This window comes from Azospirillum brasilense (assembly GCF_003349955.1).
GTDB lineage: Bacteria > Pseudomonadota > Alphaproteobacteria > Azospirillales > Azospirillaceae > Azospirillum > Azospirillum brasilense_B.
Map to the genome: position 1 here is coordinate 1 of NZ_QLKQ01000054.1, position 49,904 is coordinate 49,904.

The 49,904-nt window shown below is 69.7% G+C and carries 40 protein-coding genes; 14 read left to right on the top strand and 26 right to left on the bottom strand.

All coding sequences use genetic code 11. The features are described 5' to 3' along the window. Positions 1-126 precede the first annotated feature (126 nt). Positions 127-1,491, top strand: coding sequence for an esterase-like activity of phytase family protein (locus tag DXK32_RS21525; protein ID WP_114860376.1), 1,365 nt, complete (start codon positions 127-129; stop codon positions 1,489-1,491). A gap of 9 nt (positions 1,492-1,500) precedes the next feature. On the opposite strand, the gene holA is transcribed toward DXK32_RS21525, so the two are convergent. The 4 genes from holA to DXK32_RS21545 form a co-directional block, all read right to left on the bottom strand. Further along, on the bottom strand, positions 1,501-2,523 hold the full coding sequence (gene holA / locus DXK32_RS21530; protein WP_114860377.1) for a DNA polymerase III subunit delta: 1,023 nt from the start codon (positions 2,521-2,523) through the stop codon (positions 1,501-1,503). 49 nt (positions 2,524-2,572) lie between these two features. After that, positions 2,573-3,121 carry an LPS assembly lipoprotein LptE gene (gene lptE / locus DXK32_RS21535; protein ID WP_114860378.1) on the bottom strand — a complete coding sequence of 183 codons (549 nt, stop codon included), beginning with the start codon at positions 3,119-3,121 and terminating at the stop codon, positions 2,573-2,575. Then, entirely contained in the window at positions 3,108-5,678 is a 2,571-nt protein-coding gene (gene leuS / locus DXK32_RS21540) for a leucine--tRNA ligase (protein WP_114860379.1), read from the bottom strand. The genes lptE and leuS overlap by 14 nt, the downstream gene beginning before the upstream one ends. A 119-nt stretch (positions 5,679-5,797) precedes the next feature. Continuing rightward, complete coding sequence (locus tag DXK32_RS21545) at positions 5,798-6,337, bottom strand: DUF3576 domain-containing protein (protein WP_114860408.1); 540 nt, start codon at positions 6,335-6,337, stop codon at positions 5,798-5,800. A 329-nt stretch (positions 6,338-6,666) separates the two neighbouring features. On the opposite strand from DXK32_RS21545, the gene DXK32_RS21550 reads away from it, so the two are divergent. Together DXK32_RS21550 and DXK32_RS21555 are read left to right on the top strand one after the other, a co-directional pair. Continuing rightward, positions 6,667-7,863 carry a porin gene (locus DXK32_RS21550; RefSeq protein WP_247877271.1) on the top strand — a complete coding sequence of 399 codons (1,197 nt, stop codon included), beginning with the start codon at positions 6,667-6,669 and terminating at the stop codon, positions 7,861-7,863. 359 nt (positions 7,864-8,222) lie between these two features. Continuing rightward, on the top strand, positions 8,223-9,350 hold the full coding sequence (locus DXK32_RS21555; protein WP_114860381.1) for a porin: 1,128 nt from the start codon (positions 8,223-8,225) through the stop codon (positions 9,348-9,350). A 91-nt stretch (positions 9,351-9,441) separates the two neighbouring features. On the opposite strand, the gene DXK32_RS21560 is transcribed toward DXK32_RS21555, so the two are convergent. Then, entirely contained in the window at positions 9,442-9,975 is a 534-nt protein-coding gene (locus tag DXK32_RS21560) for a hypothetical protein (protein WP_162801296.1), read from the bottom strand. Between the two features lie 99 nt (positions 9,976-10,074). Here DXK32_RS21560 and DXK32_RS21565 point away from each other — a divergent pair, with 99 nt between their 5' ends. After that, positions 10,075-10,782: a YggS family pyridoxal phosphate-dependent enzyme gene (locus DXK32_RS21565; RefSeq protein ID WP_114860383.1), complete on the top strand. Its 708-nt coding sequence runs from the start codon at positions 10,075-10,077 to the stop codon at positions 10,780-10,782. Positions 10,783-10,788: 6 nt separating this feature from the next. Here the strand turns inward: DXK32_RS21565 and DXK32_RS21570 are convergent, their stop codons facing one another. The 3 genes from DXK32_RS21570 to ribA form a co-directional block, all read right to left on the bottom strand. Then, positions 10,789-11,310, bottom strand: a complete 522-nt coding sequence (locus DXK32_RS21570) for a L,D-transpeptidase family protein (protein WP_114860384.1) — start codon at positions 11,308-11,310, stop codon at positions 10,789-10,791. A gap of 78 nt (positions 11,311-11,388) precedes the next feature. Continuing rightward, positions 11,389-12,381, bottom strand: coding sequence for a hypothetical protein (locus tag DXK32_RS21575; RefSeq protein ID WP_114860385.1), 993 nt, complete (start codon positions 12,379-12,381; stop codon positions 11,389-11,391). Between the two features lie 181 nt (positions 12,382-12,562). Beyond that, on the bottom strand, positions 12,563-13,735 hold the full coding sequence (ribA, locus tag DXK32_RS21580; RefSeq protein ID WP_205215790.1) for a GTP cyclohydrolase II: 1,173 nt from the start codon (positions 13,733-13,735) through the stop codon (positions 12,563-12,565). Between the two features lie 228 nt (positions 13,736-13,963). On the opposite strand from ribA, the gene DXK32_RS21585 reads away from it, so the two are divergent. The 4 genes from DXK32_RS21585 to DXK32_RS21600 all read left to right on the top strand — a co-directional run bounded on the left by DXK32_RS21585 (position 13,964) and on the right by DXK32_RS21600 (position 17,206). Further along, positions 13,964-14,467: a glycosyl transferase gene (locus tag DXK32_RS21585; protein ID WP_114860386.1), complete on the top strand. Its 504-nt coding sequence runs from the start codon at positions 13,964-13,966 to the stop codon at positions 14,465-14,467. 91 nt (positions 14,468-14,558) lie between these two features. Further along, positions 14,559-15,248, top strand: coding sequence for a response regulator transcription factor (locus tag DXK32_RS21590; protein WP_109069931.1), 690 nt, complete (start codon positions 14,559-14,561; stop codon positions 15,246-15,248). A gap of 120 nt (positions 15,249-15,368) precedes the next feature. Continuing rightward, positions 15,369-15,833, top strand: a complete 465-nt coding sequence (locus tag DXK32_RS21595) for a DUF2231 domain-containing protein (protein WP_114860387.1) — start codon at positions 15,369-15,371, stop codon at positions 15,831-15,833. Then, the gene (locus DXK32_RS21600; protein ID WP_114860388.1) at positions 15,830-17,206 is read left to right on the top strand and encodes a PQQ-dependent sugar dehydrogenase; all 1,377 of its coding nucleotides are present in this window, start codon (positions 15,830-15,832) and stop codon (positions 17,204-17,206) included. The genes DXK32_RS21595 and DXK32_RS21600 overlap by 4 nt, the downstream gene beginning before the upstream one ends. A 15-nt stretch (positions 17,207-17,221) precedes the next feature. On the opposite strand, the gene DXK32_RS21605 is transcribed toward DXK32_RS21600, so the two are convergent. After that, positions 17,222-17,959: a hypothetical protein gene (locus DXK32_RS21605; RefSeq protein ID WP_247877272.1), complete on the bottom strand. Its 738-nt coding sequence runs from the start codon at positions 17,957-17,959 to the stop codon at positions 17,222-17,224. 257 nt (positions 17,960-18,216) lie between these two features. Between DXK32_RS21605 and DXK32_RS21610 the strand changes: the two genes are divergently transcribed. Both DXK32_RS21610 and DXK32_RS21615 read left to right on the top strand, forming a co-directional pair. After that, on the top strand, positions 18,217-19,092 hold the full coding sequence (locus DXK32_RS21610) for an MBL fold metallo-hydrolase (RefSeq protein WP_114860389.1): 876 nt from the start codon (positions 18,217-18,219) through the stop codon (positions 19,090-19,092). Between the two features lie 160 nt (positions 19,093-19,252). After that, entirely contained in the window at positions 19,253-20,059 is an 807-nt protein-coding gene (locus DXK32_RS21615; protein WP_114860390.1) for a YcbK family protein, read from the top strand. A 3-nt stretch (positions 20,060-20,062) separates the two neighbouring features. Here the strand turns inward: DXK32_RS21615 and DXK32_RS21620 are convergent, their stop codons facing one another. From DXK32_RS21620 to DXK32_RS21660, 9 genes are all read right to left on the bottom strand, one after another. Next, complete coding sequence (locus DXK32_RS21620; RefSeq protein ID WP_114860391.1) at positions 20,063-21,235, bottom strand: ABC transporter permease; 1,173 nt, start codon at positions 21,233-21,235, stop codon at positions 20,063-20,065. Beyond that, positions 21,232-22,230 carry an ABC transporter permease gene (locus tag DXK32_RS21625; RefSeq protein ID WP_114860392.1) on the bottom strand — a complete coding sequence of 333 codons (999 nt, stop codon included), beginning with the start codon at positions 22,228-22,230 and terminating at the stop codon, positions 21,232-21,234. The genes DXK32_RS21620 and DXK32_RS21625 overlap by 4 nt, the downstream gene beginning before the upstream one ends. A 4-nt stretch (positions 22,231-22,234) precedes the next feature. Then, positions 22,235-24,097, bottom strand: a complete 1,863-nt coding sequence (locus DXK32_RS21630; RefSeq protein WP_247877273.1) for an ABC transporter substrate-binding protein — start codon at positions 24,095-24,097, stop codon at positions 22,235-22,237. Between the two features lie 167 nt (positions 24,098-24,264). Further along, a complete protein-coding gene (locus DXK32_RS21635) occupies positions 24,265-26,175 on the bottom strand; it encodes an ABC transporter ATP-binding protein (protein WP_114860393.1) in 1,911 nt (636 codons plus the stop codon). Next, positions 26,172-26,729, bottom strand: coding sequence for a hypothetical protein (locus DXK32_RS21640; protein ID WP_114860394.1), 558 nt, complete (start codon positions 26,727-26,729; stop codon positions 26,172-26,174). Before DXK32_RS21640 ends, DXK32_RS21635 begins: the two co-directional genes overlap by 4 nt. A 3-nt stretch (positions 26,730-26,732) precedes the next feature. After that, complete coding sequence (locus DXK32_RS21645) at positions 26,733-27,563, bottom strand: polysaccharide deacetylase family protein (protein ID WP_205215791.1); 831 nt, start codon at positions 27,561-27,563, stop codon at positions 26,733-26,735. A 190-nt stretch (positions 27,564-27,753) separates the two neighbouring features. Then, on the bottom strand, positions 27,754-28,923 hold the full coding sequence (locus tag DXK32_RS21650; RefSeq protein WP_114860395.1) for a glycosyltransferase family protein: 1,170 nt from the start codon (positions 28,921-28,923) through the stop codon (positions 27,754-27,756). 20 nt (positions 28,924-28,943) lie between these two features. Beyond that, a complete protein-coding gene (locus DXK32_RS21655) occupies positions 28,944-29,399 on the bottom strand; it encodes a cyclic nucleotide-binding domain-containing protein (protein ID WP_114860396.1) in 456 nt (151 codons plus the stop codon). A 28-nt stretch (positions 29,400-29,427) separates the two neighbouring features. After that, complete coding sequence (locus tag DXK32_RS21660) at positions 29,428-32,067, bottom strand: ABC transporter ATP-binding protein (protein WP_114860397.1); 2,640 nt, start codon at positions 32,065-32,067, stop codon at positions 29,428-29,430. Between the two features lie 193 nt (positions 32,068-32,260). On the opposite strand from DXK32_RS21660, the gene DXK32_RS21665 reads away from it, so the two are divergent. From DXK32_RS21665 to DXK32_RS21675, 3 genes are all read left to right on the top strand, one after another. After that, positions 32,261-33,517 (top strand): glycosyltransferase family protein, encoded by a 1,257-nt coding sequence (locus DXK32_RS21665; protein WP_114860398.1) that lies wholly within the window; start codon positions 32,261-32,263, stop codon positions 33,515-33,517. Next, positions 33,514-34,788, top strand: coding sequence for a glycosyltransferase (locus DXK32_RS21670; RefSeq protein WP_114860399.1), 1,275 nt, complete (start codon positions 33,514-33,516; stop codon positions 34,786-34,788). Before DXK32_RS21665 ends, DXK32_RS21670 begins: the two co-directional genes overlap by 4 nt. Before the next feature lie 113 nt (positions 34,789-34,901). Next, on the top strand, positions 34,902-35,810 hold the full coding sequence (locus DXK32_RS21675; RefSeq protein ID WP_162801297.1) for a sensor domain-containing diguanylate cyclase: 909 nt from the start codon (positions 34,902-34,904) through the stop codon (positions 35,808-35,810). Positions 35,811-36,617: 807 nt separating this feature from the next. Here DXK32_RS21675 and DXK32_RS21680 read toward each other — a convergent pair. From DXK32_RS21680 to DXK32_RS21710, 7 genes are all read right to left on the bottom strand, one after another. After that, the gene (locus tag DXK32_RS21680; RefSeq protein WP_114860401.1) at positions 36,618-36,848 is read right to left on the bottom strand and encodes a formate dehydrogenase subunit delta; all 231 of its coding nucleotides are present in this window, start codon (positions 36,846-36,848) and stop codon (positions 36,618-36,620) included. A 29-nt stretch (positions 36,849-36,877) separates the two neighbouring features. Continuing rightward, complete coding sequence (fdhD, locus tag DXK32_RS21685; RefSeq protein WP_114860402.1) at positions 36,878-37,663, bottom strand: formate dehydrogenase accessory sulfurtransferase FdhD; 786 nt, start codon at positions 37,661-37,663, stop codon at positions 36,878-36,880. Positions 37,664-37,691: 28 nt separating this feature from the next. Beyond that, the gene (fdhF, locus tag DXK32_RS21690) at positions 37,692-40,508 is read right to left on the bottom strand and encodes a formate dehydrogenase subunit alpha (RefSeq protein WP_114860403.1); all 2,817 of its coding nucleotides are present in this window, start codon (positions 40,506-40,508) and stop codon (positions 37,692-37,694) included. Between the two features lie 19 nt (positions 40,509-40,527). Then, positions 40,528-42,093, bottom strand: a complete 1,566-nt coding sequence (locus DXK32_RS21695; RefSeq protein ID WP_114860404.1) for a formate dehydrogenase beta subunit — start codon at positions 42,091-42,093, stop codon at positions 40,528-40,530. After that, a complete protein-coding gene (locus DXK32_RS21700; RefSeq protein WP_014197167.1) occupies positions 42,090-42,578 on the bottom strand; it encodes a formate dehydrogenase subunit gamma in 489 nt (162 codons plus the stop codon). The genes DXK32_RS21695 and DXK32_RS21700 overlap by 4 nt, the downstream gene beginning before the upstream one ends. A 156-nt stretch (positions 42,579-42,734) precedes the next feature. Then, positions 42,735-43,679 carry a LysR family transcriptional regulator gene (locus DXK32_RS21705; RefSeq protein ID WP_114860405.1) on the bottom strand — a complete coding sequence of 315 codons (945 nt, stop codon included), beginning with the start codon at positions 43,677-43,679 and terminating at the stop codon, positions 42,735-42,737. Between the two features lie 130 nt (positions 43,680-43,809). Further along, the gene (locus DXK32_RS21710; RefSeq protein ID WP_114860406.1) at positions 43,810-45,063 is read right to left on the bottom strand and encodes a multidrug effflux MFS transporter; all 1,254 of its coding nucleotides are present in this window, start codon (positions 45,061-45,063) and stop codon (positions 43,810-43,812) included. Positions 45,064-45,347: 284 nt separating this feature from the next. Between DXK32_RS21710 and DXK32_RS21715 the strand changes: the two genes are divergently transcribed. Next, on the top strand, positions 45,348-48,926 hold the full coding sequence (locus tag DXK32_RS21715) for a PAS domain-containing protein (protein WP_114860407.1): 3,579 nt from the start codon (positions 45,348-45,350) through the stop codon (positions 48,924-48,926). A gap of 33 nt (positions 48,927-48,959) precedes the next feature. Here the strand turns inward: DXK32_RS21715 and DXK32_RS21720 are convergent. After that, a partial coding sequence (locus DXK32_RS21720) for a DMT family transporter (RefSeq protein WP_247877274.1) occupies positions 48,960-49,904 on the bottom strand: 945 nt, incomplete at its 5' end.

Below are 49,904 nucleotides of genomic sequence, written 5' to 3' on the forward strand. Positions count from 1 at the left end.
CTCGCCATGATCCAGCAATGCATGCGCGTCAAATGGCCGTCAGACAGGACCTAACATGAACTCCCCCTAAACAAGGGTCGCCCGGCCGCAGCGACGCGGCCGGAGCCGACACAGAGGGGGAGATTCATGAAGCCCATCCACGGCCTGTGCCTCGCCGGCCTCACCGCGGCCCTGCTGGCCGGACCGGCCTTCGCGGACCAGAAGTTCCCGGCGGAGCTGGCCGGCCACGGCATCATCGACGCCGCCACCTTCATCGCCCCGCCCGCCGACGCGCCGGACCTGTTCCGCACCTCCGGCAAATTCACCGCCGCCGACCGCAAGCGCGTCGACCAGCCCCGCAGCGTCGACGGCACGTCCTTCTTGTCGGCCCCCAACGCGCCGCGCGCCACCGGCATGGCGCTGCCCTTCGAAGGCCAGCCGGTCCAGGGCTTCTCCGGCATCAAGGCGCTGGGCGATGGCAGCTTCCTGGTGCTGACCGACAACGGCTTCGGCAGCAAGGGCAACTCCGCCGACGCCATGCTGACGGTGCACAGGCTGACCATCGACTGGAAGACCGGCAAGGCGGCGGTGGCCGAGACGCTGTTCCCGCGCGATCCCGACCGCAAGGTGCCCTTCCCCATCGTCACCGAGGCGACCGCGGAACGCTACCTGACTGGCGCCGACTTCGACGTCGAGAGTGTGCAAATCATCGGCGACCGGATGTATTTCGGCGATGAGTTCGGTCCCTACATCCTGGTGACCGACCGGACCGGAAAGCTGCTGTCCCTGCACGAGAGCACGGTGGACGGCAAGCCCGTGCGCTCCCCCGACCATTACGCGGTCTCCCCTCCGGCGGTGCCCGGCGCCGTCGGCTTCGAGGTGCGCCGCTCGCGCGGCTTCGAGGGGATGGCCCCGTCCAAGGATGGAAAGTTCCTCTATCCGCTGTTCGAAGGGCCGCTGTGGACCGGCGGTGCGTGGGAGACCAAGGACGGGCGGGAGTATCTGCGCATCGCCGAGTTCGACGTCGCCAAGGGCGGTTTCACCGGCCGCAACTTAAAGTATCTGCTGGAGGCCAACGGGAACAACATCGGCGACTTCAACATGATCGACGCCACCACCGGCCTGATCATCGAGCGCGACAACGGCGAGGGCGACCCGGCCCGGGGCTGCACCGGCCAGCCGACCCCGGACTGCTTCAACGTTCCGGCCCGGTTCAAGCGGGTCTACAAGATCGACTTTGCCCAGGCCGACGCCGAGGGCTTCGTGAAGAAGGTGGGCTATGTCGACCTGATGGACATCGACGATCCGAAGGGAGTCGCCCGGCTCGGCGGAGACAAGGGCAAATTCACCTTCCCCTTCGTCACCATTGAGAATGTCGATGTGGTGGACGCCGAGCACATCGTCGTCGGCAACGACAACAACCTCCCCTACTCCTCGGGCCGCGCGCTGGGCAAACAGGACCACAACGAGCTGATCCTGCTGCGCGTTCCGCAGTTCCTGGCCGCGAAGTAAGGAAGAGGCTCAGCGTCGCGCCAGCGAGGCGAGCTGGAAGAGGACGCGGGCGCAGAGCGTCTGATCGGGCATGTTGGTGCGCTTGCAGTCCGCCTCGGCCTCGACCAGCCGCTCCAGCGCCTGTCGCACCAGCGGCGCCGGCCAGCGGCGGGCCTGACCGGTCAGCCGCGGCTTCATCTTGAAGAACACCGGCGGGCGCAGCGCCTCCACCGCGGCGTCCGCCGACTTGCCCGCCGCCACCTGCCCGGCGACCAGCTGCAGGCGCTGGAAATGGCGCTGGGCGGCGCGCAGGATCGGCACCGGGGACATGCCCTCGGCGAACAGGCGGGCCAGCGAGCGGTCGAGCGTCGCGAAGTCGCCCTCCGCCGCCGCCCAGATCGGCTCGTCGAGCGACAGGGCGGCGCTGTCGACCACGCAGGCCTGGGCATCCTCCAGCCGGACCCGTGTCTCCGTGCCCATGTAGAGCGCCAGCTTCTCCATCTCGCCCCGCGCCACCATGCGGTCGCCGACGAGGTTGCCGGCGAGAAAGGACAGGGCGTCGGGATCGGCGGTCAGGCCATGGCCGTGCAGGATGTCGGCGATGACCCGGCCCAGCGCCGCCTCCTCCTCCACATAGCAGGGAATGGCGACGGCGCCGTCGGCCCCTTCGAACAGGGTGCGCAGCTTCGACCGGTTGCCGAGATCGCCGGCCTCGACGAGGACGAGGCTGTCGCCGGGCGGCAGGTTGCCCAGGAAGGCGGTGAAGGCGGCGGTGACGTTGTCCTCCGCCTCGCGCACGCGGATCAGGCGGCGGCCACCGGTGAAGGACAGCGCGGCGGCCTCGTCGGCCAGACGCGCCGGATCGTCGGCGACGGCGCGGCCCAGCATCTCGGTTACGCGGAAAGGGTCCGACAGGTCGGCGACCACGGTGCGGCCCAGACCCATGGCGCGGTCGCGCACCAGACCGGTGTCGGGACCGTAGAGCAGGACGGCGCGGATCTTGGGATCGGGGCTGCGCAGGAAACCGTCGATCGCCCGGGCTTGCAGCTTCACGAAGACACCGTCGGTGGCGGAGGACCGGCCTCCGGTTGTCCAGTGCGGATCAGAGCTTGCGGCCGAGCTGGGCGGCCACGCGGGTGGTGATCTCGTTGGAGATTTCCAGGATCGCGCGGTCGTAGGCGTTCTCGACGGTGGCAAGTGCACCGTACTGCTGCTCCAGCACATTGTAGCTGATGTAGGATCGCGCGTTGGCCTGGAACAGGACCGCGCCCGTCGCCGCGTCGATGAGCTGGTAGGGGGCGTTCACGACGAGCTGGGCGCGGGTGGCCGTCGCGTCCTTCTGGATGGACAGCTTCTGCTCCGACGCGGTCAGCGCGGTTTCCAGCCGGTAGCGCGGAGCGGCGGGGCGGCCATCGGCGTAGAAGCGGTCGATCAGGAGGTTGCGCAGCTTCTGGCCATAACGGTCCTTGATGCTGCCGATCTCGACCTGCTGGAGCTCGGCGGTGCCGATGCTGTTCGTCCCGAGGGTTCCATACATGGGCTGGAAACCGCAGGCCGCGGTGGCGAGGACCGCCGGCGTCAGCAGGGCGAGGGCGAGAAGCCCCCGCCGCCGCACGCCGGCTTTGCCCTTGTAGCGCTCAGACGACGACATTGATCACCCGGTTCGGGACGACGATGACCTTGCGCACCGGCTTGCCCTCCAGGGCGCGCTGAACGTTCGGGTCGGCCAGGGCGGCCTGCTCCGCGGCGTCCTTCGCCATGTCGCGCGGCAGCTCCAGCGTCGCGCGCAGCTTGCCGTTGACCTGCACCGCCATGGTGACCGAGTCCTCGACCACCAGGGCCGCGTCGGCCTGCGGCCAGGGCTGGTTCACCAGCAGCGTGGCGTGACCGAGCTGCGCCCACAGCTCCTCGGCCAGATGGGGCATCATCGGGGCGATCAGGCGCACGGTGGCCTCGAAGCCTTCGCGCAGCACCCAGGCCTCGCCCTCGCCCGTGCCGTCCAGCTCGGCGAGCGCGTTGGACAGCTCGCGCACGCGGGCCACCGCCTTGTTGAAGCGGAACTTCTCCAGGTCTTCCGAGATGCCGGCGATGGCCTTGTGGACCAGGCGGCGGGTGGCCTCGGCCTTGGCGCCAAGGGCGTCCGGCTTCGGCGCGCCGGCGGGTGGCAGCGCGACCGACGATTCCGTCACCATCCGCCACAGGCGGTTGATGTAGCGCCAGGCGCCGTCGATGCCGGCTTCCGTCCATTCCAGGTCGCGTTCCGGCGGGCTGTCGGACAGCATGAACAGGCGGGCGGCGTCGGCGCCGTAGGTGCCGATGATGTGTGCCGGGTCCACCACGTTCTTCTTGGACTTCGACATCTTCTCGACGCGGCCGACCGTCACCGGGCCGTCGGTGTCGTTGCGGATGTAGTCGCCGAGATCGTTCTTGCGGATGTCGGTCGGGGCCAGCCAAGCGCCGGTGCCGGCGTCCTTGTAGGTCTCGTGGTTGACCATGCCCTGGGTGAAGAGGCCGGCGAAGGGCTCCTCCACGTTCAGGTAGCCGCACTGCTTCATCGCCCGCGTCCAGAAGCGGGAGTAGAGCAGGTGCAGCACGGCATGCTCGATGCCGCCGATGTACTGGTCCACAGCCAGCCAGTAGTCCACCGCCTCACGCGTGAAGGCGACGTCCTCGGCCTTGGGCGAGCAGAAGCGGGCGAAATACCAGCTCGACTCGATGAAGGTGTCGAAGGTGTCGGTCTCGCGCAGCGCCGGCTTGCCGCAGCTCGGGCAGCTCGTGTGCTTCCAGGTCGGGTGGTGGTCCAGCGGGTTGCCGGGCTTGTCGAAGGTCACGTCCTCCGGCAGAACGACCGGCAGATCCCGCTCCGGCACCGGAACGATGCCGCAGCTCTCGCAATGGATGACCGGGATCGGGCAGCCCCAGTAACGCTGGCGGGAGACGCCCCAGTCGCGCAGGCGGTACTGGGTGGTGCGCTCGCCCTGCCCCTGCTCCTCCAGACGCTTGCCGACCTCCTGCTTGGCCGGCTCGACCTCCATCCCGTCGAGGAAGCGCGAATTGCGCAGCAGGCCGGGACCGGTGTAGGCCTCGTCGCCAACCGTGAAGGCGGCGGGATCGGCGTCCGCCGGGACGACCACCGGGGTGACCGGCAGGCCATACTTGCGGGCGAAGTCCAGGTCGCGCTGGTCATGGGCCGGGCAGCCGAAGATGGCGCCCGTGCCGTAGTCCATCAGCACGAAGTTGGCGACGTAGACCGGCAGCTCCCAGGACGGGTCGAAGGGATGCACCACCTTCAGCCCGGTGTCGAAGCCGCGCTTCTCGGCGGTCTCGATCGCCTCCTCGCTGGTGCCCAGGCGGTTGCACTCGGCGATGAACTCGGCCAGCGCGGGGTTGCCGGCGGCCAGCTCGGCGGCCAGCGGGTGGTTGGCGGAGATCGCCGCGAAGGAGGCGCCGAACAGCGTGTCGGGCCGGGTCGTGAAGACCTCCAGCTTGTCCGCCCGCCCGACGAGGTCGAAGCGGAAGCGCACGCCGGTGGACTTGCCGATCCAGTTCTCCTGCATCAGGCGCACGCGCTCCGGCCAGCGGTCCAGCGTGTCCAGCCCCTTCAGCAGCTCGTCGGCGTAGGCGGTGATCTTGAGGAACCACTGCGACAGCTTGCGCTTCTCGACCAGCGCCCCGGTGCGCCAGCCGCGGCCGTCGATCACCTGCTCGTTGGCCAGGACCGTGTTGTCGACCGGGTCCCAGTTGACCCAGGACTCCTTGCGGTAGGCCAGGCCTTCCTTGAGGAAATCCAGGAACATCTTCTGCTCGTGGCGGTAATAGTCCACGTCGCAGGTGGCGATCTCGCGGTCCCAGTCGATCGACAGGCCCATCGTCTTCAGCTGGGCGCGCATGGCCGCGATGTTCTCGCGGGTCCATTTGGCCGGGTGGGTCTTCTTCTCCAGCGCGGCGTTCTCCGCCGGCAGGCCGAAGGCGTCCCAGCCCATGGGGTGCAGCACGTTGAAGCCGCGGGCGCGCTTGTAGCGCGCGATCACGTCGCCGATGGTGTAGTTGCGCACATGCCCCATGTGGATGCGCCCCGACGGGTAGGGGAACATCTCCAGCACATAGTACTTCTCACGGGAAGCGTCCTCGCGCGCGGTGAAGCAGCCCTGCCGCTCCCACTCGCCCTGCCACTTCGCTTCGGTTTCCTTGACATTGTAACGCGACATGACCGCAGACGCCGTTCCGTGAGTTTCGTGGGTCTAAAAACATAAGACGCCGGTGGCGGGGTGACAGGCATCGGCGCGATGTCCGCGCCCTGCCCCGCCCCGCGTGACGGCGTCCGCGCTCAGCGCGCCGCGGCCTGCTGGGCGACGCGGATCTGGCGGGCGCGGGTCAGCACCGCGTCCTCCAGAGTGGTCGCCGTCTCCGGACCGACCGCGCTGTCACGCCAGTCCGACCCGGCGCGCTGCTGCTTGAACACCGACACCCGCACGCCGTCGGCGCGGAGCTGGCGGTCCATGATGTACAGGTTGACCTTGAAGCGCTCGTTCGGAGCGTCCGGCGGCGTGTACCAGTCGGTCAGGATGACGCCGCCGAACGGGTCGGCGGAGACGATCGGCATGAAGGACAGCGTGTCCAGCGAGGCGCGCCACAGGAAGCTGTTCACGCCGATGCCGTTGGGGTCGCCCTGTTCGGCGGTGCCACGCTTGTTCTTGCCGAACAGGTTGAAGCCGCCGTCGGTGCCGAGAAGGCTGCCGAACTTGTATTCCTTCTTGATCTGCTCATCGACGGTTTCCGTCTGGCCGCCCCAGCTGGAGCAACCGGCCACGGCGAGCGACGCCGCGAGCACGACGGGGGCAAGGCGAAGGACACGGGAACGGCGCATGGTCGGAACCTGGATCAATAAATTCGGGGTACCGCGCACGATACCGCGGCGGATGCGGCTGAAAAGACCATAAAAGCCCGCGCGCGGCAACAGCCGATGCGGGGTTCCGCCTGTGCCTTTGCTGTGGTCGTGCCCAGGACCGGAGCCCCCGCGACGGGTTTGTGTGCACCGCGGAATTCCGACGGCGGTGCACAATCAGGGTGTGTTCCGTCGGACACACTGTTCCTTCATTGCTGCAACTTTTCGATTTCCGGCTTGCTGGCGTCCCTGCATCTGCGTACCACAGAGCCAGCCAGGACGTTAACCGGGCTGAAAATTCTGCTGCCAGGATGGAGGCAACAATCATGAACCGTTATCTGCTCGCGGGCTGCGCCGCTGCCGCTCTGGCTCTGGGTGCCGGCGCCGCCAACGCTCAGGCCAAGTTTGAAGTCAAGGTCGGCGGCGACGCCTACTTCGAAGGCGGCTGGGTCGATCAGGATCAGGACGCCAACACGCGTTCGGTTGACTTCCGCAACCGCTTCCGCGTCATCGTGACCCCGACCGCCAAGGCCGACAACGGTCTCGAGTACGGCGGCCGCATCCGTATGCGCGCCAACGCCGGTGCCAACAACGGCCGCACGATGGACGCCGACCGCGGCTACATCTTCGCGCAGGGCGCCTTCGGTCAGGTCCAGATGGGCGTGACCAACTCCTTCAACGACGCCACCTACGTCACGGCCCCGCAGGATTACCTGCCGCTGGGCATCTATGACGGCGTGATCTCGTGGATGGGCAACGCCGACGTCTCCGGCGGCCTGGGCGCCCTGAACGGTTCGATGCTGAACCAGTCGCTCGTCGTCGAGAACAACGCGACCAAGATCGTGTACTTCTCGCCGCGCTTCGCCGGCCTGCAGGTCGGTGGTAGCTACCTGCCGCGCAACGACGACTCGCACGCCTCGGTCAACCGCTCGGATCTGGCTTCGGTCGCTCCCGGCGTCGCCAACCGCGGCTTCGGCAACAAGGCCGGTCAGTCCTTCGTCGCCTTCGAAGATCTGGTCGAACTGGGCGCCAACTACAACAACACCTTCGGTGGCGTCAATGTGAAGGCCAGCGCGGGCTACTTCTGGGGCTCCGCTCCGGGTGGCGTCGCCGGCACTTCGGTTGAGGACCTGAACGCTTGGCAGGTCGGCGCCCAGGTCGGCTACGCTGGCTTCTCGCTGGGTGGTTCGTACACCGACTTCGGCGAGTCGGGCCAGATCCAGGCCCCGGGCTCGGACAACACCAAGAGCCGTCTGTGGGTTGTCGGCGCTCAGTACACCGCTGGCCCGATCGTTGTCGGCGCCAACTACAAGAACAGCCAGGACGCTGGTCAGCTCTATGCCGCTGGCAAGCGCAAGCTGGAAGTCTACGAGCTGGGCGTCGGCTACACCGTCGCTCCGGGTCTGACCCTGCAGGCTCAGTACGACCACTTCAAGCTGGACAACGACTCGGCCGGTCTCGACGACAAGGGTGACGTCGTCCTGGTCCGCTCGGTGCTCGCGTTCTAATCTGCGGAATTCCGTGGATGATGAAGGGCGGTGGCTTCGGCCACCGCCCTTTTTCTTTGCCTCGTGTCTGCTTTTTCGTCCTTTGTCCGCCGTCCGGGCGGGCTCGTTGCAGTGCGCAAAGTTTGTTCATCGCGCTCAAAATCTGGCCACGCAATGTGCTATATTTACGGCATACGGGAAAAACCATTGGTCTTCAGATACTTATGACTGTGTCTGAATGGCAACTGTGTTACAGTTGAACCGATTTCCTTCTTGAATCACCCTTGCCGGGAAAAGGAACGAGTGGCTTAGTGGTTGGCGGGAAGCACAACCGCACGGCTCCGGTCTTTTTGGGGGCCTGCTAGAAGGATGGACCATCAATGAAGCGTTCTCTTGTTACGGGCTGCGCCGCCGTCGCGATCATTGCCTGCAGTGGCGTGGCTTCCGCCCAGACCAAGTTCGAGGTCAAGATCGGCGGCGACGCCTTCTTCCAGGGCGCCTACGTCAATCAGGATCGTGACCAGGACACCCGCTCCACGGAGTTCGCCAACCGCTTCCGCGTGATCGTCACGCCGGTCGCCACGGCCGACAACGGTCTCGAATATGGTGGCCGCGTCCGCATGCGCGCCGCCAACGGCGCGAACAACGGCCGTTCCATGGACGCCGACCGCGCCTTCATCTTCGTGAACAGCAGCTTCGGCACCGTGCAGGCCGGCACGATCAACGGTCTGTCGGACGAGTTCGGCATCATCGGCCCGAACGTCGAAGGCATCGCCGGCGGTCCGGACAACAACACGGTCGAGTTCCTCAGCGGCTCGTCGACCTACGACCTGCTGCCGACCACCACCAACAACTTCCGCGCCCTCGCCTCGGGCGATGTCGGCACCAAGATCATCTACCTGACCCCGACCATCGCGGGCTTCCAGGGCGGCGTCTCCTACATGCCGCGCAGCGGCGACTCGAACACCTCGGTCAACCGTCGTCAGGACAACGGCGGCTTCCAGGATGTCGTCGAGGTCGGCGGCACCTACACCAACGAGTTCGGCGCCTTCAGCGTCGCGGCCAGCGCCTTCTACCAGTTCGGCGATGCCGTTGACGACGGCATCGGCGCCGGGGCGACCCGCTTCGAGAAGCTGAGCTCGGTTCACGCCGGCCTGAACCTGGGGTACGGCAACTTCAAGATCGGCGGCAGCTACGCCTACAGCGGCGACAGCGGCTATGACAAGTCGGTCACGACGAAGGAAAAGCAGGACATCTGGATCGTCGGCGCCCAGTACACCGCCGGTCCGCTCATCCTGGCCGCCAACTACTCGCATTCGCGCGGCAACGACGTTGCGACCGGCACGACTCCGGCCAAGGCCGACCTGTATCAGGGCGGCGTGACCTACACCGTCGCGCCGGGTCTGACGACGGGTCTGGAGTACAGCTATCTCGATCTGAAGACCGATGCCGCCGGGCTCGACGACCGCGCGCACATCATCATGATCGACACCCGTCTGGCCTTCTGATCGGCCTTGCGGCAGCTCTGACGGAAACGGCGGCGGATACCCATCCGCCGCCGTTTTCCTTTGGGCGCCGCTTTCCTTTGGCGTTGGCCCCTTACTTCTTGGTGGCTTGCACCGATTCGGTCTCGCAGAGCAGCAGGATCGCCGCATCCTCCATCGGTGTCCAGATGGCGAGCAGCTGCTGTTTGGCCTTCTCCGCCGTGTAGGCGGTGGTTCCCGGATCGCGAATGGAGCGGATTCTCACCTCGCCCAGTTTCCAACCGGCCTTGCGGAAGCCGCCCAGGGTGGATTCCAGGATCTGGTCGCGGCGGGCGTCGTCGTCCTTCTTGAACGCCCAACCATAATTCTCCTGCTTGGTGCAGCGCCGGTTGAGGTCGGCGGCGGCGGCCCCGATGAACTCCTTGTAGGTGCCGTCATCCTGCAACGGGAACGGTTGTTCGGCGAAGGGCGCCTGGGCGATGGCCGATCCCGCGGCCGTCTTGGGGGCCTCCTTCGCGGCTTCCTTGCCGGCGGCGGGCTTCCCGCCATTCTGGCTCCCGGCGTTCTGGGCAAGGGCGCTGCCGGCCGTGAACGGCGCGGCCCCCAGAATCAGCGCCGACAGGATCAGGGGACGCATCCAACCACGCATGCCGTGTTCTCCTCGGGGTGCTTGCGTTTCGTCGGTCCGTCCGTTACCACGCCCTCCGGTCCCTGTACAGGCAGGCGCCATAAAAGGGGGAAAACCGGCATGTCCGCTTCGCACACCGATACACCGGACGGCAGCGTCACGACCCGGCTGGAGGCCGTCCGCCGGTCCATCCAGGACGGCTGCGCCGCCGGCGGGCGCGCTCCCGGCGCGGTGACTCTGGTCGCCGTCTCCAAGACCCACCCGGTCGAGGCGGTGGAGGAGGCCCTGGCCGCCGGCCAGCGCGTGTTCGGCGAGAACCGCGTGCAGGAGGCCAAGGCGAAGTTCCCCGCTCTGCGCGAGCGCTTCCCGGACCTGGAACTGCACCTGATCGGCCCGCTCCAGACCAACAAGGTGAAGGACGCGGTGGCCCTGTTCGACGTCATCCAGACGGTGGACCGGCCCAAGCTGGCCGAGGCGCTGGCCGAGGAGATGGCGCGTAGCGGGCGCCGCCCGCGCTGCCTGATCGAGGTCAACACCGGCGAGGAGCCGCAGAAGGCCGGCATTCCCCCGGCGGAGCTGGACGCCTTCCTGGCCGCCTGCCGGGATACCTGGAAGCTGCCGGTGAGCGGCCTGATGTGCATCCCGCCGGTGGACGAGGAACCGGCGATGCATTTCGCCCTGCTCGCCGACATGGCGCGCCGCGCCGGCCTGCCCGAGGTCAGCATGGGGATGAGCGGCGATTACGAGACGGCGATCCGCTTCGGCGCCACCCACGTGCGGGTCGGCACGGCGATCTTCGGCGCACGGCCCCATCCCGCCGCCGGTTAGCGCCTGTTACGCCGCCGGGTCCGCCACGGTCAGCGCGGTGCCCGGCGCGCAATCCTTGAGAAGCCGCAGCAGGTCCGGCAGGGGCAGCGCGACGCAGCCCGCCGTGGGCGCCCGGTCGGGCCGCGCCACATGCATGAACACGGCGCTGCCCAGGCCGGGCACCACCGGGTCGTCGTTGTGCCCCATCACCACGATGACGTCGTAGACATGGTCGTCGCGCCACAGCTCTTCGTGGCTGGCGGCGTAGGGGCGCTTGACCGGGCGGTTGTAGGCGGGGTCCGCCGGATCGTCGCACCAGCCGTCGTCGGGCGCGATGGGCGACGCCGGCAGGCCCGTCGCGGGACGCTCCAGACGGTCGGGGCGCCACAGCACGCGGCGCAGCGCGAAGCGGCCGACCGGGGTGGCGCCGTCGCCCTCCCGCTTGTCGGCGCGGATGCCGCCGCGGCCCAGCACGCAGCGGAACGACCCGCCGGGCCAGTCGAGACGGCCTTCCGACGGCGGGTCCTCAAGACGAACCGTGATCTCCATCGCTCTTCCCTTCACCCGCAGCCCCTCACCCGCAGCCCCTCACCCGCAGCCCCTCACCCGCAGCCGGGGTCATCGCGCTCAGCCCGACACCCGCAGGCTGGGCGCCGGGGCCTGCGCGGCCCGCCGGCCCTGCTCGTACTTGGCCAGATTGCGCATCATCGTCTCGGACAGCATGTCCGGTGTCACGGGCGCGAAGGCGTTGCCGTTGGCGGCGGCCGGAGCGGCGTTTGCCGGAGTGGCGTTCGTCTGCGTTGACGCGTTGGCCGGCGCGCTCGCGGCTCCGGTTCCGGCCGCCGTGGACGCCTGTGCCGTGGGCGCCTGGGGATCTCCGGCCTTCGGTGCGCCGGAGGGAGCCGCCGTGGCGGCGAAGCCGATGGTGGAGGGATGCGGCTTGGCGGCGGCGTATCGGGCCATCATGCTGTTCGCCAGCGGCGTGTCGCGCGCCGGCATCCGCGAGGGATGCGGTGTCTCCGTCAAACCATCGCGCCCGGATCCGCTCACCGCCGCCCCCACCCCATGCGGCGCCGCCGCGGGGCGCTGCTTGGCGTCGGGCAATTCCGCCGTGACGGTGCGGGCCGGCTGAGTGGCCGCAGCCGCAGCGGCCACGGCCGGCGCGGAGGTGCCGGCGGCGGAATCCGGCAGGGCGGCGACCGCGGTGGTTCCGGCGGTGCCGGCGGGATGGCCGGCGGCGGTGCCCCCGTCGAAGCCGAGCGAGGCCATGATCTGCTCGCCGATGTCCTTGCCCTGAGCCTGTTCCACCACCGCGTTGGCGATGGAGGCCATGCCGCCCAGCGGGCCGCCAAACAGGATGCCGCCGATGACCTTGGACGACGGCTTGATCGTGTCGCCGGTAATCTCGCGGTAGATGGTGTTGACGAGGGGGATGTGCTGAAGCGGGTTGATGATGTCCAGAAAGTCGCCGAAGGACATCTCGGCCTCGGCCTCGTAGCGGTCGGGGCTGTCCCGGCTTTCCATGACCGTCAAGGGGGGCGTCGCTTGGGCCGGCGACCGCTCGCGCTGCACCGGCCGCGAAGCGGCGGTGGCGTCGATGGTGGTGGCGTCGATGGCCATGGGCGGTCTCCCGTCGCGGTGTCCAGCCCTGTCCTAAGCAACCGGCGTGCCAGTTCCGTGGGCAGATATTCCGGCCCATCGGGCGCCTTCGGGCTCGGGTGCGGACCGCGACCCGGCAAGAGCTGCCGGGCAAGGGTCGTTTCCTGCCCTCCGAAGACTCGTCTCTCAGACTCTTATGATCTCAGAACATATGGCCGCTGCGCTCCGCCTTGGTGCGCAGATAGGCTTCGTTGTGGCCGTTGGCCGGGAAGATGTGGGGAACGCGCTCGACCACCTCGATCCCGCAGCGGGCGAGCTGGCGCAGCTTCTCCGGGTTGTTGGTCATCAGCCGCACGGCGGTGAAGCCCAACTGCCGCAGCATCTCCGCCGCCGGCAGATAGACCCGCTCGTCCGCCTCGAATCCCAGGATCTCGTTGGCGTCCACCGTGTCGAAGCCGCGGTCCTGGATGCGGTAGGCGCGCAGCTTGTTGACGAGGCCGATCCCCCGCCCCTCCTGCGCCAGATAGAGCAGCACGCCGCTGCCCTGCCGGGCGATCTCGGCGATGGCGCCGCGCAGCTGCTGGCCGCAGTCGCAGCGCAGGCTGCCCAGCAGGTCGCCGGTGAAGCATTCCGAATGCAGGCGGGCCAGCACCGGCTCGCCCGCCACCGGGTTGCCGACGATGATCGCCAGATGCTCCGGCCCGCCGTCGATGGGGCGGAAGGCGGCGATGCTGGTGTTCTCGGCGCCGGACAGGGGAACGCGGGCCTCGGCGACCCGGCGCAGCGTGCGCACCACATGGACGCGGTAATCGGCGATGTCGCGGGCGCGGACCAGCAGCAGGTCGTGCTTCGCCGCCCATTCCGCGGCGCTGCCGGTGTGTCCAGCGGCCGGGGCGACGATGGCCGCCGGCAGCAGCCGCGCCAGCCGGGCGAGGTCCACCGCCGCGGTTTCGCGCGACCCGGGGTCCATGGCCGTGGCGGCCAAGCCGTCCGGCATCGCTCCCTCCGGCATCGCCCCATCCGGGCGGTGTTCGGGGTCGGCCAGCGCGTGGGCCTCGTCCGCGGTCAGGCAGCGGGGAAGCGACAGGGCGACGACGCCCGTCCCCTCGCCCATCAGCTTCAGCACCGTGGCGCGGCGGCGGGTGACGGCCAGGACCGGCGCGGCGCCGGTCAGCTGGACCAGCCGCTGCACGGCGTCGATCGCCACGGATTCCACCGACACCGCGGCGCCGACGCTGCCGTCGGCGGTCTCGATGGCGACGGCCTCGCCCCGGCGCAGGGCGGCCGTGGCCCGGTCCACCGCGCGCATGGCGGCTTCGTCCATGGGCAGGACGGCTTCGGGCGGGGCGGAGTCGGACGGGGCGTCGGCGTACATAACGGAGGCTTCGCGTGCTGCGCCCCGAAGGGCGAAAGATCCCGACATGGGTCGGAGAGCGCGGGAAGCAAAGCGCAGGTGGCGCACCCCTGTCCAGCAAATCCCGCGCGCCACACCGTTGCCGGCGGCGCAACGGTGGCGCAAACCACCGCCGGTGCGGGCGAATCCGGCTTGCGCTATGCTCGCCGTCCCCTCTCCTTTCCTCCCTTGCACGCGAGACCCATCGCCATGGCGGACCAGCCGGCCCTGCACGTCCTCTTCCCCGCCAACCGGACGCCGGACGGCTACGCGGAACGCATGGCGCTGGCGCTGGAGGCCCAGGGACGGAGCCTGGCGCGCCACGCCCTGCCCGGCGACCACCCGCGGCTCGACCCCTCGGCGGTGCTGGCGGCGGACATCGCGCTGTCGCGCCTGCCGGACGGCGCGCGGGTGCTGGTGGACGGCGGCGCCCTGCCCGGCCTCGCCGCCGCCCTGGCGATGGACAGCCGGCGCCTGAGGCTCGTCGCGCTGGTCGACCGCCTTCTCTGGTCGGAGCCCGGCCTGACCGGGGAGGAGGCCGCCGCCCGCCGCCATCTGGAGCAGGGCGCGCTGGCGCTGATGCGCGCCGTCGCCGTGCCGGACGCCGCGGCGGCGCAGGCGGTGACGGACCTCGGCCTCGCCCCGGAGGCCGCGGTCGTCCTTGCTCCGGACACCGCCGCGGCGGACCGGCTGGATGACCTGTTCGGCGCCTGACGCTTGTCTTCGGCCCTTCCGATAAGTCTAGGGCAATCCCGCGCGGGCCATGATAAGTTCCGCGCCCGGAGCCACCGGTGAACGCCCCCGCATGACGCTTGCGAAACGCATCCTTCTGATCGACGACGACACCGCCCTCCGGCAGTCCCTCGCCGAGCAGCTCCAGCTTCTGGAGGAATTCGAGACGGTGGAGGCCGGGGACGGCGCCTCGGCCCTGGCCGTGGCGCGGGAGGGCGGTTTCGCCGCCATCCTGCTCGACGTCGGGCTGCCGGACATGGACGGGCGCGACCTCTGCCGCCTGCTGCGGCGCGAGGGGGTGCGCTGCCCGGTCATCATGCTGACCGCGGCGGCGTCCGACGCCGACACCATCCTCGGGCTCGATTCCGGGGCCAGCGACTACGTCACCAAGCCCTTCCGCATGGGGGTGCTGCTGGCCCGGCTGCGCGCCCAGCTTCGCGTCCACGAGCAGAGCGAGGACGCCGTCTTCGCCATCGGCCCCTACAGCTTCCGTCCGGCGGGCAAGCTGCTCCTGGCCGACGGCGGCGCCCGCAAGATCCGCCTGACCGAGAAGGAAACGGCGATCCTGAAATACCTGTACCGGGCCGGCGGCGCGGTGATCGGGCGGGAGACGCTGCTCGGCGAGGTGTGGGGCTACAACGCCGGGGTCACCACCCACACGTTGGAAACCCACGTCTACCGCCTGCGCCAGAAGATCGAGCGCGATCCGTCCAACGCCGAGATCCTGGTGACGGAGCCCGGCGGCTACCGGCTGGTGCCCTGATCCCCGGTCAGGCGACCGCCGGCCCGCCGCAGCGCGGAACCATCCTCATCCCTGCCCATTGAAAAGACTGATTTCCGCGCCGCCCCGGCGCGGACCACCGTCGGGCAAGGAGAGGACGTCTTGGTAGCCATCGTCGATCACGGCAGACCGGCAAGGGCCATCCATCCCTTGCACGCGGTGCTGCTCGCCGCCTCCCTTCCGCTGTTCCTGGGGGGCCTGCTCTGCGACATCGCCTATTCCAGGAGCTTCGAGATCCAGTGGAGCAACTTCGCCGCCTGGCTGATCGCCGGCGGCATGGTCTTCGCCGGTTTCTCGCTCCTCTGGGCCTTCATCGATCTGTTCCGCGCCGGCCGGCGCCGCGGTCACGGACTCGCCTACTTCGTCCTGCTGGTCATCACGGTCGCGCTCGGCCTCGTCAACGCCTTCGTGCACGCGCGGGACGCCTGGGGAACCATGCCGGAGGGGCTGATCCTGTCGGCGGTCGTCACTCTGACCACCGCCCTGGCGATCTGGTTCGGCTTCTCCAGCTTCCGCATGGGCAACCATACGGGCCACCGCATGGACCGCATGGGAGGTACGCGATGACACGCTCCAGCCTGCTGGCCGCCGCGGCGCTCGTCGCCCTGCTGGCCGCCTGCGACAACAACGACAACCCGTCGCCGCCCGTGTACGGCGCCAACCCGCCTCTGCCGGAGCAGCAGCGCGGCCTGCTGCCCAGCATGAAGATCGCCAAGCCCGCCAACTGGGGGGACCGGAAGCCGACCGTGCCGGAGGGCTTCACCGTCACGGCGATCGCCACCGACCTCGGCATCCCGCGCCAGACCCTGGTCCTTCCCAACGGCGACATCCTGGTTGCCGAAGGCCGCGGCGGTTCGGCCCCGGCGCTGCGGCCCAAGGACGTCATCGCGGGCGTCATCAAGGCCAGGGGGACGACCTCGGTCCCCAGCGGCAACCGCATCACCCTGCTGCGCGACGCCGACGGCGACGGGAAGTACGAGGAGCGCACGGTCTTCGCCGACCATCTGAACGCGCCCTACGGGCTGGCCTTCGCGAACGGCCAGATCTACGTCGCGAACCAGGACGCGCTGGTGCGCTTCCCCTACCGGGAGGGCCAGACCCGCGCCGAGGGGCCGCCGGAGAAGGTCACCGACCTGCCCTCCTACATCAACCATCACTGGACCAAGTCGCTGGCCGCCAGCCCGGACGGGCAGTTCCTCTATGTCGGCATCGGCTCCAACAGCAACATCACCGAACGCGGGATGCCCGCCGAGGCCGACCGCGCGATGGTCTGGGAGATCGACGCGCGGACCGGCGCGCACCGGCCCTACGCCACCGGCTTGCGCAATCCCACCGCGCTGGCCATCCAGCCGGGAACCGGCACGCTGTGGGCGGTGGTCAACGAGCGCGACGAGCTTGGCCCCAACCTCGTGCCCGACTACCTGACCTCGGTCCGCGAGGGCGCCTTCTACGGCTGGCCCTACAGCTACTGGGGCCAGAACGTCGATCCGCGCGCCCAGCCGCAAAAGCCGGAGATGGTCGCCGCGGCGATCAAGCCGGACTATGCCCTGGGCTCGCACGTCGCGGCGCTCGGCGTGGCCTTCTCCTCGCCGGTGATGGGCGAGCGCTTCGCCGACGGCGTGTTCGTCGGCGAGCATGGCAGCTGGAACCGCAGCGTGCCCAGCGGCTACAAGGTGATCTTCGTCCCCTTCCGCGACGGCGCCCCCGCCGGCGATCCGGTCGAGGTGGTGACCGGCTTCATGGGCGAGGACGGCCACACCTACGGCCGGCCGGTCGGCGTCACGGTGGACCCCAAAGGCGCGCTGATCGTCGCCGACGACCTGTCGAACACGGTCTGGCGCGTCGCGGTGAGCGAGCGCTCGCCCACCGCCCAGGCACCGGCCGAAGCGCCGGCGGACATGGGCAGCGCGACGACCGACGGGAACGGATCGTCCAACTGATACGGGAACGCCGCGTCAGGGCCGCTTGCCGGGCGGTCCTGACCGGTCCGCGATGGTGACGGTGAGCGGATAGCCCATCCAGCGCTGGCGCTTGCCCTCCAGCGCCGCCCCGCCGCGGGCCGCCCCACCGTTCGCCGGACGGCCGCCGCCCCACAGGCCGCGGCCGCGCGGCACCACGGGCAGCAGGCGGATCTTCCGCCCGACGATGGCCAGCCGGCGGCGCCAATGGGCGACCAGCTTGGGCGAGGTGCCGACCCGCCGAGCGATTTCGTGATCGGCCAGCAGAGCGCTGTTCGGGTCCTGCAGCAGGTCGAGGATGGCGCGGCGCTTGTCGACGCTGGTGTGGCGGCTGTGCTTGCGCTCCAGCGCCTTGCCGAGGTCCCAGAGCTTTTCCGCCGTCTCGCGGGCCAGGCCGCGCCAGCGGTCGGCCTCCTCGCGCTGGCGCTCCATGTCGCCGGTGCTCTTCTCAAGCTGCCGCTTCAGCCCGGCGACCTCCAGCTCCAGGTCGCGCACCTGACGGCGCAAGCCCTGGACCAGCTGGTCGGGCGGCGGCGGACGGTCGGGCGGCGGGGCGCTGGCGGCGGGCGGCGGTTCCGGGGTGGTGGAGACCGGACGGGCACCGCGGGCAAGATCGCGGAACGACAGGCCGGCCCTCGACAGCATGATGCGCGCGGCGCGCAGAGCGGACTGGGCCTCGCCCTGATGCTCCGACTCGGCCATGGCGAGGACTTTGGCGAGTTTGTCTGGGTCCATCCGAGGGGGCGGGGTCCGGAGGCGATTTTTCGCGTCGATGGGCGAACGGGCGCAAACTACCACATCTTATTGGATTGGGCATCTCCACATCTCGGCGGTGCGGCACGCCTTTTCCTCCTACCCCCGTCTCGCGCCGTCCCCCCTTCTATCGAGGCCCATCGGCCACTGGGCCGGTATATGGACGCGTCGGAAGGCCGTTTCGTGAAACAACCTTTTCGCTCGACTCGCGAGGGTCCTACCGCCAAATTGTCGGTACCATGACGGCACGAACCGTTTCCGACGCCTGTTCCGGTGCGCCTGACACCCCGCCGGACTTCACCGTCCGCTTCTGGGGCGTGCGTGGCAGCATTGCCTCCCCGGGGCCGGACACGGTCCGCTACGGCGGCAACACCCCCTGCGTCGAGCTGCGCTGCGGGGACGCGCTCCTGGTTCTCGACGCCGGCACCGGCCTGCGCCCGCTGGGCGAGGCGCTGATGCGCCAGGGCGAGCCGGTGGACGTCGATCTGCTGCTGACCCACAGCCATCTCGACCACATCTGCGGCCTTCCCTTCTTCGCGCCGGCCTTCGACGCGGCCAGCCGCGTGCGGATCAGGGCCGGCCATCTGGAGCGGGAGCGGACGATGCGCTCCGTCCTGGAATGCATGATGTCAGCGCCGCTGTTTCCGGTCCCGGTGGAGATCTTCCGGGCCGACTGCACCTTCCACGATTTCGTCAGCGGCGAGACGCTGACGGTGAAGCCGGGCGTCACCGTGCGCACCGCCGCCCTGAACCACCCGGACGGGGCCACCGGCTACCGCGTGGAGTTCGCCGGGCGCAGCCTGTGCTACGTCACCGACACCGAGCACCCGGCCGCGGGCCGCGACCCCGCCGTGATGGAGCTGGTGCGCGGCAGCGACCTGCTGATCTACGACTGCACCTACACCGACGCCGAATACGCCGCCCGCGTCGGCTGGGGCCATTCGACCTGGGAGGAGTGCCTGCGCATCGCCGACGAGGCCGATGTGAAGCGCGCGGTCATCTTCCATCATGATCCCCGGCGCAGCGACGCCGATCTGGACGTCATCGCCACCGCCGCCGAGGCCCGGCGCCCCGGCACGCTGGTCGCCCGCGAAGGCATGGCGCTTCCCCTCTGACTTGGCCATTTCGGTCGACAACTATCCCGTTGGACAGTGATGCGCCGATGACACGGCCAAGTCTCCGTTCGCGTCCCCTGGCCCGTTGTCACTGCCGGATCGTGTGACAATTATGGTATGAAAACCGCCTGCAACCGCAGAGAGAACTCTGGGGAGACGCATGCGGCATCTTCTGCGCTTATCGTTGCTGGGCCTGCTCGCCGGCGGAACGCTCGCCGGCTGCGCCTCCACTCCGGGTCCCCAGGCCTCGCTGGACGGCGGCCCCCGCTCGATCGTCCTGCATCATCCCGCCAGCGGCGAGACGGTCAGCGTCACCTACCGCCTCGCCGACGGCTACGATCCCCAGGCCCTGGACCGCATCGCCACCCTGTTCCGCGACCGCCGCACCGGCGAGACGGTGCCCGTCGATCCCACCCTGGTGGAGCTTCTGGCCGACCTGCGGGACCGCTGCGGCGTGGGCCCCGACACGCCGGTCCACATCACCTCGGGCTACCGCTCGCCGCTGACCAACGTCACGCTGGCGCGCAGCAACCCGAACGTGGCGGAAAACAGCTATCACCTGCGCGGGCAGGCCGCCGACATCGCCATCCCCGGCGTCCCGCCCCGCCGCCTCGCCGACGAGGCGGCGGCCCTGCAGCGCGGCGGCTACGCGCTCTATCCCCACACCGGCCACGTCCATGTGGACACCGGCCCGTTCCGCACCTGGAGCCCGAAGGGCGGCGACATCCGCATCCTGGAGGCCAGGGCGAAGGCCGCGTCGGGCAAGGCGGTCGCCGCCAAGCCCGCTCCCGCCGCTCCCCGGACCCAGGTCGCGGCGGCGGAGCCCGCCCCGGCGAAGCGCCCCCCGGCCAAGGCCGCGCCCGCCGCCGCCCCGGCGAAGGGCGGCGACGCCGACCTCGCCCGCGTCCGCATGGTGCTGGCCTCCCTCAAGGAGCAGCCGGACGCGTCGGCGAAGAAGAAGCCCTGAGGCTTACCGATACGGGTCCGCCGCGTCGCGCAGGCCGTCGCCGAGGAAGTTGAAGCTCAGCACGGTCACGATCACCGGCAGCACCGGCAGCATCAGCCAGGGGTACAGCGCCACCACGTTGATGTTCTGCGCCTCGGTCAGCAGCACCCCCCAGCTGGTGATCGGCGGGCGCAGGCCGAGGCCGAGGAAGCTCAGCGCCGTCTCGCCCAGGATCATGCCGGGGATGGCCAGCGTCGCCGAGGCGATCAGGTGGCTCATGAAGCTGGGCAGCAGGTGCCGCCCGATGATGCGGGCCGGGCTGGCCCCCATCAGCTGGGCGGCGGTGGTGAAGTCCTCCTCGCGCAGGGCCAGCAGCTTGGACCGCACGGCGCGGGCGAGGCCCGTCCATTCCAGAAGGCCGAGGATCACCGTGATCCCGAAATAGATGAAGATCGGGTTCCAGGTGACGGGCAAGGCTGCGGACAGGGCCATCCACAGCGGCAGCTCGGGGAAGGAGCGGATGATCTCAATCAGCCGCTGGATCAGGTTGTCCACCCAGCCGCCATAATAGCCGGTGATGCCGCCGATCACGATCCCCAGCACGAAGCTGACCGCGACGCCGATCAGCCCGATGGTCAGCGAGATGCGCGTCCCGTAGATCATCCGCGACAGCAGGTCACGCCCCAGCCGGTCGGTGCCCATGAGGAACAGCGTCCCGCCCTCGGCCGGGCAGGCGAGATGCCAGTCGCTCTCCACCAGCCCCCAGAACTCGTAGCGGTCGCCACGGCAGAAGAATCGGATCGGTTGCACCTTCGCGGGGTCGGGCGTGTACTCCCGCTTCAGGATCTCCATGTCCAGGCGGTAGCTGTAGCCGTAGACGAAGGGGCCGACGAACCGACCCTCGTGGAACAGATGCACGCTCTGCGGCGGCGCATGGATGAAGTGGGAATTGCGGCTGTCCACCGCGTAGGGGGCCAGGACCTCGCTGACCAGGGTCGAGGCGTAAAGCAGCAGCAGCACGATGCCCGAGGCCACCGCCAGCTTGTGCCGGCGCAGCTTCCACCAGACCATCCGCCATTGCGAGGCGGTGGTGAAACGCTCCTGCTCGGGCGAGAGCCGCTCGACCTCGTCGGGGTCCCAGGGGGCGGTGTCGACGCTGTGGGGCAGGGGAGGGGCAGGGGGCAGGGTGGCGCTCATCGGCTGGCTCCCCCGCTCAGGCGGATGCGCGGGTCGAGGGCGGCCAGCGCCAGATCGGACAGGAAGACGCCGATCACCGTCAGCACCGCCAGGAACATCAGGAAGGAGCCGGCCAGATACATGTCCTGGCTGCGCAGCGCCTGGAGCAGCATCGGCCCCGTCGTCGGCAGCGACATCACCACCGACACGATGGCGGCGCCGGAGACGACCTGCGGCAGCAGGTTGCCGATGTCCGCCACGAAGGGGTTCAGCGCCACCCGCAGCGGGTATTTCACCAGCGCCCGCCCCGGCGGCAGGCCCTTGGCCCGCGCGGTGACGACGTAGGGCTTGTGCAGCTCGTCCAGCAGGTTGGCGCGCAGGCGGCGGATCATCGCGGCGGTGCCGGCGGTGCCGATGACGATCACCGGAATCCACATGTGCTCGAACACGCTCATCGCCTTGCCCCAGCTCCACGGTTGGCCGATGTAGCGCGGGTCCATCAGCCCGCCGATCGAGGTGCCGAACCACACGTTGGCGAAGTACAGCATCACCAGCGCCAGCAGGAAGCTGGGCGTCGCCAGCCCCAGGAAGCCGAGGAAGGTCAGGACATAGTCGCCCAGGCTGTACTGCCGCGTCGCCGAATAGATGCCGATGGGGAAGGAGACCACCCAGATGAACAGGATGGTCGTGAAGGACACGATGGCGGTCAGCGACAGCCGGTCGCCCACCACGTCGGCCACCGGCAGGTTGTATTCGAAGGAATAGCCGAAGTCGCCGCGCAGCATGCCGGCCAGCCACAGCGCGTACTGTTCGTGCATCGGCCGGTCGAGCCCGTAGGTCTCGCGCAGCATGGCCAGCCGTCCCTGGTCCATGCTCTCGCCCCGGCTCTGCATCTCGTTGACCAGCGTCGTCAGATAGTCGCCGGGGGGAAGCTGGATGATGACGAAGGTGATGACGCTGATCGCCAGCAGCGTCGGGATCATGATGAGGATGCGGCGGATCACGTAGCCCAGCATGGCCTCACCCCTTTCCGTCGAACCAGAAGCCGTCGGGCCGGTACAGCCCGAAATGCGCGCCGGGGTCGTAGTTGAACAGGCCCTCCTCCGGCACGTTGCGCAGGGTGCGGCGCGCCACCACCGGCTGCGGCACCCCGGCCACCGTGCCGATGGTGAAGACCTGCTCGGCGTTGAGCGTCAGGATGCGCGCCCAGGCCGCCGCCCGACCCGCCTCGTCCGGGGCGTCGCGCCAGGCGCGGAAGGCCTCCAGCAGGTCGCGCGCCTCGGGCATGTCGGGGCGCTCGCCGTCCTTGCCCATGGTCTGGAAGAACTGGCCCCATTTCGGCCACTGGTACTTGGCCTGATCGACCGGCACCAGCTCGGCCGGGCTCATGTCCGCGGTGGCGATGGCGTTGTCCAGACCGCGCGAAATCGACATGCAGGTGTCGCCGGCGAAGATGCGGTTGCGGAACACGTCGAGCTGCGAGGAGCGGATGTAGAGCCGCGCCCCGACGCGCCGCCAGCCGTCGGCGATCAGCTCCAGCGCGTCGGTCTCCTCCGTGCTCTCCCCGGCGGTCTCCACCACGATCTCCAGCGGGCGGCCGTCGGGCAGCAGGCGGACACCGTTGACGTTGCGCTCGGTCAGGCCGATCTCGTCGAGCAGCCGGTTGGCCTGCTTCACGTCGAACTGCGCCCAGCGGTCGCGGTAGGCCGGCGTCCAAAGCGGAGAGACCTCCAGCAGCGTGTTGTTGGTCGGGGTGGCGAGGCCGTAATAGATGACCTGGTTCATCTCCTCGCGGTCGATGGCCAGCGACAAGGCGCGGCGGTATCGCACGTCGCGGTTCAGCGCGCGCCACACCGGGTCGTTGCAGTTCAGGTTGGGGAACAGCGCCATCTGCGCCCCGATGCCGGTGCGCCACAGCGTGACCCGGTAGTCGTTGCGCTTCGCCCCCTGCTTCAGGAAGGTATAGTTGTCGAACCGCAGATAGCGCGCCTGCAGGTCGCTCTCGCCCGCCCCCGTCTTGGCCGGGACGATCTTGGCGTCGGCCACCGTCATGATGATCCGGTCGATGTAGGGCAACTGCCGCCCCGCCGGGTCCACCCGATGGAAATAGGGGTTCCTTACGAAGATGAAACGTTCCGCAGGCGGAGCGGTCGTCGGCACCCAGGGCTGCAGGGTCGGCAGGTCCGGGTTGTCGAACTCGGTCAGATTGTCCTTGCGGTTGTGAAGCTGCTGCCAGCTCTTCTGCCGCTCCGCCTCCACCCGCTGCTTCAGCTCCAGCGGTTCGGTGAAGCGCGGGTGGAAGCGCCGCAGGTAATGGGCCGGTGCGTAGATCTCCACCGGCTTGGCCCCGGCCAGCATGGGCAGGAAGAAGGGGTTGGGGCGCGACCACGTGTAGCGCACCGCCGCGGCGTCCAGCACCTCGAACGTGGGCGCCTCCCCGGCCACCATCATCTCCGGCGGCGGTCCGCCGGGGGAGCGCTTGGCGTTGTTGGCCATGTCCTCCCACCAGTAGCGGAAGTCCTCCGCCGTGAAGGGATGGCCGTCCGACCAGCGGTGACCGCGGCGCAGCGTGAAGGTGAAGATGCGCCCCTCCTCCACATCCACCCGTTCCAGGATGTCGGGCACGATGCGCAGGTCCGGGGTCAGCGCGACCAGCCGGGCGTAGCTGTAGACGTAGATCAGCCGCGTGTCCTTGGTCCGCGCCATCAGCAGGCGCAGGTCGCCGCCATGGCGCCCCGGCGACTGCCAGGGCCGGTCCATCGTCTCGACCAGCGGGGTGAGCGGCAGCCGCTTCTCCACCGGCGGCAGCGACCCGGCGCCGACCGCGTTCTCCAGCATCGGCGTCTCGACCGCGTCGAAGGCGCTGAGCCCGAGGAAGGCCAATGCCAGAAGGGCACGTCGCCGCCATCCTCCCTCTCCCCTCTGGGGAGAGGGTCGGGGTGAGGGGGTTGCCCGTGGCGCGGCGTCCGGCAAAAGCGCAACCCCCTCACCCTTCCCTCTCCCCAGAGGGGAGAGGGTATTGAACGTCGCATCGGGAACGGTCCACATCATCACGCCACCTCCCGCACGCGGACGGCGGCGGCGGCGCGCACGCAATGGCCGCCGCCGAGGTCGACCAGATGGGGCTGGTGGTCCTCGTCGATGGTGAAGGGGGCGGGCCAGCGCGCCGGGTCGGAGGCGCGGCCTTCCTCCAGGTCGGTCAGCGACAGCGGGCGGCTGGGGTCCGGTTCCGGCACGGCGGCCAGCAGGGCGCGGGTGTAGGGGTGGACCGGGTTGCGGAACAGCGCCTCGCGCGGCGCCGACTCGACGATCCGCCCGCGGCACATCACCAGGATGCGGTCGGCCATGTAGTCCACCACCGCCAGATTGTGGCTGACGAACAGATAGGTCAGGCCGAGCCGCTCCTTCAGGTCCTTCAGCAGGTTCAGCACCTGCGCCTGGATCGACACGTCGAGCGCCGACACCGGCTCGTCGAGCAGCAGAAGCTCGGGCCGCAGGGCCAGCGCGCGGGCGATGCCGATGCGCTGGCGCTGGCCGCCGGAGAAGCTGTGCGGGTAGCGGCGCAGATGCCGCGCGTCCAGCCCGACCAGCCCCATCAGCTCCTTCACCCGCGCCGCGCGCTCCGCCTCGTCGCCGATGCCGTGGATGACCAGCGGTTCGGCGATGATGTCGAAGACGGTCATGCGCGGGTTCAATGAGCCGAAGGGGTCCTGGAAGACGAACTGAACCTTGCGGCGGAAGGCGGTCAGGGCCGCACCCTCCAGCCCCAGCACGTCGACGATCCGGCCATGGTCGTTGAAGCGGACGTCGCCGGCGTCCGGGGTCAGGGCGCGCATCAGGATCTTCGACAGGGTGGTCTTGCCGCAGCCCGACTCGCCGACCAACCCGACGCATTCGCCGCGCGCGATGGCGAAGCTGACATCGTCCACCGCCAGCGTGCCGGCCCCGGCCTTGGCGCCGAACCAGCCGGCCTTGCGCGCGCCGTAGCGCTTGCGCACCCCCTCCACCGCCAGCAGCGGCCCCGCCGCGTCGGCGCCGGGCGGCCAGGGCTGGTGATCCTTCTCCAGCAGGCTGCCGCCCTGCGACGTACCCCCGATCGAGATGGAGCGGATCGGCACCAGCCGTTCCCCCGGCGCCATGTGGAAGCGCGGAACGGCGCGCAGCAGCGCCTTCAGATAGGGGTGGCGGGGGTCGGCGAAGATGTCCTCGCGCGTGCCGGACTCCATGATCCGCCCGCGGTGCATCACCACCACCTCGTCGGCGAGGTTGGCGACCACCCCCAGGTCGTGGGTGATGAGCAGGACGGCCATCCCGAGATCGGCCTGGAGGTCCTTGATCAGCTTCAGGATCTGCGCCTGGATGGTGACGTCCAGCGCGGTCGTCGGTTCGTCGGCGATCAGCAGGGCGGGGCGGCAGACCAGCGCCATGGCGATCATCGCGCGTTGGCGCAGGCCGCCCGACAGTTCGAACGGGTAGGTGTCCAGCGCTCGCTTGGGGTCGGGGAAGCGCACCCGGCGCAGCATGTCCTCGGCCTGGGCGCGGGCTTGGCGGGCGGTCACCCGCTGGTGCAGCCGCACCGCCTCGCCGACTTGGTCGCCCACCGTGTGCAGGGGCGACAGTGAGGTCATCGGCTCCTGGAAGATGATCGAGACGCGGCCGCCGCGCAGCGCCCGCATCGCCGTGCCGTCGGCCTTCAGCCCGGCGATGTCGACGGGGCCGGCGCCCTCGTTGACGATGCCGTCGTCGAACAGGATGCGCCCGTCCGCGATGGTGGCGTTGCGGGGCAGGATGCGCAGGATCGACTGCGCCGCCACCGACTTGCCCGACCCGGATTCGCCGACCAGGGCGACGGTGGAACCGGCCCGCACCCGGAAGGACACGCCGCGCACCGCGTGGACCACGCCGCCCGGCACCTGGAAATCGACCCTCAGGTCCTCCACCCGGAGCAGCGTGCGGCTCATGGCGCCGGCCTCTTTTCGTTGGGGTCCTCTGGCGGCTCGATGCCCAGCGCGATGAGATTGTCCACCGTCACCGCGCTCAGAGCCACGCCATTGCGTCCGGCGGCGAGAGCGGCCTGCTCGATCACCGCGTCGAAGCCCTCCAGGTTGCTGTCGAAGCGCAGGGTCTTGCCGCCGCCGCTCAGCGCCGCCTGCATCCAACCGTCGTCGCGCCCCCGTTTGGTCGCGTAGTAGCGCAGCTTCAGCCCGGACAGTGCGTCCCAGCGGACGGCGCCGCCCATCGGCCCATCGGCCCGCAGGCCTTCGCCGTCCATGGTCAGGCGGGTCAGCTGGCGCTGCAGGGTGCGCGCCGCGAAGACGGCGAACAGCAGCGCGCAGGCGGCCAGCGGCACGGCGATCCAGGGGGTGACGGGCAGGACGGCCAGCGGCAGCGCCGTCAGCGCCAGCCCCGCCCCGGCCCGCGCGTAGTCGCCGGCCAGCGCCCCGGCGGGGTAGCGCATCTCCGCGAGGGTCGGCGTCTCCCCGGTCGAGGATCGGGCCATGGGCAGCTCGGCCATGAATCAGCGATGTCCTTCTGCGGCGAACAGGGTGTCGGTGAACAGGGTGTCGGCGAACAGGGTGTTGGTGGACAGCCAGCAGGCGGCCGGATGACGGCGGGTCACGGTCAGGAAACGCGCGGTGAAGGCCCAGGTTTCGCCGTCCATCACCAAATGATGCGTCAGCAGGCCGGTCGCCTCCGCCGCGTCCACCGTTCCCAGCCGCCGGGCGCGCAGATGGGCGACCGCCATCCCCAGCGACTCCGCGTCACCGAGGAAGCGCTTGGCGTTTTTCCAGGCCACCGGGTCGATGTGTGTATTGACACACATCATGTTGACGGTTGACACACGTCGCGGCCCGAAAACCGACAGGCCGGCGAAGCCCGCGCCGGGCAGACCCGCCGCCACGGCGGGCGCGATGCGGTTCCACGGCGGCACCAGGACGGGCAGGGCGCGCGGCCCGAACCGACGATCCAGCACGCTGCGCCCCTCGGCCAGTTCCGCCAGCACGGCGGCGGCGGGGCGGTCCGCGCCAAGCTCCGCCTTCTTCGCGGGGGGCGTGGCGTGGTTGGCGTGCGACCAGCCGTGCTGAAGCACCGTGACGGCGGGGGCCGCATCCACCACGGTGGCGAGGGCGTCGGTGACGCCCGCCGGGATGACCGCCAGGGCCAGCGGCGCACTGGTCTCCACGGACAGGGCGATCATCCGGTCGAGCGCGGGAGTCGGCTCGACGGCGTCGTCGTCGCGCCACCACAGGGTGGCGGTGCGCCCGGCGGCGGCCCAGGCGTCCAGCTCGGCGGTCAGCGCGTCCCAACCGGCGCGCGGCGGGCTGTCGGAAGGGGTGGTTGCGGTCATCGCCTGTTCTGCTCCCTCTCCCCTCCGGGGATAGGGTTAGGGTGAAGGGTTGCGCTTTTGCCGGACATACCGCCTTGCGCAACCCCCTCACCCTCCCCTCTCCCCAGAGGAGAGAGGGTTAGAAGGACAGCGAACGCGGTGACCGTCAGCATGGCCCCCGCACCGGAAAAATCCAAGCGTCTTGATTGGTTTAGCGCCGGTGGTCCGGATGGTCGCCTTGGCGATGGGCCACCGCGTCCCGCAGCAGACGGGCGGTGGCGGCGGCGCCGTCCAGGCGCAGCGGGATGGCCGGCGGCGGGGGCAGGGCGAGCGCCTTGGCAACGCCCGCGGCCAGAGTGTCCGGCGTCAGGGTGGCTTCATCGACCACGGCCAGCCGGCCCCGCTCCTCCAGAAGATGGGCGCGGGTGGCCTGCTCGGTCTCGCTGCCCGCGGCGAAGGGGACGACGACCGCCCGGCAGCCGGCCTGGAGCACGTCGAGCACGGTGTTGTAGCCGGCCTGGCTGATCGACAGGCGGCAGCGGCGGAGCAGGGCGGGGAAGTCGGGCCGCGCCCGCTCCACGATGGTGCCCGGCGGGGCGCCGGCGGCGAGGGCGCGGAACTCCGCCTCCGGCACGTCCGGCCCGGCCAGCAGGCGCCAGGGTGCGTCAAGTCCGGCGGGAGTTGACGCACGCACCGCCAGCGCCGCCCGCAGCAACGGCAGGCCGACCGCTCCGCCGCCCACCGACACGATGACCTCGCCGGCGCCGTCGGCGCCCTTCCCCTCGCCGCCCTGCGGGGCCGCGACATAGCCGGTGTAGCGGATGCGGTCGGCGATCCGCGCGGCGGCGGGGAAGGTCGCCGCGAACGGGATCAACTCAGGGTCACCGTGGACCAGCACATGGTCGAACAGCCGTTCCACCGTCGAAACGGTTTCCTCCAGCCGCTCCGGCTTGGCCTTGGTCACCAGGATGTCGCGCACCGACGCGGCGGTGACCGCCCCGCCGGCCTTGGCGGCCTCCAGCAGCGGCAGAAGCTCGAAGCGGAAGGCGCGGCGCCCGAAGGGGAAGGATTCGACCAGCAGCGCGTCGGGCCGCACCCGCTCGTGAACCTCCAGAACCGTGGCGCGGCGCCGGGCGCGCCACGCGTCGTCGATGGGCCGGTCGTGCGCGTCCAGCAGGGTCTTGAAGCCGCTGTCGGCGGCGCGGGCGGGGGGAAGCTGGACGATCTCGGCCGCCGGGCCGTAATCGATCCCCGGCACCGGATGCCCGCCGCGCAGCACGGTGACGGCGACGCCGGCCTCGGCCAGCCCGCGGGTGATCAGCGCGGCCCGGCGGTCGTGGCCGATGCCCAGCAGATGCTGGACGTGGAAGAGAACACGCATGGGTTGTCGATCGCGGCGCGTCAGGTCGCCTGCGCGGCCAGGACCTCGCGCAGGCGCACGGTGGTCTGCTCCAGGCGGTGGGCCAGCGAGCGCATGATCTCCAGCCCCATCTGCGGGAAGTCGGCGATCATCTGGAGAAAATGGTCCTTCGGCACGCACAGCGCCTCCAGGTCGGTGCTGGCGCGCACGGTGGCGGTGCGCGGCACGTCGCATAGGATGGCGATCTCGCCGACGATCTCGTTCGACCCCAGCGTCGCGACGGCCAGCGGCCCGCCGGGGCCGGCGATGATCACCTCGGCCTCCCCGCGCAGCAGGATGTAGGCGCAGGTGCCCATCTCGTCCTGCTCGAACAGGACGTCACCCGACCGGAAGCTCAACCGCTCGCTGGTGAAGGCGAGAAGCTTGAGCTTGGAAGTGTCGATGTTGGCGAACAGGGGAATCCTGCGCAGGCAATTGACCTCTTCCGCGATGCTCATGCCGTCTGCCTCCTCAACACCGCCGGCTTTATTCGGCGGCTATCAATTCATGCAACAACGTACCGGGCCTGTTCAACTCGTCGAAGCGGCCATGCTCGGCGATTCGACCGTCCTTCATCACAATGACTCGCTCGAACGCCCGTGCCAAGCCGGCACGCTGCAGAACCCACACAAGACCACATCCCTTGCGTTCCCCGAGGATCGCGGAATGCACCTTGCTCTGGCTGCTGGTGTCCAGGCCGCTGGTCGCCTCGCTCAGCACCAGCAGGTCCGGTCGCTTCAGCAGGGCGCGGGCCAGCGCCGCCTTCTGGCGCTGTGCCGCGGACAGGCGCGACCCCGCCACCCCCACCGGATGGTCCAGCCCGACCTCCACGATGGTGTCGCGCAGGTGAAGCTGGTCCACCAGATCCGCCACGATGCGGCCCACCTTGGATTGCACCTGCGCCTGCCCGTAGACCATCCTGCCGAACAGGATGTTGTCCTGGATGCTGGCCGCCGCGTTGTAGGCCTCCGGGTCGAAGAAGGCGACGGCGTGCTTCAGGTCGGCCGGCAGGTCGCGGGCGAAGACGTGCCGCGCCTCCAGCAGCTTCTTCTCCAGGTCCGGTGTCATCAGACCCAGGCGGTGGCGGGCGCCGATCAGCTTGAAGGGCAGGGTCATCAGCCGTGTCCGCTCCTCCGGCCGCAGGGCCCCCAGCCCCTCCTTCGCGGTGCGCGCCAGGATGGCCTGATACTCCGGCAGTTCGGCGAAGCCGATGAAGGAGAAACGCTCGAAGAACTCGTGGCCGGGCGGCAGGCCGGCGAACAGCTCGACCATGGTCTCCGCCACCTTGTGGCCGGTCTCCAGAAGCGTGTCGCTCAGCCCCACCTTGTCCAGCACATGCAACATATAGGGATTGGAAGCCAGCGCGTCCGTCTGGAAAATCGGTCCGACCGGCGTTCCGAACAGCAGATTTTCCGCCAGCGTGGCGTTCACGGTGTAGCGGTCGGGGTCGAAGCGCTCGACCAGCCGCCCCAGCTCCGGGTTGTTCAGCATCATGGCGCGCATGGCGTCGCGCGCCTCCATCACGCGGGCGGCCACGTCGGGCCGCCGCTCCGGGTCGACGGTGCGGTTGAGGCCCATGCCGTACACGTCGTCCTGCAGCGAGACCATCGTCACCACGCGCAGGATGCGGGCCTTCAGGTCCTCCGGCCCGTCGCAGCCGGCGGCGGCGTAGTCGATCCAGTCGGCGTGCACGTCGTCGGTGGCGTTGCCGGACAGCACCGACTCGGTCATCCGGCTCTTGCGATGTTGCTCGGCTTCCTCGCTTTCGCCGTTTTCGCGCAACGGCCGGTGGCGCAGCCCGTAGACGAGGTTTTCGTAGAGCGAGGCCGAGAACAGGTAAGGGGAGGCCCCGACATAGGCGGCGCGCCGCCCGGTCACGCTCTCCGGCAGCTCCGCGTAATCACGCTCGCCCAGCCGGATCTGCCCCGACGAGGGCAGCAGCACGCGCGCGGCGAGCTGCGCCAGCTCGTCCCGCCCGGAGCCGACGCCGATCAGCGCGGTGTGGCCGTCCAGCGGGATGTCGCAGGTCACCCCCTCCAGGATGGGCGACCCGCCATCTTCCCCGAACCCGACGTTGCGGAAGGACAAGGCGCCCGTGAAGGGAACGTCCTCCTCCTCGCGCAGCAGGCGTTCGGCCAGCAGGTCGGGGACGTGGAACTGCTCCACCACCTGCTCGTACTTGATCCGGTTGTCCTCCTTCTGCTGGTACCAGTCGAGCAGTTCCTTCCAGGGAGCCGCCAAGTCCTTGTAGGCGGCCAGCACCGCGACCAGCGCGCCGAAGGAGAGCTGGCCATGGATCACCAGGTAACCGCCGATCGCGTAGAAGAAGAACGGGGTGAGCTGGTTTATGAAATTGTTCAGGAATTTGACAAAAAACTTTCTTTGGTAAATCTCGAAGCGGATGCGGTACACGTCGCCCAGGCGGTGGCTGAGGTCGGCGAGGTGCCAGGACGCCGTGTTGTGGGTGTGGACCTCCTGGATGCCGGACACCGTCTCGCCGATGCGGTCGGCGATCTGACGCATGGCACGTACGCGCTGTTTGCCAAGTTGATTGACCTTGCGCTGAAGCCGTGGGATGAGCCAGCCTTGGAACGGGTACAGCGACACCGCCGCTGCTCCCAGCACCGGGTCCTGGACGAAGATGAAGGCGATGTAGACCAGCAGGGTGCCGCCCTGGAACACCGGGATGGCGATGGCGTCCCCGATGAAGCCGCCCAGCGGTTCCACCTCCGCCGTGATCATGGGGATGATCTCCCCGGACGACATCTTGCGGAAGCGGGGCAGGGGGAAGCGCAGGACGCGCACGTACAGCTCGTACCGCAGGCGGCGCAGCATCCGCTCGCCCAGGCGGCCCTTGTAGGTGTTTATGACATACTTGAACGCGCCGTTGACCAGCACCAAAGTCAGGAACAGGCCGCATAGGACGAACAGGTAAGTCACCTGATCGAGATGGAATCCGAGGAAGGACTCAGGCAGCTTCTTCCCGGCAATCGCCTCGTTGACGATCCGCTTCGGGAGGTCGAGCGAGGCGTAAAGGAAGGGGAAGGACGCCAGGGTCATCAGGGTCAGCACGATCTGCTGACGGACGCTGTGCCGAAGGATGAATCGGAAAATGCTGGATTCCATAGCGCCATTCTACGCAAGGGGACGCCGGTGCCGGGAGCAGGCAGACACCTTACCCCCTCTGCCGCTTGGCCGCTGAGGATATGGTGAGCCCGCAAGCGGCCCGCCGCCATCCCGGCGGCGGCACGGCGCACACCCGTTCATCGGCCAAGCCGCGGCCGGACACAAGAGGCCAATCGGGAGAGGTAGGAAGTCTATGAGCGAACGTCCGACCTCGGGCCGCGTGCTCATCTACAGCCATGACACGTTCGGCCTCGGCCATCTCCGCCGCTGCCGGGCCATCGCTCATGCGCTGGTGGAGCGCTACGGCAACCTGTCCGTGCTGATCCTGTCCGGCTCGCCCATCGTCGGCAGCTTCGATTTCCGCACGCGGGTGGACTTCGTGCGCATCCCCGGCGTCATCAAGCTGCGCAACGGCGAATACACGGCGCTGAACCTGCATCTGGACATCGACGAGATCCTGTCCATGCGGGCCTCGCTGATCCGCCACACGGCGGAGATCTACCAGCCCGACCTGTTCATCGTCGACAAGGAGCCGCTTGGTCTGCGCGGCGAGGTGCGGGAGACGCTGGAGCTTCTGAAGGGCCGCGGCGTGCCGCTGGTGCTCGGCCTGCGCGACGTGATGGACGAACCGGCCCTGCTCGCCCCGGAGTGGGAGCGCAAGAAGGTCCTGCCGGCGCTGGAAAACCTGTACGACGAAATCTGGGCCTACGGCCTGCCGCAGATCTGCGACCCGCTTGAGGGGATCGAAGTCCCGCAGTCGGTGCGCGACAAGATGGTCTACACCGGCTACCTGCACCGCACCGTGCCGCCGGCGGTCCCGCACGGCCCCGGCCTGCCCGACGAGCCCTACATCCTGGTCACCCCCGGCGGCGGCGGCGACGGCGAGGCGCTGGTCGACTGGGTGCTGCGCGCCTACGAGAGCGACCCCGGCATCCCCTACCGCGCCGTGCTGGTGTTCGGCCCCTTCATGCAGCCGGACCTCCAGGCCGAGTTCCTGGCCCGCGCCGAGGCCCTGCCCAACGTCGAGGCCACCGCCTTCGAGGCGCGGATCGAGCGGCTGATGCAGGGGGCGGTGGGGGTGGTCGCCATGGGCGGCTACAACACCTTCTGCGAGATCCTGTCCTTCGACAAGAAGGCGCTGATCGTCCCGCGCGAGGTGCCGCGGCGCGAGCAGACCATCCGCGCCGCCCGCGCGCAGGAGCTGGGTCTGGTCTCCGTCCTGATGGACGACGGGGTGCGCGACGCCGCGGCGATGGCGGCGGCGCTGCGCCGGCTGCCCTGGCAGGCCCCGCCCTCCTCCGTGGTGGTGCCGGGCCTGCTGGGCGGGCTGGAGAGCGTCAACCGCCTGTCGGCGCGCTACCTGCCGGAGTCGGCCTCGGCCCCGGCCCAGGGTCCATCGCCGTTCCCTTGCGCGCCCGAACGCCAGATGGCCGCCGGGGACGCCGCGTGACCGTTGCCGTCATCGTCAAGGGCTGGCCCCGCCTGTCGGAAACCTTCATCGCGCAGGAGATCCTGGGGCTGGAGCGGCGGGGGTTGCGTCAACTGATCGTCAGCCTGCGTCAACCGACCGACAAGGCGGTGCACGAGATGAACCGCCGCGTCACCGCCCCGGTGGCCTATCTGCCCGAATATCTGCACGACGCGCCCGGCCGCGTGTTGCGCGCCCTGACCGCGGCGCGGCGCCGTCCCGGCTGGCCGGCGGCACGGGCCGCCTGGCTGGCCGACCTACGGCGCGACCCCAGCCGCAACCGCGTCCGCCGCTTCGGCCAGGCCTGCGTGCTGGCGGCGGAACTGCCGGCGGACGTCACCTGGCTGCACACCCATTTCCTGCACACCCCGGCCAGCGTCGCGCGCTACGCCGCGCTGCTGACCGGCCTGCCCTGGAGCTTTTCCGCCCACGCCAAGGACATCTGGACCTCGCCCGACTGGGAGCTGCGGGACAAGCTGGCCGAGGCGCGCTGGGGCGTGACCTGCACCGCGCTCGGCCTCGACCGCCTGCGCGCCCTGGCGCCGGAGCCGCACCGCGTGGAGCTGCTCTACCATGGCCTGGACTTCAGCCGCTTCCCCGACCCGCCGGATGCGCGCCCGGCGCGCGACGGGGGCGATCCCGCCGACCCGGTGCGGCTGCTGTCGGTCGGGCGGGCGGTGGAGAAGAAGGGCTTCGACCTGCTGCTCGACGCGCTGGCCCGCCTGCCCGCCGGGCTGCACTGGCGCTGGACCCACATCGGCGGCGGCGACCGGCTGCCCGCGCTGAAGGCGCAGGCGGCGGCGCTGGGGCTGGAGGGGCGGATCGACTGGCAGGGGGCGAAGGCCCAGGACGCGGTGATCGCCCAGTACCGCCGCGCCGACCTGTTCGTCCTGCCCTGCCGCACCGCGCGCGACGGCGACCGCGACGGGCTGCCCAACGTGCTGATGGAGGCGCAGAGCCAAGGGCTGGCCTGCCTGTCCACCCGCGCCGCCGCGGTGGCGGAACTGATCGAGGACGGAGTCACCGGCACGCTGGTGGAGCCCGAGGATTCGGTGGCGCTGGCCGGCGCGCTCGAGTCGCTGCTCCGCGAGCCGGCCCGCCGGGCGGCGCTGGGCGCGGCCGGGGCCGCGCGGGTGCGGCGCGACTTCGGCAGCGACTCGGGTATCGACCGGCTGCACGACCGCTTCACAACCAAAAATGGCAAAACGCCCCTTCCATCCTTCGGAGGATGCTGTGCATTGCACGGCGGCTGACGACGGGATAGAGTGCGGCTTTGCTCCACCTTTGCGACGTCATGTCGAGTCTGTACAGCTCTTCCGAACCGGATACCCTTTCCTTTATCGACTTCGACGACGACAGGGACGCCGTGGCCACCAGCCACGAGCTGTCGCTGACGCGCAGCAAGCTGGGCGACATGCTCGACCTGCTGCCCGCCGGGCTGCTGATCCATCAGGAAATGGGCATCGTCTTCGCCAACCAGGAAGCCGCGCGCATCCTGGGCCAGAGCGGCGACGCCCTGGTCGGGCGCCATTTCCTGGACTTCGTCGAGGAAACGGGCATCGACGACCAGCGGGACGCCTTCCTGCGCTGCCTGCGCCAGCGGGAGCTGGTGCGGTCCCAGGACGGGGTGACGGTGTCCACCGACGGGCGGCGCACCTGCGTCCAGGTCAGCATGTCGCCCCTGCCCTGGGACGGGCTGCCGGTCATCTACGTCCTGATCAACGACGTGACAGCGCTGAAGGAGTCGGAGGAGCGGCTGCGCCGGCTCTCGATCACCGACCCGCTGACCGGCGTGTCCAACCGCCGCCACTTCGTCGAGGCGGCGGAGCAGGAGCTGGCCCGCGCCCGCCGCCACGGCTGGCCGGTCACGCTGCTGATGCTCGACCTCGACCACTTCAAGAGCATCAACGACACCCACGGCCACGCGGTGGGGGACGAGGCGCTGCGCGCCTTCACCGCCGCCGGACGCGCCCTGCTGCGGGAGAACGACCTTCTGGGCCGCACCGGCGGCGAGGAGTTCGCCATCCTGCTGCCGGAGACCGACATCGCCGGGGCGCGCATGGTGGCGGAGCGCATCCGCCGCCGCACGGCGGAACTCGCCGTCCCGGCGGGGGGCGAGACGGTGCGCTTCACCGTGTCGATCGGCGTGGCCTGCTGCGCGGCCGGGACGCGCGACGTGGACGCCATGCTGTCCAGCGCGGACGAGGCGCTGTACCGCGCCAAGGCCGCCGGACGGAACCGGGTCGTCTGCGCGCGGGAACCGACCCCGTTCTGAGCCTCCTCTTCCTCATGACGCCGGGGCCGCGATGCGCATCGCCTTCTACGCCCCGCTGAAATCCCCGACCCACCCGGTGCCCTCGGGCGACCGGCGCATGGCCCGGCTGCTGATGGCCGCGCTGGAGGGGGCCGGGCACGCGGTGACGCTGGCCTGCCGGTTGCGCAGCTGGGACGACGGGCGCCGCCCGGGCCGGGCGGAGCGTCTGGCGGCGCTGGGGGCGCGCTGCGCCGACCGCCTGACGGCGCGCTGGCGGGACGACCCGCCGGACCTCTGGTTCACCTATCACCTGTACCACAAGGCGCCGGACTGGATCGGCCCGGCGGTCAGCCGCCGTTTCGGCATTCCCTATGTGGTGGCGGAGGCGTCCTTCGCGGCCAAGCGGGCCACCGGCCCCTTCGCCGCCGGCCACCGCGCCGCCGAGGCGGCGATCCGGCAGGCTGCCGCCGTGGTCAACCTCGCCGGCCACGACGCCGAAGGGGTTTTGCCGCTGCTCCGGTCGCCGGACCGGCTGGTGCGGCTGCGGCCTTTCCTCGACACGCGCCCCTTCGCCGCGGCCGCCGCGGAGCGTGACCGGCACCGGGCGGCGCTGGCCGAGCGTTACGGTCTGGACCCGGACGTTCCGTGGCTGCTGGCCGTCGGCATGATGCGCGGCGGCGACAAGGAGCGTTCGTACGAGATTTTGGCCGAAGCCCTCTCTCCCTCCCCCGCCCAGCTCTCGCGCAAACCAGAGGTTTGCGCTGACGCGGCAGGCGGACCTCCGGTCCGCCGAGAGCGGGGGAGGGCCGGGGTGGGGGCAACGCGTTCCTACGCGCTGCCCACCGTCGGCCCCCTCAGCCGCTCGACCGCCTGGGTGACAATTTCATGCAGTCCCTCGCCGCCGGCGCTGCTGTGCTCCAGCAGGCGCTGGCGCATGCGCGGTTCCCAGAAGGCGCGGATGTGGCCGGCGGTTTCGATCACCGCCTCATCCTGCGGGTAGGACTGGAAATAGCTGGCGATCTGATTCGCCATGCGGACGAGTTCGCGTGTGGTGTCCATGGGTCGGCTCCCGGTAAGACTGTTTTTTGTCAACGGAACAGCATGACGCCGTTGCCGCGCGCGCGGGCGGCCAGGGTCATGCCGGCGGCGCGGGCGAGCTTCAGCGCCAGCGCCGTGGGGGCGGAGATGGTGGCGAGCATGGGGATGCCGATGGTCGCGGCCTTCTGAACCAGCTCGAAGCTGCAGCGGCTGCTCATCACCGCGAAGCCGCCGGACGGGTCGATGCCCGCGCGGGCCAGCGCGCCGGCCAGCTTGTCGAGCGCGTTGTGCCGCCCGACGTCCTCCCGCGCCATCACGATGCGCCCGTCCGGCCCGGCCCAGGCCGCCGCGTGCAGGGACTTGTTGGCGCGGTTCATCGGCTGGTGGTCGGGCAGGGCGGTGAAGGCGGCGGCCACCGCCTCCACCGACGGGGTGAAGCCCGCCGTGACCCGCGGCGGCTCGCGCACGGCGTTGGCGAGGCTGTCGATCCCGCACAGGCCGCAGCCGCTCCGCCCTTCCATGGACCGGCGGCGGAGCGAACCGCGCAGAAGACGCAGCGGGTCCGCCTCGATGGACAGGACGATGCCGTCCTCCACCGGGCGGACCTCGATGCGGTCGATGTCGGCGGCGCTGCCGACGATTTCCTCGCACAGGCTGAAGCCCAGCGCGAAGTCCTCCAGATCGGCGGGCGTCGCCATCATCACGGCGTGGGAGCGTCCGTTGTATTCGAACGCCACCGGGGTCTCCTCGGCGACCAGCCACGTCACGTCAGCCTGATTGGCCGCTTCCGGAAAACCGGTGCCGCTGGCCGGCAGGGAATGGGCGTGGGTGAGCATGGCTGGTCCTCCGCTGCGCGTTGCCGCTTTACTCCGCCGCCACTTCCACCAGGTCGCCGCGGCGGATCTGCCAATCGGACGGGTGGTTGCTCAGCGTCACCTGCACCGCGGTCACCTTGTATTCGGGGCAGTTGGTGGCCCAATCCGAATTCTCGGTGGTGACCACGTTGGCGCCCGTCACCGGGTGGTGGAAGGTGGTGTAGACCACCCCCTGCGGCATCCGGTCGGAGATGCGCGCCCGCAGCGTGGTGGCGCCGATGCGGCTGGCGATGGACACCAGATCGCCGTCGCGGATGCCCCGCTCCTCGGCGTCGTGGGCGTGGACCTCCAGGATGTCCTCCGGGTGCCACGCCACGTTGGCGGTGCGGCGGGTCTGGGCGCCGACGTTGTAGTGACTGAGGATGCGGCCCGTCGTCAGGATCAGCGGGTAGAAGCGCGAGGCGCGCTCCTCCGTCGGCACATACTCGGTGATCATGAAGCGGCCCTGGCCGCGGACGAAGCCGTCGGCGTGCATGATCGGCGTGCCGACCGACTCCTCGTCGGTGCAGGGCCACTGCACGCTGCCCACCCGGTCCAGCTTCTCGAAGCTGACGCCGGAGAAGGTCGGGGTCAGGCGGGCGATCTCGTCCATGATCTGCGCGCCGCTGCGGTAGAACATGGGATAGCCCATGGCGGTGGCCAGATCGCAGACGACCTCCCATTCCTGCTTGCCGGTCTTGGACGGCATCACCGGGCGGACGCGGTTGATGCGGCGCTCGGCGTTGGTGAAGGTGCCGTCCTTCTCCAGGAAGGAGGTGCCGGGCAGGAAGACGTGGGCGAAGGCCGCGGTCTCGTTCAGGAACAGGTCCTGCACCACGACGATCTCCATGGCCCGCAAGGCGGCGAACACATGCTGGGTGTTCGGGTCGGACTGGGCGATGTCCTCGCCCTGGACGAACAGGCCCATGAAGGTGCCGTCCACCGCGGAGTCGAACATGTTGGGGATGCGCAGGCCCGGCTCGGGGTCGAGCGCCGCGTTCCACACCTCCTCGAACTGCTGGCGGACCACGTCGTCGGAGACGTGGCGGTAGCCGGTCAGCTCGTGCGGGAAGGAGCCCATGTCGCACGAGCCCTGGACGTTGTTCTGGCCGCGCAGCGGGTTCACGCCGACGCCGTCACGCCCGATGTTGCCGGTCGCCATGGCGAGGTTCGCCATGCCCATCACGGCGGTCGAGCCCTGGCTGTGCTCGGTCACGCCCAGGCCGTAATAGATCGCCGCGTTGCCGCCGGTGGCGTAGAGCCGGGCCGCCGCGCGCATCTCCGCCGCCGGGATGCCGGTGTACTGCTCGGTGTTTTCCGGGGAGTGGCGCGGGTCGCGGACGAAGGCTTCCCAACGGGCGAACTCCATCGGGTCGCAACGGTCGGCCACGAAATTGCGATCGACCAGCTCCTCGGTCACGATCACATGGGCCAGTGCGTTCATCGCGGCGACGTTGGTGCCGGGGCGGAGCTGGAGGTGGTGCGTGGCCGAGACGTGCGGGCTGCGCACGAGGTCGATGCGGCGCGGGTCGATGACGATCAGCTTGGCGCCCTGGCGCAGCCGCTTCTTCATGCGGGAGCCGAAGACCGGGTGGCCGTCCGTCGGGTTGGCGCCGATGACCAGGATCACGTCGGACTTGTCGACGCTCTTGAAGTCCTGCGTGCCGGCGGAGGTCCCGAAGGTCTGCTTCAGGCCGTAGCCGGTCGGGGAGTGGCAGACGCGGGCGCAGGTGTCGACGTTGTTGTTGCCGAAGGCGGCGCGGATCATCTTCTGGACGACATACACCTCCTCGTTCGTGCAACGGGACGAGGTGATGCCGCCGATGGAGCCGCGGCCGTGTTTCTGCTGGACCGCGCGCAGGCGGGTGGCGGCGTAGGTGATCGCCTCCTCCCAGGACACGACGCGCCACGGATCGTCGATGCTCTCGCGGATCATCGGCTGCGTCTGGCGGTCGGCGTGGGTGGCGTAGCCCCAGGCGAAGCGGCCCTTGACGCAGGAATGGCCCTCGTTGGCGCCGCCGTCCTTGTGGGGGACCATGCGGACCACGGTGGTGCCCTTCATCTCCGCCTTGAAGGAGCAGCCGACGCCGCAATAGGCGCAGGTGGTGATGACACTGTGCTCCGGCTGGCCCAGCTCGATCAGCGACTTCTCGGTCAGGGTGGCGGTCGGGCAGGCCTGGACGCAGGCGCCGCAGGACACGCACTCGCTGTCCATGAACTGTTCGAGCGCGCCCGGCGACACCTTGCTGTCGAAGCCGCGCCCGTCGATGGTCAGGGCGAAGGTGCCCTGGACCTCGCCGCAGGCCCGCACGCAGCGCGAGCAGACGATGCACTTCGACGGGTCGAAGGTGAAGTAGGGGTTGCTCTCGTCCTTCACGGCGGCGCGGTGGTTCTCACCCTCGTAGCCGTAGCGGACGTTGCGCAGGCCGACCGCGCCGGCCATGTCCTGAAGCTCGCAATTGCCGTTGGTCGGGCAGGTCAGGCAATCCAGCGGGTGGTCGGAGATGTACAGCTCCATCACGCCGCGGCGCAGCCGGCCCAGACGCTCGTTCTGGGTGTGCACCTTCATGCCCGGGGCGACCGGCGTGGTGCAGGAGGCCGGCGTGCCGCGCCGTCCCTCGATCTCCACCATGCACAGGCGGCAGGAGCCATAGGCGTCCAGCATGTCGGTGGCGCACAGCTTCGGGACGGTGATGCCGGCTTCCATCGCCGCGCGCATCACCGAGGTGCCTTCCGGCACGGTCACCGTGCGGCCGTCGATGTCCAGCGTCACCATGGTGGCGGACTCGCGGGCCGGGGTGCCGTAATCGATGTCTTGGATGGACATGGGGTCTGGTCCTTTCCGCTCACTCGGCCGCGACAGCCGCGGGGCTGCGGGTGAAATCCTCGGGGAAGTGCTTCAGGGCGCTGCGCACCGGGATCGGCGTCATGCCGCCCATGGCGCAGAGCGAGCCGTCGGTCATGACCTCGCACAGGTCGTTGAGCAGCGTGATGTTCGCCTCAACCTTCTCGCCGGCGATGATGTTGTCCATCACCTCGACGCCGCGCACCGCGCCGATGCGGCAGGGGGTACACTTGCCGCAGGATTCGGCGGCGCAGAACTCCATGGCGAAACGGGCCTGCCTGGCCATGTCCACGCTGTCGTCGAAGACGACGATGCCGCCGTGGCCGACCATCGCCTCGACCGCCGCGAAGGCCTCGTAATCCTTCGGCAGCTCGAACAGCGACGGCGGCAGATAGGCGCCGAGCGGGCCGCCGGCCTGCACCGCGCGGATCGGACGCCCGGTGATGGTGCCGCCGCCGAACTCGTACAGCAGCTCGTGCAGGGTGACGCCGAAGGCCTTCTCGACGATGCCGCCTCGGCGGATGTTGCCGGCGAGCTGGAAGGCCAGCGTGCCGCGCGAGCGGCCGACGCCGAAGTCGCGGTAATGGTTGGCGCCCTTGTCCAGGATGATCGGGACCGAGGTCAGCGACAGCACGTTGTTGACGATGGTCGGCTTGCCGAACAGACCCTCCAGCGCCGGCAGCGGCGGCTTGGCCCGGACGGTGCCGCGCTTGCCCTCCAGGCTTTCCAGCATGGAGGTTTCCTCGCCGCAGATGTAGGCGCCGGCGCCGACGCGGACGTCGAGGTGGAAGCGGTGGCCGGTGCCGTGGATCTCGTCGCCCAGCCACTTCTCGTCATAGGCCAGCCGGATCGCCTCGCGCATGGTCGCCACGGCGTGCGGGTACTCGGAGCGGATGTAGATGTAGCCCTCGGTGGCGCCCACCGCGATGGCGGCGATGGTCATGCCCTCGATCAGGCAGAAGGGGTCGCCTTCCATGATCATGCGGTCGGCGAAGGTGCCGCTGTCGCCCTCGTCGGCATTGCAGCAGATGTATTTCTGCGCCGCCTGGGCGTTCAGCACCGTGTTCCACTTGATGCCGGTCGGGAAGCCGGCGCCGCCGCGGCCGCGCAGGCCGGATTCGGTGACCTCGGTGACGATCTCCGCCGGGGTCATGGCGAGGGCCCGCTCCAGCCCGCGGAAGCCGCCGTGCAGCCGGTAATCCTCGACCGACAGCGGGTCGATGATGCCGCAGCGGGCGAAGGTCAGCCGCTCCTGCTTGGCGAAGTAGGGGATCTTCTCGGTCAGGCCGTGGGCCAGCGCGTGGTCGGCGCCCTCCAGGAAGCCGGCGTCGAACAGCCCGGCCACGTCCTCGGCCATCACCGGGCCGTAGGCGACGCGGCCCTCGGGCGTCTCCACCTCGACCAGGGTCTCCAGCCACAGCATGCCACGGGAGCCGTTGCGGACGATGCGGAGCGGGATGCCGCGCCGGGTGGCCTCGGCGCGGATGGCGGCGGCGGTCTCGTCGGCGCCCACCGACAGGGCGGCGGCGTCGCGCGGCACGTAGACCGTGTGCAGGGGCTCGCTCATCGCGCGGCCTCCGTGGCCAGGGTGGAGGCGGTGATGGCGTCGAAGCGGGCCGGGCTGACCCGGCCGTGCAGCGTCTCGTCCACCATCACGGCGGGGGCCAGGGCGCAGTTGCCCAGGCAGAAGACCGGTTCCAGCGAGAAGGCGTCGTCGGCGGTGGTCTCGTGGAAGTCCACCTTCAGGCGGCGGCGGATGTGCTCGATCAGCCCGTCGGCGTTCATCGACTGGCAGGCCTCGGCCCGGCAGACCTTGATGGTGTGGCGGCCGGGACGGCTGCGGCGGAACTCGTGGTAGAAGGACACCACCCCGTGCACGTCGGCGCGCGACAGGTTCAGCTCACGCGCCAGCAGCGGGATGGCCTCCTCGTCGATGCAGCCGAACTCTTCCTGAAGAGCGTGCAGCATCGGCAGCAGGGCCCCGCGCAGGTGACGGTTGGCGGCAATCACCGCCGTGGCGCGGTCTTCGCTCCATGGAGATCGGGCGTTCATGGTCTCCTCCCCCGCGCCCACCTGGATCGGCGGCGCTTCGTTGGTGTCTCGTCCGTCAGCGTTACGGACATTGGGGGAGGCGCGCAAATTTGATTTTCTGATGCGGTGATAGGGTTTCGCTATCACCACACCGGCCGCGCGGTTATGTCGTTGAGATCATAGCCCTTTTGGCAGACCCCAGGGGGCCAGTGCCTCGTCGGTCAAGGCGCGGACGCGCTCGGCGAGGCCCGGTTCGGCGGCGACGGTGGCCAGCGCCTTGGCGAGCGGGGCCGGCGGCTCGCGGTCGGCGTAGACGAGTCCGACGGCGTAGGTGAGGTCCGGTTCGGTGAGCGGCAGGGCCACCAGATCGGGGTGGAGCGCGACCAGGGTGAGGAGCTGGCTGGGCACCACGCTGGCCGCCAGACCGCTGCGCACGATGGTGTAGATGGTGACGATGGAGTTCGTCTCCATCAGCGGGACCACCGTCCGGTCGGCCATGCGGAAGGCGGTGTCGGCGATGCGCCGGTTCTGCATGTCCGGGGTGAGCAGGCACAGCGGCAGCTTCGCCGCGTCCGCCCAGCGGATGCCGGTGGCGCCCTCCCGCACCTGACGGCGCTGGGCCAGCAGGAAGTAGCGCTCCGAGAACAGCGGGACGGTGCGGACGTTGCTCAGCGGTTCGTTGTCGAGATAGGTGATGGCGGCGTCCAGCTCGAACCCGTCGAGGTCGCGCTGGATGTCGCGCGAGCTGAGCGAACGCACGGTGGAGCGGATCTGCGGGTAGCGCTCGGCGAAGCGGGCCAGCACATGGGGGACGGCGGGCAGGGCGGTCGGGATGGCGCCGATGCGCAGATGGCCGGACAGGCCCTGGCCCAGCGCCGTCAGCTCCTGATAGAGCCCGTCGCGCTCCGCGACGATGCGGCGGGCGTACTCCAGAACCTTCAGCCCCTCCGGCGTGAAGCCGGAAAATTTCTGCCCGCGCTCGACGATGGGCACGCGCAGCTCGTCCTCGAGCTGGCGGATGGCGTTGGACAGCGTCGGCTGGGAAACGTGGCAGGCCTCCGCCGCCCGGCCGAAATGCTGCTCGCGCGCCAGGGCCAGCAGATAGACGAATTTGCGGAACACAGTCCCCTCCCGCGCGTGATGGGCCGGTGCCCGCTCGGCGCCCGCTCCCGGGCGTCGCGCACGTTATGCCGAATCGGGCACACCGGGGGCAAGGACGCAGACGCCGCGCCGCCCGATGCCCCCTTCGGGGTCAGTCCCCCGGCTGCGGCGCCGCGGCGGCGTGGGTGGAGCGCATCAGGGTTCCGCGCTCGGTCACCAGGACGGTCAGCAGCGCCAGCACGCCCAGAACGGTGAAGCCGATGGTCAGCGGGCGCACGGTGCCGTCGAAGGACTGGCCGACGATCCAGCCGACCACCGCCGCCATGCCGGTGCTGAAGAATCCGACGAAGGACGATCCCATGCCCGCCACATGACCCAGCGGCTCCATCGCCATGGCGTTGAAGTTCGGCGCGATCAGGCCGAAGCAGAAGAAGATGGCCGCCATGAACAGGCCGAGGCCGAGCAGCGGTGGATGCTCCGGGAAGCCCAGAAGCGCCATGGCGACGCCGGTCAGCGTGTAGCCGATCAGGGCGACGTGCGACACCCGGTGCATGCCGACCCGCCCGACCAGCCTCGCGTTGACCAGAGAGGCGAGCGCCATCACCCCGGCGATCGCGCCGAAAGCCACCGGGAACAGCGCGCCCAGCCCGTAGACGTCCACGAACACCTGCTGGGCGCTGCCGACGTAGCTCAGCAGCCCGCCGAACAGCAGGCCCATGGCGGCGGTGTAGCCGACGGTGGCGCGCGTCGTCATCACCTTGTGGAAGGCGTGGCCGAGCGCCGCCGGGGACAGCGGCAGCCGGTCCTCCGGCGCGCGGGTTTCCGCCAGCCGCAGCATCGACCAGGCGAAGGCGGCCACGGCCGCCAGGAACAGCGCGCCGAACACCCACGGCCAGGTGCCGAGGCGCAGGATTCCCTCGCCCAGGGCCGGGGCGATGATCGGCACGATGATGAAGATCATCATGACGAAGGACATCACCCGCGCCATGTCGCGCCCGACGAAGCGGTCGCGCACGATGGCGATGGCGACGACGCGCGGGGCGGCGGCGCCGAAGCCCTGGAGCGCGCGGGCGGCCAGCAGCGTGGTGAAGCTGGGGGCGAAGACCGCGCCCAGCGACCCGATGGCGAAGATCACCAGCCCGGCGGCCAGGACCGGCTTGCGCCCGAACCGGTCGGACAACGGACCATGGAAGGGCTGGCCGACGGCGAAACCCAGCATGTAGGCGGTGATGACGAGCTGCCGGTCGTTCTCCCGCACGACCCCGAAGGACGCCGCGATGTCCGGCAGGGCGACGAGCATGATGTCGATGGACAGCGCCGTCAGCGCCATCAAAAGGGCTATGAGCGCGACGAACTCGCCGAAGCGGATGTCGCCGCTGCGACCGGCGGAAGCGGAATGGGGCATGGAGTCAGGCATTGGACCAATGTGCCGCCCGCCTGTCTCCGCGGCAAATCGAATTCCCGCAGGCCCGCCATCGATATTTGGGCATCGACAATTCAAGGCTGTATCGCCTTGCCGTCCTGTGCGCCGCACACTACCACTTTTTGTGGTGGGTCCAACTTTTATTTGAGAAGGCCAAGAACTCCACGTGGCCGCTCCCGAAAATAGTGATAGATGCGCGGATTTTGTGGGAGTCGCGTGGGTGCCTCTCTATAGTGGGCGGCGTCAACAGTCTGTGAAAACCGGGCATGCGCCTTCGTCTCCCCTTCGTGGCCTTGCTGGCGCTTCTTCCGCTCGTCGCCTTCGCGGTGGCCGCGATCATGCTGGTCGACCGGCAACAGGAGCGGTCGGTGGAGGAGCTGGTCCGTCACGCCACCGACGCGGCGGTGCGGACGGTCGACGGGCGCGTCCTTATGACGCGCAGCGCGCTGGAGATCATGTCCTCGGCCCGTTCACTGGACATCGGCGACCGCAACGTCTGGAAGGAGCGGTCGGAGCGCGCGCTGCGGCAGCGTCCGGATTGGGTCGCCCTGGAGGTGCGCGACCGTCAGGGCGTCGTCACCCTGCTCCAACGGCCGCAGGATCCGGACGCCGGGCGGATCGATCCCGCCGCCCGGGCCGACCAGGCCGACCGGGTGTTCCGGTCGGGGGAATCCTGGGTCGGTGGGGTCATCCTGGATCCGGGCGGCATGGTGGAGCCGGTCTTCGCGGTCAGCGTGCCGGTGTGGGGCGTGGGCGAGGTACGGCTGGTGCTGACCGCCTATGTGCGGGCCTGGTCGCTGCGTCAGGTCCTGATGGATCAGGTGGTGACGCCGAGCTGGGTCGGCGCGCTTCTCGACCGCGACGGGCGGATCGTCGCCCGGACGAGGTCCGAAACCGCCTTCGATCCGGCGGTCGGACAGCCGGCACCCGAATCCCTGGTCCGTCCGCTGAGGACCGGAAATGAGTTCTTCCTGGCCCACACCCGGCTGGGGGAGGAGATTCTGTCGGCGAAGGCCGGCTCCATCGCCGCGTCCGGCTGGCTCCTGGCTCTCGGCACCCCGGCCGAGCCGATCCAGGCGGCGGCGCGGCGCACGATCTACACGGTCGCCGGCGGCGGGCTGGGCGCCCTGGCGGTGGCGGCGGTGATTGCGTGGACTCTGGCACGCTCCCATGCCCGGCGGGAAGCGGCGGAACAGCGCGCCCGGGTGGCCGAGGCCGCGGCGGAAGCCGACCGGCGGTCCCACGCCATTCTGGAAAGCACGACGGACGGCGTCTACGAGGTCGACCGGTCCTGGCGCATCGTCTACCTGAACGGGCGCGCGCGCGGCCTGATGGCCGGCAGCAGCGACCTGACCGGGCGGCGGTTGTGGGAGGCCTTTCCCGACGCCATGGGGACCGTGCTCTGGGACCGCCTGCACACCGCCATGAGGGACCGCCATCCGGATGAGTTCGAGGCCTATTTCGCGCCGCTCGGCGTCTGGCTCTTCCTGAGGGTCTTCCCGTCCTCCGCCGGTCTGGCCGTCTATTTCCAGGACATCAGCAAGCGCCTTCTCGCCGAACGGGCGCTGGAACGCGCGGTCGAGCAGGCCAACCAGATCCTGGAGAGCATCGGCGACGCCTTCTACGCCATCGACCGCGACTGGCGCGTCACCTACGTGAACAAGCGCGCCCAGGAGATGTTCGATCGGTCGCGCGACGACCTCGTCGGTCACCGCCTGTATGACCTGTTCCCGGAGGTGGCCAACACCACGATCATCCGCGCCTTCGAGGCGGCCATGGCCGACCAGCAGCCGCGGGAGTTCGAGGCGCTGTCCGGCATCTTCCAGCGCTGGACCATGTTCAACATCTACCCGCAGGCGGGCGGCGGCCTGTCCATCTATTTCCGCGACGTGTCCGCCCACCGCGCGGCGGAGGCGGCCCTGCGGGCCAGCGAGCACCGCTACCGCACCCTTCTGGAAGCCCTGCCGCAAATGGTCTGGACCTGCCGGCCGGACGGCAGCGGCGATTTCCTCAGCCGGCAATGGCTGGCCTACACCGGTCAAACGGAGGCATCGGCCAAGGGCTTCGGCTGGACCAGTTCCATACACCCCGACGATCAGCAGCAGATCATCGCCGTGTGGACTCAGGCGGTCGAGCAGCGGTCGATCTACGACACCGAGGCGCGCATCCGCAGCGTCGACGGAACCTACCGCTGGTTCAAGCAGCGCGCGCTGCCGATCGTCGATCCGGAAAGCGGGGAGGAGCGCTGGTTCGGCACGTCCACCGACATCACCGACATGTTCGAGGCCCGAACCGCGATTCAGGCGGCGAAGGAGGAGGCGGAACAGGTCGGGCTGCGCTTCCGCACGCTGGCGGACTCCATTCCGCAGCTCGCCTGGATGGCCCGCCCGGACGGACGGATCTTCTGGTACAACAAGCGCTGGTGCGACTACACCGGCGTCGTGGGCGCGGACGCGGACGCCGCGTCCGGTCCGCTGTGGGAGGGTATCCTTCCCGCCGACCATGCCGAGCGCGTCACGGCCAGCCTCCGGCGGTCCTTCCAGACCGGGGAGCCGTGGGAGGACACCTTCCCCATGGCCGGACGGGACGGCGCCTTCCGCTGGTTCCTGTCAAGGGCGCTGCCCGTCCGCGATTCCGACGACGCGATTGTGCTGTGGTTTGGCACCAACACCGACGTGACCGACCGCCTGGAGGCCGAGGACGCCCTGCGCCGCGCCAAGGAGGAGGCGGAGCGGGCGGCCCTGTCGAAGTCGAAATTCCTCGCCTCCGCCAGCCACGACCTGCGCCAGCCGATGCAGTCGCTGTTCCTGTTCTCCGGGGCGCTGCACGGCCATGTCCAGGGGGAGAAGGGTATCAAGGCGCTGCGCCTGCTGGAAAGCGGGCTGGATGCGCTGAAAGGCTTGCTGGACAGCCTGCTCGACGTGTCGCGCCTGGATGCCGGGGTGGTCAAGCCGACGCTGGAGGACTTCCCGGTGGCGCTCCTGCTCGACCACATCGCGGCGGGCTACGCCCCGGTGGCCCGCGGCAAGGGGCTCGACTGGACGATGGAGGGATGCCCGCTGAACATCCGCTCCGACCGCGTTCTGCTGGGCCGGATGATCCGCAACCTCGTGGAGAACGCCATCCGCTACACGGAACGGGGCAGCATCGTCATCACCTGCACGGTCGTCGACGGACGGATGCGGATCACCGTGGCCGACACCGGAATCGGCATCTCGGCCGAGCATCTGCCCCGCATCTTCGAGGAGTTCCATCAGGTCGGCAACCCGGAGCGCGACCGCAGCCAGGGGCTCGGGCTGGGCCTCGCCATCGTGCAGCGCATCGGGCAGCTTCTGGGGCATGAGGTGACCGTCCGCTCCACCCCCGGCGTCGGTTCGGTCTTCACCATCGAGGTGCCGTTGGGTGAAACGCCGAAGCCCGTGGAAGCGGTGTCCGCGGCGCCGGCGCCGGTGGTGGCCGGCGCAGGGGAGGAACGGTTGGCGATGGTCATCGACGACGACGCCATCGTTCTGCTGGGGCTTCAGGCGATCCTGCGCGAATGGGGGTACGAGGTCCTGATCGCCGGTTCGGGGGAGCAGGCGGTGGAGAAGCTGCGGTCGGGCAGCCGCAAGCCCGACATCATCATCGCCGACTACCGGCTGCGCGAGGGCAGGGTCGGCACCGACGCCATCCTCGACATCCGCCGGCTGTTCGACGCCGAGATTCCGGCCATCGTGGTGACCGGGGAAACCGGACCCGAATGCCAGCGCGACGCCGTGCGCCATGGTTTCGGCCTGATGCACAAGCCGGTGACGCCGCGCCAGCTCGCCGGGGCCATGGAGCGCTCCCTGCAACCGGCCGAGTGAGCCGGCGGTGTCAGGCCGGCGGCCGTTGTGGGGTCAGTCGCCGCCGCCGCCCATCGCGGGCGGGCTGGGGGGAAGGCGGCGGCGGGTCTCGCGGTGCAGGATGTAGAGGCCGCTCACCGCCACCACGGCGGCGCCCGACACCATGTGCAGGGTCGGCATCTCGTTCCACAGCAGCCAGCCGAACAGCACGGCCCACAGCAGCGCGGCGTAGTTGAAGGGCGCCACGACGGCCGCCGGGGCCAGCGAATAAGCCCGCGTCAGGAACAGCTGGGCGCCGCCGCCCAGAACGCCGGTGGCCGACAGCAGGGCGAAATCGGTCAGGCTGCGCGGGGTGACCCACACGAAGGGCATGACCAGCGCCAGGATCAGGGTGGTGATGGCCGTGAAGTAGAAGACGATGGTGTTGGCCCGCTCGGTCTTGCTGAGCTGGCGGATCGCCACCATCGCGAAGGACTGGCAGAAGGCGGCGCCGAGCGCGACCAGCGCTCCCAGATGCGTCAGCATCTCGCCCGACGGCTGGACCATGATGAGGACGCCGACGAAGCCGACCAGCACCGCGCTCCACCGGTAGATGCCGACCTTCTCGCCGAGCAGAGGCACCGACAGGGCGGTGAGGAACAGCGGGGCCGAGAAGTTCAACGCCACGGCGTCGCCGAGCGGCAGCAGGTTGAACGACCAGAAGGTCAGGGACATCGCGGTCAGCCCGACGACCGAGCGCCAGACATGGCCCATCGGCCGCTCGGTGCGCAGGTTGCTGATCCATCCGCCCTGCAACGAGATGACCACGGCCACCGGGATCAACGCCATGGCGTTGCGGAAGAAGGTCACCTCGATGACGGGGTACGTCTCCGAGAGCAGCTTCACCAGCACGTTCATCACGGAGAACAGCAGCACCGATCCCAGCATCATGACGATGCCGAGCGGTACGTTCTCCACGCGGACATGGCGGGGCGTCGCGGGACGGGCGGGGGCGGGGGA

Coding starts and splice junctions, on each gene's coding strand:
- DXK32_RS21660 (WP_114860397.1), bottom strand. CDS start 32,067: ATGGAATCCAGCATTTTCCGATTCATCCTTCGGCACAGCGTCCGTCAG.
- DXK32_RS21655 (WP_114860396.1), bottom strand. CDS start 29,399: ATGAGCATCGCGGAAGAGGTCAATTGCCTGCGCAGGATTCCCCTGTTC.
- DXK32_RS21570 (WP_114860384.1), bottom strand. CDS start 11,310: ATGGAGATCACGGTTCGTCTTGAGGACCCGCCGTCGGAAGGCCGTCTC.
- DXK32_RS21550 (WP_247877271.1), top strand. CDS start 6,667: ATGGAGGCAACAATCATGAACCGTTATCTGCTCGCGGGCTGCGCCGCT.
- DXK32_RS21585 (WP_114860386.1), top strand. CDS start 13,964: ATGGCGGACCAGCCGGCCCTGCACGTCCTCTTCCCCGCCAACCGGACG.
- DXK32_RS21640 (WP_114860394.1), bottom strand. CDS start 26,729: ATGGCCGAGCTGCCCATGGCCCGATCCTCGACCGGGGAGACGCCGACC.
- DXK32_RS21575 (WP_114860385.1), bottom strand. CDS start 12,381: ATGGCCATCGACGCCACCACCATCGACGCCACCGCCGCTTCGCGGCCG.
- DXK32_RS21650 (WP_114860395.1), bottom strand. CDS start 28,923: ATGCGTGTTCTCTTCCACGTCCAGCATCTGCTGGGCATCGGCCACGAC.
- ribA (WP_205215790.1), bottom strand. CDS start 13,735: ATGTACGCCGACGCCCCGTCCGACTCCGCCCCGCCCGAAGCCGTCCTG.
- DXK32_RS21645 (WP_205215791.1), bottom strand. CDS start 27,563: ATGACCGCAACCACCCCTTCCGACAGCCCGCCGCGCGCCGGTTGGGAC.
- DXK32_RS21635 (WP_114860393.1), bottom strand. CDS start 26,175: ATGAGCCGCACGCTGCTCCGGGTGGAGGACCTGAGGGTCGATTTCCAG.
- leuS (WP_114860379.1), bottom strand. CDS start 5,678: ATGTCGCGTTACAATGTCAAGGAAACCGAAGCGAAGTGGCAGGGCGAG.
- DXK32_RS21710 (WP_114860406.1), bottom strand. CDS start 45,063: ATGCCCCATTCCGCTTCCGCCGGTCGCAGCGGCGACATCCGCTTCGGC.
- DXK32_RS21605 (WP_247877272.1), bottom strand. CDS start 17,959: ATGGACCCAGACAAACTCGCCAAAGTCCTCGCCATGGCCGAGTCGGAG.
- DXK32_RS21560 (WP_162801296.1), bottom strand. CDS start 9,975: ATGCGTGGTTGGATGCGTCCCCTGATCCTGTCGGCGCTGATTCTGGGG.
- DXK32_RS21695 (WP_114860404.1), bottom strand. CDS start 42,093: ATGAGCGAGCCCCTGCACACGGTCTACGTGCCGCGCGACGCCGCCGCC.
- lptE (WP_114860378.1), bottom strand. CDS start 3,121: ATGTCGTCGTCTGAGCGCTACAAGGGCAAAGCCGGCGTGCGGCGGCGG.
- DXK32_RS21680 (WP_114860401.1), bottom strand. CDS start 36,848: ATGGACACCACACGCGAACTCGTCCGCATGGCGAATCAGATCGCCAGC.
- DXK32_RS21615 (WP_114860390.1), top strand. CDS start 19,253: ATGCGGCATCTTCTGCGCTTATCGTTGCTGGGCCTGCTCGCCGGCGGA.
- DXK32_RS21590 (WP_109069931.1), top strand. CDS start 14,559: ATGACGCTTGCGAAACGCATCCTTCTGATCGACGACGACACCGCCCTC.
- fdhF (WP_114860403.1), bottom strand. CDS start 40,508: ATGTCCATCCAAGACATCGATTACGGCACCCCGGCCCGCGAGTCCGCC.
- DXK32_RS21610 (WP_114860389.1), top strand. CDS start 18,217: ATGACGGCACGAACCGTTTCCGACGCCTGTTCCGGTGCGCCTGACACC.
- DXK32_RS21525 (WP_114860376.1), top strand. CDS start 127: ATGAAGCCCATCCACGGCCTGTGCCTCGCCGGCCTCACCGCGGCCCTG.
- fdhD (WP_114860402.1), bottom strand. CDS start 37,663: ATGCTCACCCACGCCCATTCCCTGCCGGCCAGCGGCACCGGTTTTCCG.
- DXK32_RS21545 (WP_114860408.1), bottom strand. CDS start 6,337: ATGCGCCGTTCCCGTGTCCTTCGCCTTGCCCCCGTCGTGCTCGCGGCG.
- DXK32_RS21715 (WP_114860407.1), top strand. CDS start 45,348: ATGCGCCTTCGTCTCCCCTTCGTGGCCTTGCTGGCGCTTCTTCCGCTC.
- DXK32_RS21665 (WP_114860398.1), top strand. CDS start 32,261: ATGAGCGAACGTCCGACCTCGGGCCGCGTGCTCATCTACAGCCATGAC.
- DXK32_RS21600 (WP_114860388.1), top strand. CDS start 15,830: ATGACACGCTCCAGCCTGCTGGCCGCCGCGGCGCTCGTCGCCCTGCTG.
- DXK32_RS21620 (WP_114860391.1), bottom strand. CDS start 21,235: ATGAGCGCCACCCTGCCCCCTGCCCCTCCCCTGCCCCACAGCGTCGAC.
- DXK32_RS21700 (WP_014197167.1), bottom strand. CDS start 42,578: ATGAACGCCCGATCTCCATGGAGCGAAGACCGCGCCACGGCGGTGATT.
- DXK32_RS21555 (WP_114860381.1), top strand. CDS start 8,223: ATGAAGCGTTCTCTTGTTACGGGCTGCGCCGCCGTCGCGATCATTGCC.
- DXK32_RS21625 (WP_114860392.1), bottom strand. CDS start 22,230: ATGCTGGGCTACGTGATCCGCCGCATCCTCATCATGATCCCGACGCTG.
- DXK32_RS21565 (WP_114860383.1), top strand. CDS start 10,075: ATGTCCGCTTCGCACACCGATACACCGGACGGCAGCGTCACGACCCGG.